47 protein-coding genes and 1 riboswitch are annotated in these 53,636 nt (G+C 71.7%); of the genes, 23 read left to right on the plus strand and 24 right to left on the minus strand.

Translation table 11 applies throughout. The features are described from left to right. Window positions 1-58: 58 nt before the first annotated feature. Genes Air01nite_RS30010 through Air01nite_RS30020 form a run of 3 tightly spaced genes read right to left on the minus strand, consistent with a single transcriptional unit; the run spans window position 59 to window position 5,387 of the window. Window positions 59-1,375 (minus strand): MFS transporter, encoded by a 1,317-nt coding sequence (locus Air01nite_RS30010; protein WP_203706707.1) that lies wholly within the window; start codon window positions 1,373-1,375, stop codon window positions 59-61. 58 nt (window positions 1,376-1,433) lie between these two features. Then, on the minus strand, window positions 1,434-4,028 hold the full coding sequence (locus Air01nite_RS30015; RefSeq protein WP_203706708.1) for a tetratricopeptide repeat protein: 2,595 nt from the start codon (window positions 4,026-4,028) through the stop codon (window positions 1,434-1,436). Between the two features lie 48 nt (window positions 4,029-4,076). Further along, window positions 4,077-5,387, minus strand: a complete 1,311-nt coding sequence (locus tag Air01nite_RS30020) for a hypothetical protein (protein WP_203706709.1) — start codon at window positions 5,385-5,387, stop codon at window positions 4,077-4,079. A gap of 221 nt (window positions 5,388-5,608) precedes the next feature. Here Air01nite_RS30020 and Air01nite_RS30025 point away from each other — a divergent pair, with 221 nt between their 5' ends. The 6 genes from Air01nite_RS30025 (at window position 5,609) to Air01nite_RS30050 (ending at window position 12,525) form a co-directional block, all read left to right on the plus strand. Next, window positions 5,609-8,182, plus strand: coding sequence for an ATP-binding protein (locus tag Air01nite_RS30025; RefSeq protein WP_203706710.1), 2,574 nt, complete (start codon window positions 5,609-5,611; stop codon window positions 8,180-8,182). A 70-nt stretch (window positions 8,183-8,252) separates the two neighbouring features. After that, complete coding sequence (locus Air01nite_RS30030) at window positions 8,253-8,525, plus strand: hypothetical protein (RefSeq protein ID WP_203706711.1); 273 nt, start codon at window positions 8,253-8,255, stop codon at window positions 8,523-8,525. Further along, window positions 8,525-10,693: a bifunctional polysaccharide deacetylase/glycosyltransferase family 2 protein gene (locus Air01nite_RS30035; RefSeq protein WP_203706712.1), complete on the plus strand. Its 2,169-nt coding sequence runs from the start codon at window positions 8,525-8,527 to the stop codon at window positions 10,691-10,693. The genes Air01nite_RS30030 and Air01nite_RS30035 overlap by 1 nt, the downstream gene beginning before the upstream one ends. A 36-nt stretch (window positions 10,694-10,729) precedes the next feature. Continuing rightward, window positions 10,730-11,050 (plus strand): hypothetical protein, encoded by a 321-nt coding sequence (locus Air01nite_RS30040; protein ID WP_239091061.1) that lies wholly within the window; start codon window positions 10,730-10,732, stop codon window positions 11,048-11,050. Between the two features lie 15 nt (window positions 11,051-11,065). After that, window positions 11,066-11,863, plus strand: coding sequence for an alpha/beta hydrolase (locus Air01nite_RS30045; protein WP_203706713.1), 798 nt, complete (start codon window positions 11,066-11,068; stop codon window positions 11,861-11,863). Beyond that, window positions 11,860-12,525, plus strand: coding sequence for an HAD family hydrolase (locus Air01nite_RS30050; RefSeq protein WP_203706714.1), 666 nt, complete (start codon window positions 11,860-11,862; stop codon window positions 12,523-12,525). The genes Air01nite_RS30045 and Air01nite_RS30050 overlap by 4 nt, the downstream gene beginning before the upstream one ends. Here Air01nite_RS30050 and Air01nite_RS30055 read toward each other — a convergent pair. Further along, window positions 12,488-13,321, minus strand: a complete 834-nt coding sequence (locus Air01nite_RS30055) for an NAD(P)H-binding protein (protein ID WP_203706715.1) — start codon at window positions 13,319-13,321, stop codon at window positions 12,488-12,490. The genes Air01nite_RS30050 and Air01nite_RS30055 overlap by 38 nt on opposite strands. A gap of 87 nt (window positions 13,322-13,408) precedes the next feature. Between Air01nite_RS30055 and Air01nite_RS30060 the strand changes: the two genes are divergently transcribed. Beyond that, on the plus strand, window positions 13,409-13,852 hold the full coding sequence (locus tag Air01nite_RS30060) for a MarR family winged helix-turn-helix transcriptional regulator (protein WP_203706716.1): 444 nt from the start codon (window positions 13,409-13,411) through the stop codon (window positions 13,850-13,852). Here Air01nite_RS30060 and Air01nite_RS30065 read toward each other — a convergent pair. Further along, window positions 13,824-14,513 (minus strand): UdgX family uracil-DNA binding protein, encoded by a 690-nt coding sequence (locus Air01nite_RS30065; RefSeq protein ID WP_203706717.1) that lies wholly within the window; start codon window positions 14,511-14,513, stop codon window positions 13,824-13,826. The two genes, Air01nite_RS30060 and Air01nite_RS30065, sit on opposite strands and share 29 nt — an antisense overlap. 49 nt (window positions 14,514-14,562) lie before the next feature. After that, entirely contained in the window at window positions 14,563-15,897 is a 1,335-nt protein-coding gene (locus tag Air01nite_RS30070; protein ID WP_203706718.1) for an aminotransferase class I/II-fold pyridoxal phosphate-dependent enzyme, read from the minus strand. A 40-nt stretch (window positions 15,898-15,937) separates the two neighbouring features. Between Air01nite_RS30070 and Air01nite_RS30075 the strand changes: the two genes are divergently transcribed. The 6 genes from Air01nite_RS30075 to Air01nite_RS30100 all read left to right on the plus strand — a co-directional run bounded on the left by Air01nite_RS30075 (window position 15,938) and on the right by Air01nite_RS30100 (window position 26,262). Beyond that, the gene (locus tag Air01nite_RS30075; RefSeq protein ID WP_203706719.1) at window positions 15,938-17,170 is read left to right on the plus strand and encodes a bifunctional pyridoxamine 5'-phosphate oxidase family protein/GNAT family N-acetyltransferase; all 1,233 of its coding nucleotides are present in this window, start codon (window positions 15,938-15,940) and stop codon (window positions 17,168-17,170) included. 232 nt (window positions 17,171-17,402) lie between these two features. After that, the gene (locus tag Air01nite_RS30080; RefSeq protein ID WP_239091064.1) at window positions 17,403-21,968 is read left to right on the plus strand and encodes an ATP-dependent helicase; all 4,566 of its coding nucleotides are present in this window, start codon (window positions 17,403-17,405) and stop codon (window positions 21,966-21,968) included. A gap of 177 nt (window positions 21,969-22,145) precedes the next feature. Further along, on the plus strand, window positions 22,146-23,480 hold the full coding sequence (locus Air01nite_RS30085; RefSeq protein WP_203706721.1) for a DUF6884 domain-containing protein: 1,335 nt from the start codon (window positions 22,146-22,148) through the stop codon (window positions 23,478-23,480). 146 nt (window positions 23,481-23,626) lie between these two features. Then, window positions 23,627-24,727 (plus strand): DUF8548 family protein, encoded by a 1,101-nt coding sequence (locus tag Air01nite_RS30090; RefSeq protein ID WP_203706722.1) that lies wholly within the window; start codon window positions 23,627-23,629, stop codon window positions 24,725-24,727. A gap of 166 nt (window positions 24,728-24,893) precedes the next feature. Continuing rightward, entirely contained in the window at window positions 24,894-25,400 is a 507-nt protein-coding gene (locus tag Air01nite_RS30095; protein ID WP_203706723.1) for a SigE family RNA polymerase sigma factor, read from the plus strand. Continuing rightward, on the plus strand, window positions 25,393-26,262 hold the full coding sequence (locus Air01nite_RS30100; RefSeq protein WP_203706724.1) for a hypothetical protein: 870 nt from the start codon (window positions 25,393-25,395) through the stop codon (window positions 26,260-26,262). Before Air01nite_RS30095 ends, Air01nite_RS30100 begins: the two co-directional genes overlap by 8 nt. Here the strand turns inward: Air01nite_RS30100 and hpt are convergent. Continuing rightward, a complete protein-coding gene (gene hpt, locus Air01nite_RS30105; protein WP_239091062.1) occupies window positions 26,206-26,817 on the minus strand; it encodes a hypoxanthine phosphoribosyltransferase in 612 nt (203 codons plus the stop codon). The two genes, Air01nite_RS30100 and hpt, sit on opposite strands and share 57 nt — an antisense overlap. 91 nt (window positions 26,818-26,908) lie before the next feature. Here hpt and Air01nite_RS30110 point away from each other — a divergent pair, with 91 nt between their 5' ends. Further along, the gene (locus Air01nite_RS30110; protein ID WP_203706725.1) at window positions 26,909-28,288 is read left to right on the plus strand and encodes a hypothetical protein; all 1,380 of its coding nucleotides are present in this window, start codon (window positions 26,909-26,911) and stop codon (window positions 28,286-28,288) included. A gap of 153 nt (window positions 28,289-28,441) precedes the next feature. Here Air01nite_RS30110 and Air01nite_RS30115 read toward each other — a convergent pair whose 3' ends face one another. Then, complete coding sequence (locus tag Air01nite_RS30115; RefSeq protein ID WP_203706726.1) at window positions 28,442-29,368, minus strand: LLM class F420-dependent oxidoreductase; 927 nt, start codon at window positions 29,366-29,368, stop codon at window positions 28,442-28,444. Window positions 29,369-29,386: 18 nt separating this feature from the next. Between Air01nite_RS30115 and Air01nite_RS30120 the strand changes: the two genes are divergently transcribed. The 3 genes from Air01nite_RS30120 to Air01nite_RS30130 are packed head-to-tail and all read left to right on the plus strand — an operon-like array spanning window position 29,387 to window position 31,504. Beyond that, window positions 29,387-29,893, plus strand: a complete 507-nt coding sequence (locus Air01nite_RS30120) for a GNAT family N-acetyltransferase (RefSeq protein ID WP_203706727.1) — start codon at window positions 29,387-29,389, stop codon at window positions 29,891-29,893. Between the two features lie 3 nt (window positions 29,894-29,896). Next, window positions 29,897-30,670: an SAM hydrolase/SAM-dependent halogenase family protein gene (locus tag Air01nite_RS30125; protein ID WP_203706728.1), complete on the plus strand. Its 774-nt coding sequence runs from the start codon at window positions 29,897-29,899 to the stop codon at window positions 30,668-30,670. 36 nt (window positions 30,671-30,706) lie between these two features. Then, window positions 30,707-31,504, plus strand: a complete 798-nt coding sequence (locus tag Air01nite_RS30130) for a DNA-formamidopyrimidine glycosylase family protein (RefSeq protein WP_203706729.1) — start codon at window positions 30,707-30,709, stop codon at window positions 31,502-31,504. Window positions 31,505-31,559: 55 nt separating this feature from the next. On the opposite strand, the gene Air01nite_RS30135 is transcribed toward Air01nite_RS30130, so the two are convergent. Further along, entirely contained in the window at window positions 31,560-32,579 is a 1,020-nt protein-coding gene (locus tag Air01nite_RS30135) for a sugar phosphate isomerase/epimerase family protein (RefSeq protein WP_203706730.1), read from the minus strand. A 222-nt stretch (window positions 32,580-32,801) separates the two neighbouring features. On the opposite strand from Air01nite_RS30135, the gene Air01nite_RS30140 reads away from it, so the two are divergent. Continuing rightward, the gene (locus Air01nite_RS30140) at window positions 32,802-34,055 is read left to right on the plus strand and encodes an ROK family transcriptional regulator (RefSeq protein WP_203706731.1); all 1,254 of its coding nucleotides are present in this window, start codon (window positions 32,802-32,804) and stop codon (window positions 34,053-34,055) included. Window positions 34,056-34,423: 368 nt separating this feature from the next. On the opposite strand, the gene pspM is transcribed toward Air01nite_RS30140, so the two are convergent. The 7 genes from pspM to Air01nite_RS30175 all read right to left on the minus strand — a co-directional run bounded on the left by pspM (window position 34,424) and on the right by Air01nite_RS30175 (window position 40,691). Beyond that, a complete protein-coding gene (pspM, locus tag Air01nite_RS30145; RefSeq protein WP_203706732.1) occupies window positions 34,424-35,209 on the minus strand; it encodes a phage shock envelope stress response protein PspM in 786 nt (261 codons plus the stop codon). 16 nt (window positions 35,210-35,225) lie between these two features. Continuing rightward, complete coding sequence (locus Air01nite_RS30150) at window positions 35,226-36,137, minus strand: PspA/IM30 family protein (RefSeq protein ID WP_203706733.1); 912 nt, start codon at window positions 36,135-36,137, stop codon at window positions 35,226-35,228. Window positions 36,138-36,266: 129 nt separating this feature from the next. Then, on the minus strand, window positions 36,267-36,797 hold the full coding sequence (locus tag Air01nite_RS30155; protein WP_203706734.1) for a helix-turn-helix domain-containing protein: 531 nt from the start codon (window positions 36,795-36,797) through the stop codon (window positions 36,267-36,269). Window positions 36,798-36,948: 151 nt separating this feature from the next. Beyond that, a complete protein-coding gene (locus tag Air01nite_RS30160) occupies window positions 36,949-37,437 on the minus strand; it encodes a CinA family protein (protein WP_203706735.1) in 489 nt (162 codons plus the stop codon). A gap of 193 nt (window positions 37,438-37,630) precedes the next feature. Next, the gene (gene pgsA / locus Air01nite_RS30165; protein ID WP_203706736.1) at window positions 37,631-38,269 is read right to left on the minus strand and encodes a CDP-diacylglycerol--glycerol-3-phosphate 3-phosphatidyltransferase; all 639 of its coding nucleotides are present in this window, start codon (window positions 38,267-38,269) and stop codon (window positions 37,631-37,633) included. After that, window positions 38,266-39,747 carry a 30S ribosomal protein S12 methylthiotransferase RimO gene (gene rimO, locus Air01nite_RS30170; RefSeq protein ID WP_203706737.1) on the minus strand — a complete coding sequence of 494 codons (1,482 nt, stop codon included), beginning with the start codon at window positions 39,745-39,747 and terminating at the stop codon, window positions 38,266-38,268. The genes pgsA and rimO overlap by 4 nt, the downstream gene beginning before the upstream one ends. 23 nt (window positions 39,748-39,770) lie before the next feature. Continuing rightward, window positions 39,771-40,691 carry an ornithine cyclodeaminase family protein gene (locus tag Air01nite_RS30175; RefSeq protein ID WP_203706738.1) on the minus strand — a complete coding sequence of 307 codons (921 nt, stop codon included), beginning with the start codon at window positions 40,689-40,691 and terminating at the stop codon, window positions 39,771-39,773. 96 nt (window positions 40,692-40,787) lie between these two features. Next, a riboswitch (guanidine-III (ykkC-III) riboswitch) is annotated at window positions 40,788-40,857 on the plus strand. A gap of 7 nt (window positions 40,858-40,864) precedes the next feature. Between Air01nite_RS30175 and Air01nite_RS30180 the strand changes: the two genes are divergently transcribed. Next, window positions 40,865-41,140 (plus strand): CBU_0592 family membrane protein, encoded by a 276-nt coding sequence (locus tag Air01nite_RS30180; RefSeq protein ID WP_203706739.1) that lies wholly within the window; start codon window positions 40,865-40,867, stop codon window positions 41,138-41,140. Here the strand turns inward: Air01nite_RS30180 and Air01nite_RS30185 are convergent. Beyond that, complete coding sequence (locus tag Air01nite_RS30185) at window positions 41,091-43,583, minus strand: FtsK/SpoIIIE family DNA translocase (protein ID WP_203706740.1); 2,493 nt, start codon at window positions 43,581-43,583, stop codon at window positions 41,091-41,093. The genes Air01nite_RS30180 and Air01nite_RS30185 overlap by 50 nt on opposite strands. Window positions 43,584-43,684: 101 nt before the next feature. Between Air01nite_RS30185 and Air01nite_RS30190 the strand changes: the two genes are divergently transcribed. After that, a complete protein-coding gene (locus tag Air01nite_RS30190) occupies window positions 43,685-44,122 on the plus strand; it encodes a YbjN domain-containing protein (protein ID WP_373310495.1) in 438 nt (145 codons plus the stop codon). Next, window positions 44,119-45,675 (plus strand): type III secretion system chaperone family protein, encoded by a 1,557-nt coding sequence (locus Air01nite_RS30195; protein WP_203706741.1) that lies wholly within the window; start codon window positions 44,119-44,121, stop codon window positions 45,673-45,675. Before Air01nite_RS30190 ends, Air01nite_RS30195 begins: the two co-directional genes overlap by 4 nt. Here the strand turns inward: Air01nite_RS30195 and Air01nite_RS30200 are convergent. Genes Air01nite_RS30200 through gad form a run of 3 tightly spaced genes read right to left on the minus strand, consistent with a single transcriptional unit; the run spans window position 45,672 to window position 48,378 of the window. After that, complete coding sequence (locus tag Air01nite_RS30200; protein ID WP_203706742.1) at window positions 45,672-46,070, minus strand: DUF2784 domain-containing protein; 399 nt, start codon at window positions 46,068-46,070, stop codon at window positions 45,672-45,674. The genes Air01nite_RS30195 and Air01nite_RS30200 overlap by 4 nt on opposite strands. A gap of 54 nt (window positions 46,071-46,124) precedes the next feature. Next, entirely contained in the window at window positions 46,125-46,961 is an 837-nt protein-coding gene (locus tag Air01nite_RS30205; protein ID WP_203706743.1) for a class II glutamine amidotransferase, read from the minus strand. A 22-nt stretch (window positions 46,962-46,983) separates the two neighbouring features. After that, window positions 46,984-48,378 (minus strand): glutamate decarboxylase, encoded by a 1,395-nt coding sequence (gene gad / locus Air01nite_RS30210; protein ID WP_203706744.1) that lies wholly within the window; start codon window positions 48,376-48,378, stop codon window positions 46,984-46,986. 116 nt (window positions 48,379-48,494) lie between these two features. Here gad and Air01nite_RS30215 point away from each other — a divergent pair, with 116 nt between their 5' ends. Next, window positions 48,495-49,025 (plus strand): GNAT family N-acetyltransferase, encoded by a 531-nt coding sequence (locus Air01nite_RS30215; RefSeq protein ID WP_203706745.1) that lies wholly within the window; start codon window positions 48,495-48,497, stop codon window positions 49,023-49,025. A gap of 56 nt (window positions 49,026-49,081) precedes the next feature. Further along, window positions 49,082-49,798: a hypothetical protein gene (locus Air01nite_RS30220; RefSeq protein WP_203706746.1), complete on the plus strand. Its 717-nt coding sequence runs from the start codon at window positions 49,082-49,084 to the stop codon at window positions 49,796-49,798. On the opposite strand, the gene Air01nite_RS30225 is transcribed toward Air01nite_RS30220, so the two are convergent. The 4 genes from Air01nite_RS30225 to Air01nite_RS30240 all read right to left on the minus strand — a co-directional run. Further along, window positions 49,778-50,542, minus strand: a complete 765-nt coding sequence (locus Air01nite_RS30225; RefSeq protein ID WP_203706747.1) for a phosphotransferase enzyme family protein — start codon at window positions 50,540-50,542, stop codon at window positions 49,778-49,780. The two genes, Air01nite_RS30220 and Air01nite_RS30225, sit on opposite strands and share 21 nt — an antisense overlap. Next, window positions 50,518-51,414, minus strand: coding sequence for an aminoglycoside phosphotransferase family protein (locus Air01nite_RS30230; RefSeq protein WP_203706748.1), 897 nt, complete (start codon window positions 51,412-51,414; stop codon window positions 50,518-50,520). Before Air01nite_RS30230 ends, Air01nite_RS30225 begins: the two co-directional genes overlap by 25 nt. A 1-nt stretch (window position 51,415) precedes the next feature. Continuing rightward, window positions 51,416-53,104: a ribonuclease J gene (locus Air01nite_RS30235; RefSeq protein ID WP_203706749.1), complete on the minus strand. Its 1,689-nt coding sequence runs from the start codon at window positions 53,102-53,104 to the stop codon at window positions 51,416-51,418. Continuing rightward, window positions 53,101-53,636, minus strand: a 536-nt coding sequence (locus Air01nite_RS30240; protein WP_203706750.1) for a dihydrodipicolinate synthase family protein, incomplete at its 5' end; no start/stop codon positions are given. The genes Air01nite_RS30235 and Air01nite_RS30240, both read right to left, overlap by 4 nt.

Genomic DNA, 53,636 nt, shown 5'->3' on the forward strand with positions numbered 1-53,636 from the left:
GCCCCTCTCAAGGGGCCGGCTTTGTGAGTGGTGGGCTTGTTCGCGGCTGGTCAGCCGGTCAGCGGTTTGAGACCGGGCCCAGGTCTGGGATCGGGTCCGCCGCGTCCGTGGGGGATTGCCCGACCGGGCCGGAGGAAGAAGGTGCCGGCCCGGTGGGCAACGGCCGTAACGCTAGCGCGACAAGTGGGACCACCGCAGTAGCCGCCAGCAGCGTCAGGACTGGATAACCGGCCAGTTCCACCACCACACCGCTCAGGGCGCCCGCTGCCGCTCCCGCCGCGCCCATCACGGTGTCCGACAGGCCCTGGGCCGCGGCCCTGACCTCTACCGTCACCGACTCCGACAGCAGCGTCGAACCCGCCACCATCGTCGCGGACCAGCCCAGGCCCAGCAGGAACAGGCCTACCGTCAGCCATGGGGTCGAATGGCCCGATGTGCCCGCCACCGCGCACGCCGCTGCCAGGACCGCAGCACCGCCGAGGATGACCGCCCGGCGGCCCACGCGGTCCGCCAGCCAGCCGACCAGCGGTGAGAACGCGTACATCCCGACGATGTGCACGCTGAGCACCACACCCACGATCCGCAACACATCGGCGTCGCCGTGGCCCGATTGCAGGTCGATGTGTACCGGTGTCATCGACATCACGCCGACCATCACCAGGTGGCCCACCGCGACCGAGGCCACACCCAGTCGTGCCGTCGCGTTGCCGAAGACCGCGCGGAAGCCGTCGCGCAAGGTCGTTGGTCGCGGGTTGCCCTGTGCCGGTGCCAGGGCGCGTGCCGTGAGCAGCGGGTCGGGGCGCAGGAACGTGAACAGCACCACCGCGGCGATCGTGAAGGCCACCGCGCTCGCCGCGAACGGGCCGCCCAGCGCCGGCAGGCCGAGGCCGGTGCCGGCCTCGTCGGCCAGCGAGGTCAGGTTCGGCGCGGCTACCGCGCCGAGGGTGGTCGCCCAGACGATCACCGCCAGTTGGCGGGCCCGGCGCTCCGGTGTCGCCAGGTCGATCGCGGCGTAGCGGGCCTGCAGGTTCGCCGCCGACCCGCCGCCGAAGCCGGCGAAGCCGATCAGCAGCAGCGGCAGGCTGTCGAGGGCCGTGGCCAGCACGACCAGGACCGAGCCGACCAGACCGACGGCGTACGCGGCCACCAGACCGCTGCGTCGCCCGTACCCAGTCATGATCTTGCTGATCGGAATGGCCAGCGCCGCCGCGCCAACGACCATCATGCTGGACGCCACGCCGGAGACGGCCGTGCCGCCGATCCGGGCTGCCAGCAGCGCACCGACCGCGATGCCGATCGTGGTGCCGATGCCGGCCAGGACCTGTGTGCCGAACAGCAGCCGCAGGGTGTGCCGCTGCACGGCCGTCACGTCCATGCCTGGCAGGTTAACGACTCGGCGGCGATGCCGTAAGGCACCGGTCGACTGTTCTTCCTTACCGCCCGATCGACCCGCCTTGATCCGCCGACGTGCCGGGCCCGGACAGCGACGAGATCCGCTCGCGCGCCGCCGCGCGAGCGTCGGCGTCGCCGAGGTCCGCGGCACGGGACAGGGCCTGCCGGTAGTACGACCGGGCTTCGGTGGCCCGGTCGTGCGAGGCGTAGACGTCACCCATGGCGAGATACGCGTCCGCGTTCGCCCCGACCAGTCCGGTGACCGCGTCGAAGACGCGCGGCACCTCGTACCACTGCCCCTGCGCCCCGAGCACCGCCGCCAGACCCATCAGCGCGTTCGCCTGGATCGCGGGATCGTCGAGGTCGCGGCCCACCGCGGCGCTCTGCTCGAACGCGGCCTCGGCCTCTCCGAGGGCGCCGCGCAGCAGGAGCGCCGAGCCCAACGCGTGGAACGCGTCCGCCAGCGCCTCGTACTCCTGGAACTCCCGCAGTGTCGCCACGCTGTCCGACAGTTCGACGACAGCGCTGTCGAGCTCGCCCGACTCGATGAGCACGAGGCCGAGGCCGATCTTGGCGTACGCGACGGCGTGGTGATTGCCGATCCGGACCCCGGCCGCGATCCCGCGCCGGTACGCGTCGACGGCGTCCGACCAGGCGCCACGGCCGGCGTAGACCTCCGCGAGGTCGACCGACACCCGGCAGACCAGCTCAGGAAGATCGATGTCCGTCGCGATCGAAAGGCTCGAGTTGTACGCCGCCAGGGCCCTGTGGACCTCCCCACGGTTCATCTCCACCGATCCGATCGTCTGGAGAACCTGGGCCAGATCCGGCCGGCTACCCAGCGCCGTGAAGATCGAGCGGCTCCGTTCGAGGTAATTGATCGCGCGCTCGTGTTCGTTTCTCAGGTCGTACAGCGCACCGAGGCGGGCGAGCACAAGGGCCTCGCTCGCTGGCTCGCCGCGGGAGCGCAGGATGGCGAGGGACTCCTCGTAGAGCGGCGACGCCTCGTCCAACCGCCCGACCTCGGTGTACACGTTGGCCAGCTCGATCATCACCGGGCTTCCGGCCGCTTCGCCCAGCTCGCGGAAGAGCGTGAGGGCGTGCTCGAACAGCGGGATCGCATCGCCGTACGCACCCGAGCGGGCGTAGATCTGCCCGAGCACGGCGAAGGCCTCCGCGGTTAAGGCCTTGTCGTCGAGGGTCCGGCCGATGCTCAACGCCTCCTCGACCGAACCGATGGCCTCCTCTTCTTCGCCGCGCATGCTCTGCAGCTGACCGAGCAACAGCAACCGGTTGGCCTCGTCGAGCCGGTCGCCCCTGCTGCGGGCGAGATTCAGGGCCTCGGTCCAGACGCCGAGGGCGTCGCCGTAGTCGCGTTCGTCGGCATAGAGATGACCGAGTTCGCTGAGTGTGTCGGCGACGGCTGCCTCGTCGCCGATCGTCCGACCCGCGACGAGCGCGTGCTCCAGGACCACCCGCAGATCGCCGAGGCGTCCGCGCGCCCGGAGGTGGCCGGACATCCCGACGGCGAGGCGGATGACGGCCCGGAACATCTCCGCCTCGGCGGCCGTGGCCACCGCCCACAGCAGGTTGCGGGACTCGACCTCGAACCAGGGATCGCTCTCGGGGCGGGCGCCGTCCCGCGCACCCACCTCGTTGGCGTAGAACTCGATCGCTCGGGTCCGCGCCACGCGCTGGTCCACGTCGTCGCCCGCGGCGACCGCGCGCTCGTGGATGACGGCATGGTCGTAGGCGTAACGCCCGTCACCCCGCTGCCCCAGCAGACCGAGCGTGGCCAGACGGTCGAGCACTGACCGCACCCGCTGGCCCGGTTGGTCGAGCACCGCTTCGGCCACCGGCAGCCCGAAGTCCGGCCCGCCGAGCACCGACAACTGGCCGAATGCGCGGGCGGTGCGGTCATCGAGGCGCGCCAGAGTCCGGTCGAGGACGGCTTCCGCCGCGGGCCCCCGTTGCCGGGCGACCGCGTCGAGCAGGTCTGGCAGCGATCCCAGATCCTGCCTTACGTGCAGGCCGGCCAGCCGGATCGCGAGCGGGTTGCCGAGCACGCTCTTGGCCAGTCGCAGCAGCGTGTCCCGATCGACAGACCCCAGCGACACCGAGGTGAACATTTCCGCCGCCGCGTCAGGTGCGAGCCCGGAAAGCTCGATGACACGCATGCTGGACACCAGCCGCGGCCGGCTCCGACTCGCCATGATCAGGACGCTGCCCGGCGAGCCACCCGGCGCCAGTGGATTGTCGTCCAGGTCGCCCGGAACGTCGTCGAGCACGACCACGGCTGGTTGCTCGTGTAGGAGGCTGCGCAGCAGCGCGGCGCCCTGGCCGATCGACTCCGGCACGACGTCGGGCCGCACGCCGAGGGCGAGCAGGAAGCCGGTCAGCGCGTCGTGCATCCCTTGCGGGGTGGCCCGCGCCTCTTCGAGGTTGGCGTACAGGACGACCGGGATGTCGCCGACCTGTGCGGCTTGCTCGGCGACCTCCACCGCGAACGAGGTCTTGCCGATGCCGGGTGGCCCGTGCACGAGGATGGCGGCGCCCTCGGCGCGACTGTCCAGGTTGCGCCGGATTACGCGCAGCGCCCGGTCGAGGTCGTCCCGCCGACCGACGAACGGGCTCACCCTGGGCGGGGGCCGGTGTCGACTCGGGCTCGGCGCCATAGGCTCAACCTAGTTCAGGTCGAGCGGATCGGTCTGTGCGAGATCGTTGCTCGCGTCGAAATCCTGGCCGCTCCAGGGCCACCGCGGGTCGCCGTACTTTCGGAAGAACAGGAACGACCGGTCGACGACGAAGACCCGCTGGCTGTGGCTGTTGTACGTGAGCACGATCGGCTTGATCTCCATCTTGGCCTGGAGCCGGTCGATGCGCGCGAGCGCCCGCAGGAGCGAAGTCCTCGTTATCTTCGACTCGCCGATCGCGGTGATCCGGTCGTGCAGGTCCTTCGCCGAGATGCCGTCCAGCAGGTCCGCGTCGGAGCTGAGCGTCAGTTCCTGGAGCAGGTGCCGGTAGACCTCCAGGCCTTCGGTGAGCCGGCGCATCCCGAGGACGAAGTTCTCGGCGAAGCCCTCGTAGCGCGGACGCATGTCGGCCGCGACCGCCGCCCGGGCCCGGGTCAGGGACTCTCCGACGGTGAGATAGGCCTGCCTGGACTGCTGTTGCAGCATCCCCTCCTCGAAGCAGAGCTTCTCGGTCAGCCTCTGCAGGAGCCCCACGTTGGCGTACGCGTCCTCGACGAGCTTGCGGCGCAGGTGCGGACTCATCGATATGCGCATGGCGTCGGTGCCCCGCACGAGGACATCCGTGAGCTCGTCCTCATGCCACGTCAGGTGGATGTCCTCGACCCGGCCGTCGAGGTCGCCGTTGTAGTAGGGCAGGACGTTGTCCTGCGGCCAGATGCCGATGATGATCGCGTAGACGCCGAGGTCGACCAGTGCCTTGAGGATGAAGGCGAAGGACTTGCGGCTGTCCTCGGATACGTAGTGGAAGTCCTCGAGCACCAGCCGCCGCTCGGATGCGACGAGGGCCTCCGCTATCCAGGACAGGTTCGCCGGCGCGCGCCCGACCGGCTGCGTCTCGACCTGGCCCGACTTCGCCTTCTTCGCGGTCGCCTTGGCGCCGAGCCCCAGCTTGCCGAGCAGCCCGGCGCTCACGTTGGCGGTGCTGCTGATCTCCAGCGTGCCTTCCAGCGCGTTGCCGGCGGTGCGCTTCAGCTCCGCATGGATGCCGAGCACGCCCAGCGCCTCGACCAGCGCGGTCTCGGGGGTGGTGTCGAGCCGGCACTGCACGACGATGGACCTGTCCTCGCCCAGCACGTGCGAGCGCAACCAGGACTTGCCCTGCTTCGAGTCGCCGTGGATCACGACATGGCGTTCCCGTGCGAGCAGCATCCGCAGCCGGTCGTCGAGTGCTCCGCGGTCGACATAGGACAATGGACGCACGGTCTTGCTGATGCCGAACACCTCGTGCAGAGCAACAGCCATGTCGTCCTCTCGTATGGCCGGGCTTGCAGTGCGCGGCAATTTTACGATCGGGAGGACACCGGTCGATGCTGCCCACTTGTCCGAATTTCCCTGGCTCCTTCGTCAGCCGCGGAGCGGCGGGTGTCGCCCGACTCACACCGGAGGGCGCTGTGATCTCCGCATCCGGGCGTCTCGGGGCTAGGCTGTTTCATGTTAAATGCCCCAATAGGGAGTGATACCCCTTGGCTCCGGATCAGCGACTGCGGGTCTTCGTCAGCTCCACGCTCGACGAGCTCGCGACCGAGCGGGCGGCCGTGAGTGAGGCCGTCCTCCGGCTCCACCTCGCACCGGTGATGTTCGAGCAAGGGGCCAGACCGCACGCGCCGCGCGACGTCTACCGTTCGTCCATCGCGCAGAGCCACGTCTTCGTCGGCGTGTACGGCGAGGACTACGGCTGGATCGAGCCGGGCGCGTCGGTCTCGGGGATCGAGGATGAGTACCGCCTGGCCGCGGACATGCCGCGGCTGATCTACGTGAAGACGCCCGCACCCCGCCGCGACCCGAGGCTGGCCGCGCTGATCGAGGACATCGAGTCCAGTGCCGACGTCTCGTTCCGCCGCTTCACCGACGCCCGTGAGCTGCGCCGGCTGGTCGAGCACGACATCGCCGTGCTGCTCACCGAGCGGTTCCAGGAGAGCGGCGTCGGGCCGGAGACCGCGCCGCCGGCGGCGATCCCGGTCGCGCGCACCCAGATGTTCGACCGCGACCTGGAGACCGCCGCCCTGACCGAGCTGCTCACCGACGAGGACGTGCGGCTCGTCACACTGACCGGGCCGGGCGGGGTCGGCAAGACCCGGCTGGCCACCGACCTGGCCGAGCGGCTGCGCCCGGTGTTCCCGGACGGGGTCGGCTACGTCGAGCTGTCCACCGTCAACACGCCCGACCTCGTGGTCGACGCGGTCGCCCGGGCCCTCGGGCTGCGCACCTCCAGCACCTGGCGCCCGCTGGCCGACATCGTGGCGTTCCTGCGTACCCGACAGATGTTGCTCGTGGTCGACAACTTCGAGCATGTGATCGAGGCGGCGCCGGTGCTCGCCGACATCCTCGCCGGCGCGGCGGGCGTGACCGCCCTGGTGACCAGCCGCTCCCCCGTCCGGATCAGCGGCGAGCACGCGTTCGCCCTGGAGCCCCTCGCGACGCCCGACCGGGACATCACGCTCGACGCGGTCGGCCACTACGGCGCGGTGCGGCTGTTCGTCGACCGGGCCCGGGCGGCGTCGGGCTCGTTCACCCTCAACGAGGACAACCTGCCGGCCGTCGTGGAGATCTGCCGCCGGCTGGAAGGGCTGCCGCTGGCGATCGAGCTGGCGGCCGCGAAGGTCCGGGTGCTGCCGCCGGCGGCCATCCTGCAGCGGATGGGTCGCCCGCTCGAGCTGCTCACCGGCGGCGCGCGCGACCTGCCGGACCGGCAGCGCACGCTGCGCGACACCGTCGGCTGGAGCTATGACCTGCTCAGCTTCAGCGAGCGCCGGCTCTTCCGCCGGCTCGCCGTGTTCACCGGAGGGTTCACCCTCGACGCCGCGGAAGCGATCGGTGCCGACGCGACCGGCCTGGCCGGCGACGACCTGCCGAGCTGGGTCGACGACGTCGTGGACTCCCTGGACGGGCTCGTGCAGAGCAGCCTCGTGCGGCAGGTGAGCAAGCCCGCCGCCGAGCCGCGGTTCCGGATGCTCGACAGCATCCGCGAGTTCGCCCTCGACCAGCTTCGCGACGGGCCCGACTGGGAGTCGGCGCACCAGTCGCACGCGGCGCACTACCTGAATCTCGCGGTGTCCGTCGAGCGCGTCCTCAACCGGCTCGCCGAGACCGGGCTGCTGGACCGGCTGGAGACCGAGCACGACAACCTGACCTCGGCGATGGGCTGGTTCCTCGACCACCACGACCCGGAGTCCGCGCTGCGGCTCGCCGAGGCGATCTGGGTCTTCTGGTGGCTGCACGGCCACATCGACGAGGCGCTGCGCTACCTCACCCGGATCTTCGAGATGAGCGAGTACCTGACCCGCCGCGGTTACGGCCGGGCGCTGCTGTCGGCCGGCACGATGTCGCTGGCCAGCGGCGACCTCGCCCGCGGCGGGCCGCGGCTGGAACGGGCACTGCTGATCCTGCGCGAGGTCGGCGACATGGAGGGCATCGCGCGGGCCGCCGGACCGCTCGGCCACCTCGCGGTCGTCCAGCACGACTTCGACCGCGCCCGCCCGCTGATCGAGGAGGCGAGCCGACTCTCGGCGCAGATCGGCGACGACTGGCAGGCGAGCATCCACCACAGCCAGCTCGGCACGATCGCGCTTCTCGAGGACGACCACGACAGCGCCGACGACGAGTTCCACGCGGCGCTGGTCGCGGCGCAGCAGGTCGAAGCCTCGCTGGGCACCTCGGTCGCGCTCTACAGCCTCGCGCTCAACTCGATGGCCCGCGGTGACTTCACCGAGGCGCACGACTACCTGGCCGACGGGCTGTCGGCGGCGTACGGGAAGGGCGACACCAACAGCGCTCCGCTGTTCATCGCCGCGCTCGGCGACCTCGACGCCCGGCAGGGCGAGCCGGAGCGGGCGGTCCGGCTGACCGCCGCGGCCGAGGCACTGCAGACGCCGTCGGGTGCGACCTGGCTGGCCGCGTACGTGCTGCCGTGGCCCGACGACGGCCCGGACGCCGAATCGCTGCGCCGCAAGCTGGGCAACATCACCTACGACCGGGCGGGCCGGCAGGGTGCCGCGCTCGGACTCGACCGCGCGGTCGCGGAGGCGCTCGCCACCTGATCCGCCGCAGGATGCGGACATAAGCCTTGTTGATCATGCAGGGTCGGTGCGGGATTCCTACGCTTTTGCCATGGGCAATCGATTCGTGGGTCGGGCGCGAACCACCGACCTGATCCGTTTGGACGCTCCGCGACCGAGCGGGAGCAGCGCCGCGCGCGGCCGGGCCGACATGCCTGACGTCGCCACCCGGAAGATCGCGCTGCCGGACCTGACCCAGGCCATCTTCGTCGACCGCAGCGGCCGCCGCGGTCGGCGACTGCGCTGGATCGTGTACGCCGTCTGCGCGCTCGTGCTCGTCCTGTTGGCCCTGCTCTGGCTGAGCCAGGTGGTCGAGGCCGGCTGATGGGCACCTGGCGCGAGGGCCAGCGGATCGGCGACACCCAACACATCGTGCTGCCCGAGCCCAGGCGGCCCCGGTTCTCCGGGCGCCGCTGGATCCTGGCCGGGATCGGCACGCTGGTGCTGGCGAACCTGCTGGCCATCGGCGCGTACGCCAACTCCCGGTTCGCGCCCGACAACGAGGGCGAGCCCGGCCCGCGCGACACGGTGCCCGTCGCCGTCCGCGAGGGTGGCCCGGTGGTCGACGCCCGCGGCGGCAAGGCGGCCAGCCATCGCATCCCGGACCGCACGATCGTGCTCACCTTCGACGACGGCCCCGATCCACAGTGGACGCCGAAGGTGCTCGACGTCCTGCACAAGCACGGCGTGCCGGCCACGTTCTTCGTGATCGGCTCGCAGACCAGCCGGCACCCGGAGTTCGTCGAGCGGATGGTCCGCGAGGGGCACGAGGTCGGCGCGCACACGTTCACCCACCCCGACCTCGCGGGGCTTCCCGGCTGGCGGCAACGGCTCGAGCTGAGCCAGACCCGGTCGGCGATCGCGTACGCGGCCGGCATCACGACTCCGCTGGTGCGGCTGCCGTACTCCAGCGGGGTCGACTCGCTCGACGACGAGCACTGGTCGGTCGTCCGGGCGGCCGGCGCGGAGGACCTGGTCTCGGTCTTCGACGACACCGACAGCCGGGACTGGGCACGCCCGGGCGTCGACGCGATCGTGCGCAGCTCGACGCCGGAGGACGGCCGGGGCGCGGTGGTGCTGCTGCACGACGCCGGCGGCGAACGCTCGCAGACCGTCGCCGCCCTCGACCGGTTCATCCCGATGATGCGCGAGCGGGGCTACCGGTTCACCACGGTCGAGGGCGCGTTCGGTGCCAGCACGCCCGGCCTCGCGCCCGGGAAGGCCGGCGCCGGTGACAAGGTCCGCGGCGGGCTGCTGGTGTGGGCCGTCAAGGTGGCCGACGGCACGGGGCGGCTGCTCTGGGCGCTCCTGCTGCTGGTCGGCGTGCTGACGCTCGCCCGTACCCTCGTGCTGTTCGGTTTCGCCGTGCGACATGCCCGCCGGCGGCGCGCCCGCACCTGGTCGTGGGGTCCTTCGGTCGACGAGCCGGTCACGGTCATCGTGCCCGCCTACAACGAGCGGAAGACTATCGCCGCGGCCGTGCGCAGCCTGGCCACCGGCACCCATCCCGGCATCGAGGTGCTGGTCGTCGACGACGAGTCCGACGACGGCACCGCGGAAGAGGTGGAGAGCCTCGGCCTGCCCAACGTCCGGGTGGCGCGGGTGCCCGGCGGCGGCAAGGCGGCCGCGCTCAACGCCGGCGTCGCGCTGGCGGCGCACGACCTGCTGGTGATGGTCGACGCCGACACCGTGGTCACGCCGGACGCGATCCACAAGCTCGTGCAGCCGTTCGCGGACCCGCGGGTGGGCGCGGTCGCCGGCAACGTCAAGGTCGGCAACAAGCGCCGGATCATCGGGACCTGGCAGCACATCGAGTACGTGATCGGCTTCAACCTGGACCGGCGCCTCTACGACACGCTGCATTGCATGCCGACGATTCCCGGCGCGCTCGGCGGCTTCCGCCGGCAGGCGATCCGCGACGCGGGCGGGCTCAGCCGGGCCACCCTCGCCGAGGACACCGACCTGACGATGGCGATCCACCGGGCCGGCTGGCGCGTGGTCTACGAAGAGTCCGCGGTGGCGCGCACCGAGGCGCCCAACACGCTCGGCCAGCTCTGGCGGCAGCGCTACCGGTGGAGCTACGGCACGATGCAGGCGATGTGGCGGCACCGCCGCGCGCTCGTCGAGCAGGGCCCCTCGGGCCGGTTCGGGCGGCGCGGCCTGCCGTTCATCGCGCTGTTCTCCATCGCCCTCCCGCTGCTCGCCCCGGTGCTCGACATCCTCGCCGTGTACGGCCTGTTCTTCCTGGACCGCGTCGAGGCGCTGATCGCCTGGCTCGCGGTGCTGGTGATCCAGGTGGTGACCGCGATCCTCGCGTTCCGCCTCGACCGGGAGCCCCTGCGCCCGCTCTGGGCGCTGCCGCTCCAGCAGCTCGTCTACCGCCAGGTGATGTACCTGGTGCTGGTGCACGCCGCGGCGACCGCGCTGACCGGCGGCCTGCTCAAATGGCAGCACCTGCGGCGCAGCGGCGAGGTGGCGGCCGAGGCGACCTGACCGTTTCGCCCGCGATACGGCGGTAGGGTGCTTGTCGTGGGAGTCAGGCGGGAACGCGGCATGTCGGCCGAGCCTGAGGTCGTCTACAACACCGCGACGGATCCGGCGCGGTCGCCCGGGTGGCTGCCCGAGCGTTTGCACCGGGTACGCGCCGCCATGGCGCCCGGGCTCGCCGCCACCTGGCGCGACGGAGTCTGGCTGGCCTCGCTGGTGGTCGAGGACGAGCCCGCCGGCGGTGCCGTCGCCGTGCTGGAGGTCTCGGCGGCCGGGGTCGGCGACAGCCAGTTGGGCGCGGTCGCGGAGCGCGCGCTGTTCGAGCTCGATCGCGAAGTGGCGGACAACCTCACCCCCGGCTGACCTATCGTGGGTTCGGTGGACGAGGTCGCGGCACTGCGCGCCGGTGCGCTGGCGCGGGCGGCCGCGCGTACGCCCGGTCCGCCGATGGCCACCGAGGACAGCCGGATCGCCGGCGTGCCGGTGCGGGCTTACCAGTCGGGTGCGACGCCCATCACCGTGTTCTTCCACGGCGGCGGCTTCGTGGTCGGCGACCTGGACACCCATGACGCGCAGGTGCGGCGGCTCGCCCACGCGACCGGCGCGAGCGTGGTGGCGGTCGACTACCGGCGGGCTCCGGAGCATCCGTGGCCGGCGGCCGTGGACGACGCGGAGGCCGTGCTCACCTCGCTGGCCGGCACGGGCGCGCCGCTCGCGGTCGCCGGCGACTCGTCCGGCGGCATGATCGCGGCGCTGGCCGCCCTGCGGGTGCCGGGCCTGGTGGCGCAGTTGCTGATCTGCCCGAACGCCGACCCGACGCTGAGCTCACCGAGCGTGCGGTCAGAGGCGGACAACCCGTTCCTGGACCCGGGCGTGCTGCGCCGGTGGATCGGCTGGTGGCTGCCCGACGCCGCGGTGCGGTCGTCGGCCGCGGTCAACCTGCTGGTCGCCGACGTGCACGCGCAGCCGCCGGCGCTGATCGTCACCGCCGAGCACGATCCGCTGCGCGACGAGGGCGAGGCGTACGCGGCCCGGTTGGGCGACGCCGGCGTACCCGTGCGGCACTGGCGCGAGCCCGGCCTCCTGCACGACTTCCCGACGATGCGCGACGCGGATCCCGGCGCCGCGGCGGCCGAGGACCGTTTCCTGGCCGCGGCCCGCGAGCTGCTGTCATGACCGTCCTGCACGTGTTCGACATGGACGGAACGCTGCTGCGCGGCTCGTCCGCGAGCCTGCAGATCGCCGCGGCGACCGGCACCGTCGCGCAGGTGGCCGGGCTGGAGGCGGCGTTCGCGGCGGGTCGGATCGACACGGTCGGGTTCGCGCGGGGCGTGCGAGCGCTCTGGCGGTCGCTGACGCTCGACATCGTGGCCACGGTCTATGCCGGCAGCCCGTGGTTGTCGGGGATCCGCGAGGTGTGTGCCGACATCCGCGCGCGGGGCGAGCGGTCGGCCGTGATCACGTTGTCGCCGGACTTCTTCGCCCGGCTGCTGCTCGACGAGGGCGTCGACGAGGTGATCGCGTCGCGTTTCCCCGTGCCGCCGTTCGCCACGCCCGTCGACCCCGCGGGCATTCTCACGCCGGCGGACAAGGTGCGGATCGTCGACTCGCTGTTGGTCCGGCACGGGCTGCCGCGGTCGCGGTGTGTCGCCTATGGAGACTCCCTTTCGGACGCTCCGCTGTTCGCGTATCTGGGCGCGCTCACCGTGGCGGTCAACGCCGACGAGCACCTGGCTTCTCTGGCGGCGGTGGCCTATGCGGGTGATGACCTGCTCGGCGCGTACGCCCTGGGTCGATCTCTCATCGACGCACCCAATGCCCAAGGTGCGTGTCGATGAACTCCGCCACAGCGATGGGCTGCCTGCCGGTGACCTTCTCGACGTCGTTCGAGAGCTCGCCGAACTCGCCTCGCTCGACGCGGTCGTAGATGTCGTCGAGGAGGTCCGCGGTCCACGGGTCAAGGCCGTTCAGGGCCTGCTGCCGAGGTGGGTCGTCGGCGCGCACCGGCTGCGGGAGGCGGGCGGAAAGTGCCGCCGCGACGGCCTCGACCGTCAGCGCGCCGGGTCCGGTGAGCGTGTAGGCCTGGCCTTGATGGTCGGCGGGCGCGCGCAGTGCGGCCACCGCGACGGCGGCGATGTCCCGTGCGTCGACCCAGGCGATGGGCGCGCCGCCGGAGGGCAGCCCGAGGACCCGGTCGTCGCGGATGCTGTCGCGGTAGAACCGGGGATCGGTCAGCACCTGGTGAAACCACGAGGGCCGGAGCAGGGTCCAGGTGGCGGCCCGGTCGGTGACCGCGGCTTCGACCTGGCGCACCCAGTGGTCCGGGGTGAGCCCGGCCGCTCCCTGCTCGGACAGCAGCACGACGTGGGCCTCCGGGTTGAGGTCGACCAGGCCGGCGACGAGCCGCGGGGCGTCCGGAAGGTCCGGACGCATCAGGTAGACCGCGTCCGCGCCGTGGATCGCTGCCGGCCACGTTGCCGGGTCGTGCCAGTCGAACGCCACCGGACGCACGTTGCGGCTCGGTGCGGCGTCCGGTTTGGACGATCCGGCGCGGACGGTCAGGTCGTGCAGCTGGCGGACCACTTCGCGGCCGGTCTTTCCGCGGGCGCCGGTCACGAGCACGTCCTGGGGCATGGCCACTCCTCGCAGATGCTTGATTGACTCAAGCATTATGCTCGCATCAATGCTTGAGCGGATCAAGCAGTTGGTAGATTTGATCCCATGGCTGTGCCGTCCGGGCCCGTCACCGCGTCGACCGAGACCGAGCGGGCCATGTTCGACTTCGTCGACGCCTATGACCGTGCCTACGAAACGGCTGCGGTGAAACACGGGCTGACCGCCGCCCAGGCGTGCGTGCTCGGTCGGCTGACGCGGCCTCGGGGCATGGGCGAGCTGGCCGACGAGTTGGGATGCGACGCGTCGAACATCACCCAGATCATCGCCAGGCTCGAGACACGAAATCTCGTCCAGCGGCAGACCCACCCCCACGACCGCCGGTCGAGGCAGATCATCCGGACCATCGTCGGCGACGGCCTCTATGCGGAGTTCGAGGAGTCCTTCGAGTTCGCCCGGTCGGCGCTGTCCAACCTCAGCGCCGAGGAGCGGGACGAGCTCGCGACCCTGCTCCGCAAGGCCCTCACCGCACCAGCGACGCCACCACTTTGAGGTCGTCGACCAGGCCGTTGAACGCGATGTCCTGGTCGTCGGCGCGGAGCACGGCCGACGGGTGGATCGTGGCGACCAGCTTGGCCGGCGGCACCTCGACGCCGCCCTCGACCGGTGCGACCCGGAAATCGTCGGGGTGCTGCGCCGCGCCCGGCCACGACAGCACCTGACCGCGCTGGCGGGTGACCCGGAACGACGGGCCGAGCAGCGCCTTGGCCGCCGTGGCGCCGAGCACGACGACCACCTCGGGGCGCAGCAGCGCGAACTCCGAGACCAGCCACGGCCGGCAGGCCGTGATGTGCTGCTGTTCCGGGGTCTGGTGGATCCGGCGCTGTCCTCTTCGGACGAAGCGGAAATGCTTGACCGCGTTCGTGATGTAGAGGACCGCCGGGTCGATGCCGGCCGCGTCGACCGCCCGGCGCAGCACGCGACCGGCCGGGCCGACGAACGGCAACCCGTGGGTGTCCTCGATGTCGCCGGGCTGCTCGCCGACCATCACGATCCGCGCGTCGGCGGCACCGCGGCCGAACACCACCTGGGTCGCGTCCTCGTAGAGCTCGCAGCCCCGGCAGCCCGGCGCGGCCCGCCTCAGGTCATCGAGACTGCGTGCGTCGTCGGGGATGAACCGTTCTGCCCCGGGTGGTGGTTCCGTCGGCGCCATTGGGACTTTCTACCCCTTCTTCGCGGGCGTACGCCGCCGGGGTCGCTTCTCAGGCGCTGAACGACCGCGGCGGTGCGCCGCGGACGGCCCGGGCCACCGCGGCGGCCAGCGGCTCGATCCCGTCCTCGTCGAGGCGGCTGATCGTGATCCGGATGCCGGCGGGTGCGCCCACCCGGTAGAGCGACCCCGGCGCGACCGCGTAACCGGCGTCGCGCAGCGCGGTGACCACCGAGGTCTCGTCGCCGACCGGCACCCACACGTTGATGCCCGTGCGACCCTGGCTGGCCACGCCGTGCGCGTCGAGCGCGGCCCGCAGCGCGGCACGCCGGCGCTCGTAGCTCTCCCGCGCCGTCGCCACCTGCTCGGCCACCGCCGGGTCCGCCCACAGCCCCGCGACCACCCGTTGCAGCAGCGTCGAGACCCAGCCCGAACCGACCCGCATGCGGCCGGCGACCCGGGCGATCGTGGCGGCGTCGCCCGCCAGCACGGCCAGCCGCAGGTCAGGGCCGTAGGGCTTGCTCACCGAGCGCAGGAACGCCCAGCTCCGGGTCGCCTTGGCCAGGGTGTGCAGGGGCACGGTGGACAGCTCGGCCGAGTGGTCGTCCTCGATCAGCAGCACCTCGGGGTGGTCGGCGAGCACCCGGCGGAGGTCGGCGGCGCGGCGCCGGCCGATCGCCGCGCCGGTCGGGTTGTGCGCCCGGCTGGTCACGATGAACGCGCGGGCGCCGGCCGCGAGCGCCAGTTCGGTGCCGGCGGGCGTCGGGCCCTGGTCGTCGACCGGCACGCCGACGACCTCCAGGCCGAGCGCGGCGACCAGGTCGATCACGGCGGCCCAGCCCGGGTCCTCGACGGCCACCTTGTCGCCGGGGCGCAGGTGGGCGGCCAGCAGGCGGTCGATGCCGCCGAGGGCGCCGCTGGTCAGGGTCAGGTGCGTGGCGTCGACGCCGTCCTGCGCGAAGCGTGCGGCGGCGGCCTCGGCAAGCTCGGGCAGCACGCCGCCGTGGCTGTAGCCGACCGGGTCGGTGCCGGCCAGGTCTTCGATCTGCCGGCCGAGGTGGGGCAGCAGGCGCAGGTCGGGCTCGCCGGTGAGCAGGTCCAGCGTGCCCGTCGGGGGTGGCACCACGAGCGCGGCGCGGCCGCCGGTGACCGGCGGGCGTGGGCGGACCCGGGTGCCGTTGCGGCCGGCGGTCTCGATCACCCCGCGGGTGCGCAGCGCCTGGTAGGCCTTGGCGACCGTGCCGGCGCTGACACCAAGGCCGTCGGCCAGGCCGCGGACCGGCGGCAGCGGGGTGCCGGGGGCGAGCGCGCCCGTGCGCACGCCGTCCTCGATGCTCGCCGAAATCTCCGCCGCCGTGGCGCCGACGATCTGATAATGTGCTGTCACAGTTCTAGGAATGTACTAGAACAAAAGCCGGGGAGGCAATATGTACGCGCCGACCGAACGCACCGTCGCCACACGGCTCCGCGACCGGATGGCGTACGACACGGAGATCGTGCATTCCGTGCTCGACGAGGCCTATCACTGCGCGCTGGCGTTCGTGGTCGACGGCGAGCCGCGGGTCCTGCCGACGCTGCACGTGCGGGTCGGCGACACGCTGTTCGTGCACGGCTCCAGCGGCGGGCGGCCGCTGCTCGGTGCGCGCGGCGACGGGCTGCGGGTGTGCGTCACCGTCACGCTGCTCGACGGGCTGGTCCTGGCGCGGTCGCAGTTCCACCACAGCGCCAACTACCGCTCGGTGGTCGCGCACGGGGTGGCGACGCTGGTCACCGACGAGACGGAGAAGCGGGCGGCGATGACCGCGCTGGTCGAGAAGATCGGCGCCGGGCGCGCCTCGGAGACCCGGCCGCCGTCGAAGAAGGAGCTCGCCGAGACGTCGGTGCTGGCGCTGCCGCTGCGGGAGGTCTCGGCCCGGCGACGGACCGGTGGCGTGTCGGAGGAATCGCACGACCTGGGGCTGCCCTACTGGGCCGGTGTCGTGCCGCTGCGGATGACCGCCGGGGTTCCGGAGCCGGACGCGGGCGTCGCGGTGGCGTTGCCGTCCTACCTGCGTCCTGCCGTGTCGCCGTGGCTGGACCCCGCGCCGATGGCCGGGTCGCACGTCGTGCTCGAGCCGCTGGATCTGTCGCATGTGGACGAGCTGCTGAAGGCCACCGCGGACCCGTCGGTCTGGTCGCACCTGTCGGTGGCGCAGCCGCGGGACCGCGAGGGGATGGCGGCGATCGTGTCGGACGCGCTGGCCGCGTGGCACCGCGGGGAGCGGGTGCCGTGGGTGCAGCGCTCGGCCGTCACGGGTGAGGTGCTGGGCACGACGTCGTACTACGAGGTGGAGCCGGACCGGCGCTCGCTCGCGATCGGCCACACGTTCCTGGGCCGCGCGGCCTGGCGCACAGGCGTCAACACGGAGGCCAAGCTGATGCTGCTCACCCGGGCATTCGAGACGCTGGGCGCGGAACGGGTGGTCTGGCACACGGACATCCGCAACGACCGCTCACAGGCGGCGATCGCCCGGTTGGGCGCGGCCCGCGAGGCCCTGCTCCGCCACCACCGCATCCGCCCGAACGGCACGTGGCGCGACACGGTCCAGTACGCGATGCTCGCCGAAGACTGGCCCGCGGCCTCGACCGCCCTCCGCACCCGCCTCCGCCCACCCGCCTGACCCTTGCGTGCTGCGCACGCTTCAACCAATGCTGCTTGCGCGGCATCCGATTTTCGAGGGCGAGGCAGCGCGGACCTGGCAGCGGAGCGAAGCGGAGCGGTGTCCGGCGGGAGCGTCGGTCCGGACCATGGCGGACCCGGGAAAAGATGCCTTTGATCGGCTGTTTGACCGGTTTGAAGATCATCCCTTAGGAACTGTCACACCCCTCGGGCACGATTGGCTCGTGGACGTGATGGAGCAGTTTTCGCCGGCGACCAGGGAGTGGTTCGCCGCCGCCTTCGCTGCGCCCACCGATGCCCAGGCTGGTGCCTGGAAGGCGGTGGGTGCCGGGCGCAACGCCCTGGTCGTGGCGCCCACCGGGTCCGGCAAGACGCTCGCGGCCTTCCTCTGGTCGCTCGACCGGCTGGCCCGCGAGCCGCTGCCGGCCGACCGCAAGCAGCGGTGCCGGGTGCTCTACGTCAGCCCCCTCAAGGCGCTGGCCGTCGACGTCGAGCGCAACCTGCGCGCGCCGCTGACCGGCATCCGGCACGCGGCCGGGCGGCTCGGGCTGCCGCCGCCCGACGTCACCGTCGGCATGCGCACCGGCGACACGCCCGCTGACGAGCGGCGCGCGTTCGCCCGCACGCCGCCCGACATCCTGATCACCACCCCGGAGTCGCTGTTTCTGCTGCTCACCTCGGCGGCGCGCGACTCGCTGCGGGGGGTCGAGACCGTGATCATCGACGAGGTGCACGCGGTCGCCGCCACCAAGCGCGGTGCGCACCTGGCGCTTTCCCTCGAGCGGCTCGACGAGCTTCTGCCCAAGCCTGCCCAGCGCATCGGGCTGTCCGCGACCGTGCGGCCCGTGCAGGAGGTCGCGCAATTTCTCGGCGGCGCGCAGCCGGTCGACGTCGTGCGGCCGGCGACGCCGAAGACGATCGAGGTCAGCGTCCAGGTGCCGGTCGAGGACATGACCCGGCTCGACGAGGTAGAGGAGCCCGGCGGCGGCGACGAGTTGGGCACGCCCCGGCGGGTGTCGATCTGGCCGGCGGTCGAGGAGCGGGTCTACGACCTGATCACCCGGCACCGGTCCACGATCGTGTTCACCAACTCCAGACGCAGCGCCGAGCGGCTCTGCGCGCGGCTCAACGAGCTCGCCGAGGAGGCGGTCGAGGAGATCGCCGCCGGTGGGTCGGCGCGGCTGCCGGCCGAGATCATGGCGCAGTCCGGTGCGGCCGCCGGGGCCGCGCCGGTGATCGCCCGCGCCCACCACGGCAGCGTCTCCCGCGAGGAGCGGAAGAACACCGAGGAGGCGCTGAAGTCCGGCGTGCTGCCGGCCGTCGTCGCCACCTCCAGCCTGGAGCTGGGCATCGACATGGGCGCCGTCGACCTGGTGATCCAGATCGAGGCGCCGCCGTCGGTGGCCGCCGGCCTGCAGCGGGTCGGCCGGGCCGGCCACCAGGTGGGCGCGGTGTCCCGTGGTGTGGTCTTCCCCAAGCACCGCGGTGACCTGGTCTCCTGCGCGGTGGTCGCCGAGCGGATGGGCGAGGGTGCGATCGAGGAGCTGCGCTACCCGCGCAATCCGCTCGACGTGCTCGCGCAACAGGTCGTCGCGATGGTGGCGCTCGACCCGTGGTCGGTCGGCGACCTGTCGGTGCTGGTCCGCCGGGCGGCGCCGTTCGCCGAGCTGCCCGACTCCGCCCTGCACGCGGTGCTCGACATGCTCTCGGGGCGCTACCCGTCGACCGCGTTCGCCGAGCTGCGCCCGCGGCTGGTCTGGGACCGGGCGACCGACCAGCTCACCGGTCGGCCGGGCGCCCAGCGGCTGGCGGTGACCAGCGGTGGCACGATCCCCGACCGGGGCCTGTTCGGCGTGTTCCTCGCCGGTGCCGAGCGCGCCGCCCGGGTCGGCGAGCTCGACGAGGAGATGGTCTACGAGTCCCGGGTCGGCGACGTCTTCCTGCTCGGGTCGACGTCGTGGCGCATCGAGGACATCACGCCCGACCGGGTTCTGGTGTCGCCGGCGCCGGGGCAGCCGGCCCGCATGCCGTTCTGGAAGGGCGACCAGATCGGCCGGCCGGTCGAGCTGGGCCGGGCCATCGGCGCCCGGCTGCGCACCCTGGTCAAGCAGGAAGACGAGGTCGCCGTCGGGGCCTTGAAATCCGGCGGCCTCGACGATTGGGCCGCCGGCAATCTGATGGCCTACCTGCGCGAGCAGCGCGAGGCGACCCGCTCGCTGCCCGACGACCGCACCGTGGTCGTCGAGCGGTTCCGCGACGAGCTGGGCGACTGGCGAATGGCCGTCCACTGTGTCCTCGGCGCCCGGGTCAACGGGCCGTGGGCGCTCGCGGTCGGGCAGCGCCTGGCCGAGCGCTACGGCGTCGACGCGCAGGTGATGCCGTCCGACGACGGCATCGTGGTGCGGCTGCCCGACACGGCCGACGAGCCGCCCGGCGCCGACATCGTCGCCTTCGACGCCGACGAGATCACCCAGATCGTCGAGGAGGCGGTCGGCGGGTCGGCGCTGTTCGCGGCCCGGTTCCGCGAGTGCGCCGCCCGGGCGTTGCTGCTGCCGCGCCGCGACCCGCGCCGCCGGCAGCCACTCTGGCAGCAGCGGCAGCGCTCGGCCCAGCTGCTCGACGTGGCGCGCGAATACGGCGACTTCCCGATCACGCTCGAAGCCGCCCGCGAGTGCCTGCAGGACGTGTTCGACGTGCCGGGCCTGACCGGGCTCATGCGCGACCTGGCGGCCCGCAAGGTGCGCCTGGTCGAGGTCGAGACCCCGCGGCCGTCGCCGTTCGCCCGGTCGCTGCTGTTCGGCTATGTGGGCGCGTTCCTCTACGAGGGCGACGCGCCGTTGGCCGAGCGCCGGGCGGCCGCGCTCGCACTCGACTCGGCGCTGCTCGGCGAGTTGCTCGGCCGGGTCGACCTGCGCGAGCTGCTGGAGCCGGCCGTGGTCGCCGAGACCGAGCGCCAGCTGCAATGGCTGACCCCGGAGCGAGCGCCGCGCGACGCGGAAGACGTGGCCGAGCTGCTCCGGCTGCTGGGCGACCTGTCCCCGTCCGACCTGGCGCAGCGGGGCGCTTCCATCGCCTGGGCCGAGGAACTGGTCGCTGCCCGGCGTGCCCTGCTGGTCCGGATCGCCGGCGAAGAACGCTTCATCGGCGTCGAGGACGCGGGCCGGATGCGCGACGCGCTCGGCGTGGCGTTGCCGGTCGGGGTGGCCGAGGCACACCTGGCGCCGGTCGGGGACCCACTCGGCGACCTGGTGGCCCGCTACGCCCGCACGCACGGCCCGTTCGCGGCGACCACCTGCGCGGCCCGCTTCGGGCTCGGCGTCTACGTGGTGGAGCAGTCGCTGCGCCGCCTGGCAGCGACGGGCCGGGTGGTCTCCGGCGAGTTCTCCCCTGGTGGCGCCGGCAACGAGTGGTGCGACGCCGAGGTTCTGCGGATGCTGCGCCGCCGGTCGCTGGCCGCGCTGCGCCGCGAGATCGAGCCGGTGCCGCCGCGGGTGCTGGCGACGTTCCTGCCCCGGTGGCAGCAGGTCGGCTCGTCGGCCCGCGGCGTCGAGGCGGTCGAGGCCGCGATCGAGCAGCTACAGGGCCTGGCGGTGCCGGCGTCCGCGTTGGAGCGCCTGGTGCTGCCGGCGCGGGTGGCCGACTACCAGCCGGGCTACCTCGACGAGCTGTGCGCGAGCGGCGAGGTGGTTTGGGCCGGCGGCGGCGCCATCTCGGGCGGCGACGGCTGGGTCACCCTGGCCTACGCCGACTCGGCGCCGCTGCTGCTCCCGATCCCCGACGAAGCGCTGGCGCTGACACCGCTGCACACGGCGGTGCTCGACGCGCTCGCCGACGGCCAGGCGCTGTTCTTCCGCACCCTGGCCGACCGCGTGGGTTCCACGGACGACGCGGAGCTGGTCGGCGCGGTCTGGGACCTGGCCTGGGCGGGCCACCTGACCAACGACACGCTGGCGCCGCTGCGCGCGGTCCTGAGCGGCGGCGGCGCGCACCGCTCGCGCCCGAGCACGCCACGCACGCGTTACCGCCGGCCCGGTCGCCCGACGATGCCGAGCCGCACGGGCCCGCCGACGGTGGCGGGCCGCTGGTCACGCCTGCCGGCGCGCGACACTGACCCGACCAAGCGGGCCGCGGCCCTGGCCGACGTGCTGCTGGAGCGGCACGGGGTGGTCACCCGCGGCGTGGCAGCGGCCGAAAACGTCGCCGGCGGCTTCGCGGCGGTCTATCCGGTCCTGGCCGCACTGGAGGAACGCGGCGCGGCCCGGCGCGGCTACTTCGTCGAGGGCCTGGGCGCGGCGCAGTTCGCGGTGCCGGGCGCGGTCGACCGCCTGCGCGCGATCGCGGACCGCGCCGACCGGGTCGACGCGGTGGAGGAGCCGGCGGGTCGCGGCCGCGCCCGCGGCACCGGGTCCGCCCTGGTCCTGGCGGCCACGGACCCGGCGAATCCGTATGGAGCGGCCCTGCCGTGGCCGGACCGGGCGGTCGACACGGGCGAGGGCCAGCCAGGCCCGCCGACGGGCCACCGCGCGGGGCGCAAGGCGGGAGCGCTGGTGGTGCTGGTGGGCGGAGAGCTGACGCTTTACGTCGAGCGCGGCGGCCGGACGCTGCTCTCTTTCACGGACGATTCGGAGGCGCTGGCGGCGGCGGCCAAGGCGCTTGCCGACGCTGTCCACACGGGTGCGTTGGGTGCGCTGTCGGTTGAACGCGCCGACGGCGAGGCGGTTTACGCTTCGCCGTTGCGGGACGCTTTGACCTCGGCGGGCTTCCGCGCGACACCGCGCGGGCTGCGACTACGCGGATAAATCGGGAGGAGGGCGTCGTCCGCGAGGGGCACGTCGAGGAGGGCTGGGGCGTCATCGACTCCCCCGCGGCTGCTAGGCCCATTTCTCAGCGTTGAGGAGCAGTCGTTAGCCGACGTGCCTGGTGCGACGATCGTTCGAGGAATTCAATCCCCAAACTCGGTAGTGAAGACTGGCACCATGGCACAGTGGGAGGCTCTGCGGGAGGTCCTCGACAAGGGGCCGACGACCGTCCGGCTGACATGGTCTGAGCTAGAGCTAATTGTCGGCCGATTGCCTCGGTCCGCGGGGAAGCATCGCGCTTGGTGGTCCGGTGACCGCAGACACGTCCACGTCTGGCGTTCGGCCGGCTACACGGCATCCGACATCGTCCTTGGGGAAGCGATCACCTTTATCCGCACGGGCGAACCGGTTTCGACAGGCCGCATACCGCGTGAGCGAAAGACCGAGACGACAGGCATCGCAGCGAAGCCTCGTCGTCGCGCCGGCGCCGCCGATCTGCTGTTGGTCGGCTGCGTAAAGGCCAAGCTCGACGTGCCGGCCGCTGCCCGCGACCTGTACATTTCCCCGCTGTTCAGAATGGAACGCGCGTACGCCGAGCGGCGTGGCGTGCCCTGGTTCATCTTGTCCGCCGAGCACGCCTTGGTGGCTCCCGACGAGTGGTTGGCACCGTACGAGCGGTACCTGCCGGACACCCCGGCACGCTATCGGGGCGCCTGGGGACAGTGGGTGGCTGAAAGGCTCGACTTGTTGGCTGGCCCACTCGCCGGTTGCGTCGTGGAAGTGCATGCCGGTGCGGCGTATGTGGACGCCATCGCCAAACCTCTCTCGGCGAAGGGCGCGAGCCTCGTCGACACGCTTCAAGGGCTGAGCCTCGGCGAGCGACTCGCCTGGTATGACACTGAGGACGCCCATCTCGACGTCGATTCCGCGGACGCGTCCAATGTCGTTGTGTCGGATGTGGACGTTGCGGCTTTCGCGGACCAGTTGCGGCTGGAAGCAACTGCCATATCGCCAAGGGAGTTCCTGGCCCGGCTGGGCGCGGGGCTGGGGCTTCCCGGGCTCTACAGCTGGTGGGTCGATTCGGCCGGCGCTGCCGACCTGTCCCGTGGCCTCGACCACCCCGTCGGAGCAGGGCTTATCTACGCCGGACTCGCGGGTGCGACCAGATGGCCCAGCGGCAAGCGGTCCGCGAACACGCTGTGGGCACGTATCGCCGGCATGCACCTCGGTGGAACCCACGAGTTCTCTACCTTCAGACGCACTCTCGGCTCGGTGTTGGCCAACGCCGATCTACGCGACCGCATCGATGAGAACGCGCTCACGATCTGGATGCACGATCACCTGAGAGTCGTCGCCGTGCCCTGCGTGGATGCCGACACGCTCGGCCGGCTCGAGGAGGCTGTTCTCAGGTCGCTCGACCCTCCCCTCAATCTTAAGTGGATGGCCAGGACACCCGTCCGTGCTCAACTCATTGGGCTACGACGAAAGTACGGACAACATCTCGGCCAATGAATTTCAACACCGGACGGCTGCGGTTGGCGATCAGGCAGGAATCACAAGGGGCTTCGAACTCGTTGGGGTGAACCGCGGTCGGCTCCGATGGGCGGTGACCGGACGGGTGATGTCAATCCGGGTGATCGTCAGGCATTCTGCGCGACATGTCGTCCGATGCAGTGATCGACGCCTTGGCCGCGATGGAACTCGCCCCTCGCCGAAAGCGGTGGGCAAGCCTCTCGTACTGCGTGATCGATGCGATCTGGTCAACCGCCAACCGCTACGACGGGGTAGTAGTGCCGCTGGTCCAGCGGGTAGCCGAACGCAACGGCGATCCCAGTCCACTGGTCGACACCTCGAAGCCGTTACCACCCGACCCGCTTCCACTGCTCGCGCTTCTCGAGCGATACCCCACCACCGAAGCACTGCGGCACGACACAAACGCCCAACGCACTTCGACCAGGAATGGGATCCTGAAGGCTGACGCGGTGTTGCGCTACGCAGACATACTCGTCAAACATCAGGTTCTGGATCTCGCCGCCGCGACGATCATGATCGAGAACAAGCAACAGTGGGACGAGGTCGACCAAGCCCTTGCCGCCGTCCCAGGTGATGGCCAGGATGGCATCCGTCGCGGCTATCTGTGGATGTTGTGCGGTTCCGACTGGATGATCAAACCAGATCGTATGATCCTGCGGTGGCTGGCCAGGCACGGCCTTGACGTGACCCCAGCCGAGGCACGCAGCGTTCTGGAAAGCGCGGCGGAGGCTCTGACCGAACGAATTGGGCGACGAGTGACACCACGAATGGTGGATCGCGCCATCTGGAAGGCCGAAAGCACCCGACCGACTCTCGGCCCGGTGAAAACGATCATGTTCGATGTGGCGGACTGGCCACCGATCAAGAACGAGGCGACCTCGCTCTTCGCCGCCCGGCATCCGCAGCGTCGGCGCGTCGAAAGCCTCTTGGCGGCCGCAGCTGCCGCAATCGCGGAGGCCAATTGGACGATCGTGGCCAACGACATCGCACTTGACATCACGATCTACTCCCCAGCACCGCGACCACCTGGTGATGCCACGAACTTTCTCGGCGGCATAGCCGACGTGCTGCAGGGCAGGCCGGTCTCCCCCAATCTGGACATGACTCACCTCGGCGGGCTCCGCGATGTAGCGCTGTTCGCTGACGACCGCCAAATCCAGCAGATTGGATACCGTGTCGTCCAAGGCACCGGCCCCGCCTACTCCGTCCAGGTCACGATCCTTTAGCGCTGGCACCCGCGTTGGTGGCTGCGACCGCCCAAGGCGGGGCGCATCGCGGGCTTGACCCTTGGTGTTCCGCCACAGCCGGCTTGATGCGGAGGTTCTTCGAAACGTATGCAACCTTCCGTGCGGCGCGGGCGTATATCCCGCAGCGGATGTGGCGGAGGGGTGGATGGGCGACGGGCGCGAGGCGGACTTCGACGAGTTCTACCGCGGTAGCCGGCGGCGGATGCTCGGTTACGTCTATGCGCTCACCGGCGATGTCGTCGAGGCGCAGGACGTCGTGCAGGAGGCGTTCGTTCGCGCCTGGCAGCGGTGGGCGTCTGTCGGGCGCTATCCCAGCCCTGAATCCTGGGTTCGCGTCGTAGCCGGGCGGATCGCGATCAGCCGCTGGCGGGGGCGGCGGAGCCGGGCCCGCGCCTACGCCCGCCATGGGGCGCCGCCCGACGTCGACGGGCCGACGCCCGACACCGTTGCGCTCGTCGGCGCCCTGCGCCAACTGCCCGCGAGCATGCGGACCACGCTCGCGTTGCACTACGTGCTCGGGCTCAGCATCGCCGACATCGCGGCAGAGACCGACGCTCCCGTCGGCACCGTCAAGGCCCGGCTCTCGCGCGGGCGGGTCGCGCTGGCGCAGCTTCTGGCTGATGACAATCTCACGGAGGTACGCCGTGGCTGACATCGACGAGTTGGCTGGGCGGCTCGACCACGAGTTGCCCGACGTCCGCTGGGACGAGCCCGGTGCGATCCGGGCGCGGGGGCGCGGGCGCACCCGTCGGCAGTCCGCGGTGCTCGCCGCCCTCAGTGTGCTGGTCATCACGGCCGGAATCGCATGGTGGGCACCGCGGAGCTCGCAGCCCACGCCGGCCGCGCCGCCGTCGCCCGCACCGACCGCGACGCCGTCGACCGGCTCCGGGCCGACCACGGCTCCCGTGGTCGACGGGTCGACGCTGTTCCCCGTGTCGGCCCTGCTCGGCGCGGAGGACGTCGGCACCGGCTACCAGGTCACCAACCAGCACGGCTACGGTCCGGGCACCTACCCGGCGTGGGCGTTCGGGGCCGATGACTGTCCGGAGTACGACGCGCTGAAGGTCACCGCGTACAAGTCATATCTGTGGTTCCGGCACCAGAATCTTGAGCTGGCCGGCGCTCCGTCGGTCTTCACCCAGGGTGCCCGCTACCCGAAGGGGGTCGCCAAGAACGTTCTGGCCGACGTCGACCGGGTGACGGCGGCGTGCAAACGGTGGGAGTACGCGGGCGGCGAGGCCAGCACCGACGAGCGCCCGACGGTGGTGACGACGACCTACACGGTGGTGGCCAAGAACTTCGCCGGTGAGGAGGCCCGGCTCGTCCGCAAGGACGTCATCAGCCGCGACCAGGACGGCAAGGTCGTCCACCAGGGCACGTTGATGACCGCGATCGTGCGGGTCGAGGATCTGGTCGGCGTGGTCGAGCTCGAGATCCCGGAACCGGACCTGATGCGGTCATTCGGCCAGCGCATCGCCGACCGCATGTGCGGGGTCGCCGACCAGGTGTGCTGACCGCGGCTCGTAGACGTGCGGCGCCAGGCGGGCGCAGCAGCGCAGGTTGCGGTAGCGGCCCTGGTAGTCCAGGCCGTAGCCGACCACCACGCCGGTCGGGACGTCGAAACCGACATATCGGATGTCGATGGGGATCGTCTGGGCGCTCGGCTTGCGGAACAGGCCGCAGAACTCCAACGACGCCGGGCCGCGGGCGCGCAGGTTGGTCATCAGCCAGGCCGCGGTGAGGCCCGTGTCGATCACGCCGTCGACGATCAGGACCTCGCGCCCCGCCACCTCGACGTCGATGTCCTTGCGCAGGCGGACCGCGCCTGAGCCGCCCTGGCCCGCGCCGTACGACGAGATGCCCATCCAGGTGATCTCCACGTGCCGGTGCAGTGCCCGGGCCAGATCGACCGTCACGGTGGCCGCGCCGTTGAGCACGCCCACCAGCAGCAGGTCGCGGCCCGCGTAGTCCGCTTCGATCTTGGCCGCCAGCTCGCCCACGCGGGCGGCGATCTCATCTTCGGTCGCGAGGACCTCGGCCACGTCGTCGATCACGTGCGCGTGCTCCACGCGGCTCAAGTTACTCCAATCCGCACCCGGGCCTCCACCACACGAACGTGCGGTACGCGCGCCCGGGCCGCACACCTGGCACCATCAGACCGTGCCGCTCACCGCATCCCGCGCCCTCGTCCGGCAGACCGAGCGCTGGTTCGTCCGGCGTGGCGTGCCGCAGATGATCGCCGGATACGACTTCCGCCGGCACGTGCTCCCCCGCATGGTGCCCTACCTGGCCATGGTGGCGTTCGTCGATCTCGCCTGGTTCGGCGCGCGGGCGGCCGGCGCCAGCGACCGGATCCAGGACCTGACCGGGCTGGGCGCCGTCGTGGTCGGGCTCGCCGCCTGGCCCGTGCTGACGGCCTGGGGCCGCCGGATGCCCAGGTTCTCGCTGGTCACGGCTTGGATCTTGCTTGCTGGGTACGCCGTGCTGCTGACCGCGGTGCCGTTGACCGCGCTCGACAAGGGCTGGTCCGGCGGCGGCACCGTGAATTACCTGCTCGCGGCCGTGGCGGCCACCGCCGCCGGCTACCTGGCGGTCACCTACGGCCTGCTGCCCCTGCTGCGCAGCGCCGTCCGGCACGCGATCGACGACATGCGCAACAGCCTGCGGCTGCAGGGACGCGCGTTGCCGATGCTGCTGTTCGTCACGTTGTTCTTCTTCTTCACGGGTGAGCTCTGGCAGGCGATGCACCGCCTCGGCTGGAACCGCGTCGGCTGGGTCCTGGCCCTCTTCGCGGCGGTGACGATCCTGGCCAGCGCGGGCCGGCTACGCGACGAGATCGGCCGGGTCGAACGCGACCTGCGCCCGGAACGCCTGAGCCACGCCTGCAAACGCACCCCGCTGTCCATGGTGGACATGAGCGACGTGGCGCCCGAGGGCGGCCCGCTCGCACCGGTCCGCCTGACCAGCGGCCAGGTCACCAACCTGCTGGTCATCCTGGCGACCCGACAACTGGTGCAGGCGGCCGTGGTCGGCCTGGGCTTGTTCGGCTTCTTCGTCCTGCTCGGCGTCATCATGGTGACCCCGGCGACGGCGGCCCAGTGGATCGGCGAGGAACCGGCGATGCTCGGCTCGGTCCCGGTCGCCCTTTTGAAGAACGCCGCAGTCTTGGCGGGTTTCGGCAGCATGTACTTCGCCGTCACTTCGATGATCGACGCGGAACAGCGCCACCAGTTCTTCGCCCCGATCCTCGACGAGGTCGAACGCATCCTGGCCGTCCACGCGGTCTACCTGACGGTCCGCGACATCGTCCTACCCAACGCACCGGCCGCCCGCCCCCGCCAGCTCGTGCCGCCGCCGCCCGAGGATCAGCCGACCGGCCCCGGGGCGGCGGACCGCATGACCACGGCAGACCACCAACCGGCCGACCAACCGGACGCAACGGCGTCGCTCGAATCGCCGGAGCCGGACGCATCCGCGACCGCGACCCAAGAAACAGAACCGGCGGCGGAGGCCCCGCAGCAGACCGCTCCCAAACCCTGAGCAGCGCGAATCCCGTTGCCCGGCATGCCGCCCAAGCTCCAAACGGCGGGCGGTCGTTGCGGGCAACGAGTCCCTCGCCGCGACGCGAACGCGGCGCTCGAGAACTGGAGCCGGCGCCGCCCAGCGAGTGCCGAGACAGCGCCGGCGATCGGTTCAGCGCAGCTGAGGTGCGATCTCCGCCGCGATCAGTTCGATCAGGTCGATGTCGCGCAGGTCGCGCAGTTGCAGGAAGAGTCGGGTCGCGCCCGCTTCCACGTACGCGCCGAGGTCGTTGACGATCTTGTCTGGCGTGCCGATGACCGCGCCCTCGCCGGAATCTGTGTCCAGGACCTCGCCGCCCCAGCGGTCTCGGACCTCCGCGTCTGTGCGTCCACTCACGACGGTCACTGCGGCCGACTTCGTCGGCAGGTCGTTGCGGCCCGCCAGGATGCAGGCGTCGTCGACCAGGCGGTAGATGCGCGACACCTCCGCCGCCGAGCGGAACGGCACGTTGAACTCGTCCGCGAAGCGTGCCGCGAGGGCCGGCGTCCGCTTCGGGCCTGCGCCGCCCATGATGATCGGTGGGCGCGGCGACTGTGCCGGCTTCGGCAATCCCGGTGAGTCGACCACGTTGTAGTGCCTGCCCTTGTAGTCGAACCGCTCCCCCGACGGCACCGCCCACAGGCCGGTGATGATCTCTAGCTGCTCCGTCAGCCGGTCGAAGCGCTCGCGGACCGGCGGGAACGGGATCGCGTAGGCCTGGTGCTCCTCGTCGAACCAACCCGCACCCAGGCCCAGCTCGACCCGGCCCCCGCTCATCTCGTCGACCTGGGCCACGCTGATCGCCAGCGGGCCCGGGTGGCGGAACGTGGCCGAGGTGACCAGCGTGCCGAGCCGGACAGTCGAGGTTTCCAGGGCCAGACCGGCCAGGGTGACCCACGAGTCGGTCGGGCCGGGCAGGCCGTCGAAACTGCCCATGGTCAGGTAGTGGTCCGAGCGGAAGTACCCCTCGAAGCCCGCCGCCTCTGTGGTCCGCGCGGCGCGGGCCTGATCGGCGTAGCTGGCACCGTGTTGGGGTTCGGTGAAGATGCACAAGCGCATGTGTGCCAACCTAGCCGGATGCAACCCTCGACCGGCTGGCAGATCCGCCAGTCCTTCGGTGGCGAGGAGCGCGAGGCACTCGACGAGTTCCACCGGCTCACCTGGGGCGGCCACATCGTGGTCGCCCACGACGAGGCGATCGACCTGCGCACGCTGCCCGCTCTGGTCGCCGTCGACGACGGCGGCCGGCTCGCCGGCGCGCTCTGCTGGCGGGTCGTGGACGACTCGCTCGAAGTCGTCAGCATCGCCGCCGCCCGCAGCGGCGTCGGCGTGGGAACGGCATTGCTCGACGCCGTCGTCGCCGAGGCCAGGGCGGCCGGCTCGCACCGGATCTGGCTGGTCACCACCAACGACAACCTGCGGGCCCTGCGTTTCTACCAGCGCCGCGGGCTGCGGATCGTCGGCGTCGACCGGGGTGCGGTCGACCGTGCCCGGCTGATGAAGCCGAGCATCCCGACGGTCGGCGACGACGGCGTACCCATCCATGACGAGCTCCGCCTGGAGCTGTCGATCGAAGGTCACTGAACCATGTGGATCAGCTTCACCACCGACTACGGCCGCCTCGACGGTTTCGTGGCCGCCTGCCACGGCGCGATCGCCAAGGTCGCCCCGACCGCTCGCGTCATCGACATCACGCACGAGGTCCCGCCCGGCGACGTGGCCCGGGGCGCGGTCGTGCTCGCGCAGACGGTCGGTGACCTGCCGACCTCCGTACACCTGGCGGTCGTGGATCCCGGTGTCGGCACCGCCCGCCGGCCGATCGCGCTGCGTGCCCCGGACGGCCTGCTCGTCGGTCCCGACAACGGGCTGCTGATCTGGGCGGCCGAGGCGCTCGGCGGCGTCAGCGAGGCGGTCGCGCTCGACAACCCGGCGTGGTTCGCGCCGGTGGTCACCCGGACGTTCCACGGCCGCGACATCTTCGCGCCGGTCGCGGCGCGGCTGGCCGGCGGCGCGCCGCTGGCCGACGCGGGCGCGCAGGTCGACCCGGCCGACCTCGTGCGCCTGCCCGACCCGGTGGTGACGGCGGGCGAGGGCTGGCTGGAGGCGGCGGTCCTGAGCGTCGACCGGTTCGGCAACGTCCAACTCGCCGCGGCTGCCCTGCCCGCGGAGGTGGGCGCCGTCGTGCGGGTGAGCGGCGAGCCCGCCCGGGTCGGCGAGACCTTCGGCGACGCCCCGCCCGGCGGCCTGGTCGTGCTCGTCGACTCCGCGGGTCTCGTAGCGGTCGCCGCCAATGGCGCACCGGCCGACGTGCTCCTCGGAGTGCGCCCCGGCGACGTGGTGCGGATCACGACAGAACCGTGACCGTGGTACGCCGCGCCCGTGCGGCACGATGGAACGGTGCCCGAAGGTGACACGGTCTGGAACACGGCGCGGACGTTGCAGCGCGCCATCGGCGGCGGCGAGCTGACCGCGTCGGACTTCCGGGTGCCGCGCCTGGCCACCACCCGGCTCACGGGCTGGCGGGTGCTCGAGTCCGCCAGCCGCGGCAAGCACCTGCTGCTGCGGCTGCGCGACCCCGCCGGCTCCGACCGCACGCTCCACTCACACCTGCGGATGGACGGTGCCTGGCGGGCGTACGCGCCGGGTGAACGCTGGGCGGCCAAACCGGCCCACCTGATCCGGGTGGTGCTGCGCACGGCGGACGCGGTCGCCGTCGGCTATCACCTGCACGATCTGTCCCTGGTGCCGACGGCCCGGGAGCCGGACCTGGTCGGCCACCTCGGCCCCGACCTGCTGGGCCCCGACTGGGACCCGGCCGAAGCGGTCCGCCGCCTGACCGCGCACCCGGACACCGCGATCGCCGAGGCGCTCCTCGACCAACGCAGCCTGGCCGGCATCGGCAACCTCTACAAGTCGGAAGCGCTGTTCCTGCGCGGCGTCTGGCCGTGGACCCCGGTGCGCGCGGTCCCGGACCTGCCGGGCCTGGTCTCCCTGGCGCAACGCCTGCTGGCCAACAACCGCGGCCGCTGGCTGCAGACGACGACGGGCTCGCTGCGCAAGACCGAGGCCAATTACGTGTACGGCCGCCGCGCGCAGCCCTGCCGCCGCTGCGCCGGCCCGATCCAGAAGGCCGAACAGGGCGAGCGCGTGACCTACTGGTGCCCACGCTGCCAACCCAAACCAGAAGATCTTTGATTGTGCGTACGCCCTGGGGCCCCACCACACAGGATGGGACCCCAGCCGCGTGGCTCTACTTGCGCCCGGAAGTGTTGATCTGTTCCAGGGTGCTGCAGCCGCGCCAGACCGTGTTCGCGGCGCCGGGCGGGTTGAGCGTCAGGTTGCCGGCGTCGTCGTGCTCCAGGAAGAACCGGTAGTCCCGGAGATCCTTGAGCGCGGAGAGCGCGCGGGTCCAGTCGATGTCACCCTTGCCGACATCGACGAACCGGAACTTCTTGCCGGCCGCCTTGGTGCCCGCGGCCGCGGTGCGGTTGCCGTTCGGGTCCCACTTGATGTCCTTGATGTGGAACGCGATGAAACGCTTCCCGTGGTTCTTGATCCACCAGTACGGGTCCTCGCCGGCGACGGAGACCCAGCCCAGGTCGACCTCGAACTTGACGTACCGGGGGTCGGTGCGCTCGAGCAGGATGTTGAAGAGCGGCTCGCCGTTCTCGTACGCGAACTCGCGGTCGTGGTTGTGGAAGAAGAAGCCGCCGAAGCCCTGCGAGACGGCGTGCTCGCCGCACTCGTTGAACGCCTCGGCCATGGCCTTGAATCCGTCGCTGTTGTTCTCGCCGGCCCCACCGCCGGGGAAGCCGAAGGCGCTGCCGGTTCCGACGTACGGGAACCGGCCCAGCGTCTGGGCGTCCTCGAAGATCTGCATCCGGCCCTCGTAGGTCGACCACGGGTTCGGGAGGTTGGCACCGCGCGGGCCGAAGTGGTTGCTCACGATGCGCAACCCGTACGACTGGATGAGGGACTTGAGCTGGGCCGTCGTCTTGCCGTAGTAGTCACCGGCGAGCTCGAGCTCCCGGACGCCGGCGTCGTGCAGCGCCTCCAGGGAGATCTCGAGGTTCGCGTAGTCGGCGCCGATCAACTGGCGGACGGTGAAGATCTGCAGGCCGATGCGGTCGGCCGGGATCACGTTCGGCCCGCCGGCCGGCCGGCCCTGCGCCGAGGCGGCAACGGGGCTCGCGGTGGCGGCGATCGCGCCAGCGGCAAGAACACCGGCGCCGGTGCCGAGGACGGCACGACGACTTAGCTTGTTTTCCACGGTCCTCCTTCTGGTCTGCGCGGCCCTGGTCCCACCGTTGTGGCTGGTGGGGCGGGGGTGAAGAGCGGGGTCTCTGTGGCGGCCGCGCGTCCCGACCATATGGCGCCGGCAGAACATTTGACAAGACGGAAACAAAAGTCTCTTGATCACCCGCATAAGTTGTCCAGGCCTCGTACAGAAGCTGCTTCTGACGCGGCGAGATCGACCCATACACTTTTGACCGTGCCGCATTCCGCTTCCGTGCGACGTTCGCCCGCTCACCACGCTGTGGCGGCTACCGGCGGGTTCGGCGGACCCGGCTCAGGGACTCCCGGCGCCGGAGAACTCCTGCAGCTTCTCCGTGACGGGCAGCCCCGGACCCGTGCCGAGCTGGCCAGACTCACCGGGCTGGGCCGGTCCACCGTCAGCCTCCGCATCGACGCCCTGCTCGCCAGCGGTCTGCTCGCACCCTCGGGAGAGGCGGCCTCGACCGGTGGCCGCCCGCCGGCCAGGTTCGCGTTCAACCCGCGGGCTCGAGTCGTGGTGGGCGTCGACCTCGGGGCGACACACGGCAACATCGCGCTGACCGATCTCGCCGGCCAACCGCTGAGCGAGGTCGCCGACGATGTGGACATTTCGGCGGGGCCGATCCCGGTGCTCGACTGGGTCGTCGCGAGCATCCGACGGCTGCTGGACGAGGCCGGGCGGGACGTAACGGACCTCGTGGGCATCGGGATCGGCCTGCCGGGCCCGGTCGAGCATTCCAGCGGCCGCCCGATGCGCCCGCCCATCATGCCCGGATGGGACGGCTACGACGTGCCCCACCATCTGCGGCGCCACTGGGACGTCCCGGTCCTCGTCGACAACGACGTCAACATCATGGCCCTCGGCGAGCACGTGACGGCCCACCCGGAGCTCGACCACCTGCTGTTCGTCAAGGTCGCCACCGGCGTCGGTGCCGGCATCATCAGCGGCCGCCAGCTGCTCCGCGGCGCGGTGGGCGCCGCCGGCGACCTGGGCCACGTGGCCGCACCCCACGCTCCCGACATCCTGTGCACGTGCGGCAACAAGGGCTGTCTCGAAGCCGTCGCGAGCGGCCACGCGATCATCAAGCACCTCAACTCGGCCGGGGTGCCGGCGAAGACGAACAGCGATGTCGTCGCCCTCGTCCGCGGCGGCAACATCGCCGCCGCGCAGGCGGTGCGGCAGGCGGGACGCACGCTCGGCGAGGTGCTCGCGACGTGCGTGAGCCTGCTCAACCCCGAGCTCGTGGTCATCGGTGGCTCGATCGCCCAGGCCGGCGAGAGCCTCATCGCCGGGATCCGGGAGGTCGTCTACGGTCGATCCCTCCCGCTGGCGACCGCCCACCTGCAGATCGTCTCGGCGACGACCGGCAGCCAAGCCGGCGTCATCGGCGCGGCGACGATGGTCATCCAGCACGCCCTCACCGCCGACCGCGTCGACGAGGCGCTCGCCAGCAAGTCGTCGGTCAGGTGATGAGCTCCACCAACAAGGGACAAGATCGTCAGCGAGATCGACGCGTGGGTGGCAGCGGGCGCGATCCGGCTCGTCCGGCGGTTGCGCGACCTGCGCGATGCTGATTCCACCGCCCGCCGACGCCGGCCAGGACGGGCGAACGCCGGCCAACGCCGGCCAGGACGGGCAAACGGCGGCCACGTGCCCGGCGAACGCCGGCCGCAAGGGGCGAAGGCCGGCCACGAGCCCGGCGAACGCCGGTCAGAACGGGCGAACGCCGGTCAACGCCGGCCAGCACGGGCCGACGCCGGTCCGGACGGGCGAACGCTGGCCACGAGCCCGGGCGAACGACGGCCAGGGTGGATCGGCGGCGGCGCGGAGGCAGAGGGTCAGGAGGCCGCGCGCATCGGGTCCGGGGTCATTGTGCGGACCTCGGCCAAGCCTGAGGCGACGCCGCGGAGGAGGTCGCTGGCCTCCGTGAGGCGGGAGACCGACGGGTGCGTGGCGCTGAGGCGGCCGTCCTCAGCGACGTAAGACGCGGCTGCGGCGACCAGGCGTTCGTAGGCCGAGACGCCCTCGTTGAGTTGGTGGGTCAGGTCGCGGTGGGCCTCGGTCAGGCTCGGTTTCGCGTCCGGTGGGGCGAAGCGCAGCGCCTTTTCCACGCCGGCCACGCGGTGGGCCAGGTCGCGGAGGGACTCCTCCGCCACCGCCGCCTCCAGGACCGCGCTGCCGCCCATGCCTGTCAGGCGGGGGGACAGGCCGTTCAGGGTGGCTGACGCCTGGTCCAGGCGGTCCCAGGCCGCGGCGGCGGCGCTGCCTCGCAGGGCGAAGCGGCCCCGTTGGCGGCGGACCTCCGTCAGGGCGGCGCGGCCGCCCGGGGCCGACTCCACCGCGGCCAGCAGGCGGGCGCGGGAGCGTTGGGCGGCCAGGGCCGGGTCGGTGGCCGGTGGGGCCGGCTGGGCGGAAGCCCGGCGCAGGTCGGCCCAGCGCCAACCCGCCAGGACCAGCGAGCCGCCCGCGGCGGCCGCCCAGGCGGCGTCTGGCAGGCCCAGGCCCGCATAAGGGGTCAAGATGGCGGCCGCGCCCGCGAAGCCGGCGCCGACCACGCTCCAGCGGCGGGCGGAACGGCGTAGCCGGCGCAGTCGCCGGAAATAACGGGCCCGCTCGTCGGCCACTTCAGCCCCCCAGGTTTCAGCCGGCGGCGCTCGAACCGCCGGGGTTCTTGTCCTTGGACATGCTGGCGCGGATCTCGTCGAGACGCGCTATTCCGGCGACGTCCTCTTGCTTCTGCTCGGTCGCCGCCTTGTCGCCGTTGCCCTGCTGGGCCTCCGAGACCGGGGCCTCGACCGCGGGCCGCTCGGCGCCGCTGCCCAGCTTTTCGCCGGCCATGCTGGCGCGGATCTGCTCGAGCCGGCTGGCGCCGGCCATGTCGAGCGTCGAGCGCTGCACCTCGAGCATCCGGCCCTCGACCGAGTTGGAGGCCAGCTCGGCCCGCCCCATCGCGTTGGCGTAGCGGCGCTCGATGCGCTCCCGGACCTCGTCGAACGACGGCGTGTTGCCCGGCGCCGCGGTCAGCGACGACATCGACTCCAGCGACCGGGCGACCGTCTCCTGCATGCGGGCCTGCTCGAGCTGGCTGAGCAGCTTGGTGCGCTCGGCGAGCTTCTGCTGGAGGATCATCTGGTTGTTCTCGACGGCCTTGCGGGCCTGGCCGGCGGCGTTGATCGCCTGGTCGTGCAGGCTCTTGAGGTCTTCCATGCCCTGCTCGGAGGCGACGAGCTGCGACGCGAGCTGCTGCGCCGTCTGCTCGTATTTGCCCGCCTCGGACTCGTTGCCCTCGGCCCGCGCCTTGTCGGCGAGCACCAGCGACTGGCGCGCCATCGAGCCGAGCTTTTCGACCTCGGTCATCTGCCGGGACAGCTTCATCTCCAGCTGGCGCTGGTTGCCGATGACGGCGGCGGCCTGCTGCACCAGGGCCTGGTGCTGCCGTTGCGCGTCCTCGACGGCCTGCTGGATCTGCACCTTCGGGTCGGCGTACTCGTCGATCTTGGCGCCGAAGAGCGCCATCAGGTAGCGCCATCCCTTGACGAACGGGTTCGCCATGTCCGCGGTATCCCCTCGTGTCCGTGCCAACCGGCAGTTCGCTCCATCGTCTCAGGCGCGCGCCAGTGGGTCACTGCCTTGGCAGCTATTGATCACAGTACGCGCGGCGGAAACCGACGGCTATGCCGGTCAAGCAGCGAAAACGACATCCCGGTCACGCGGACCGCCCGTGGTGCGCTTGGCGCGCAGGGTGGCCTTGAGCGGCGAGGACTGGTGCACCGAGACCGACACCTTGCCGTCGGTGGCGACCTGCTTGACCGGCGCCTGCGCCCGTGCGGCGCGCGCCAGCGCGGCCGGTGCGGCAGCGGGCTCCGGTGTCGCCGCCGTGGCCGGGTCGAGCACCGGCGCGGTCGGCTCGAGGCGGGCGGGCTCCAGCTCCGGAGGCTGCTCGTTGCCGTCGACCCCGACCAGCACACCCTCCATCTGCTCGGCCAGCGCCAGCGTGTCGCTGGCCTCGCGGAGCAGCTGGGAAAGCTGGGTGTCGAGGGCGTCACAGATGGACGACAGGAGCTCGCTGGAGGCTTCTTTCTGCCCCCGCTCGATCTCGGAGAGGTAGCCCAGGCTGACATTGGCGGCCGTGGAGACCTCGCGCAGGGTCCGGTGTTGCCCCTGCCTGCGTGCGCGCAAAGCGTCGCCGATCACCCGACGTAGCAGGACCATTGGCACCTCCCCCTCCGCCGTCGCCCCGACCTACGCCGAAGGGCTTCCCGCAACCGTACCCGTTCTCCGCTTCACCGACATCCTGCCCCGCCGGGCGGCCGGACCGCCGGAGCGCGTGATATGTCTGCTTTGTCCACGACTCGCCGTGACATCAGGCTGAAGTGTTCGCCGAGGGCGAACGCAGGAGCATGACCAGGGATTCCAGGGCGTGGGATACGGCGCCGGCGCGGATCGATGCCCGTCCTCCGTCGAGGTTGAGTTCGTCTACCTGGCGGCCTAGTGGGCCGGTGACCGCGACATAGACGAGGCCGACGGGCTTGCCGTCCTGGGAGTCCGGGCCCGCTACGCCGGTCGTGCCGATGCCCCAGTCGGCCCGGCACGTCCTTCGTGCTCCCTCGGCCAGGGAGAGGGCGACGTCGGGGTCGATTGGGCCCTGTTTTTCGAGGAGTGGCTCGGGGACGCCGACGAGGGTTGCTTTGAGGTCGGTCGCGTAGGCGACGAGGCCGCCGCGGAAGACGGCGCTCGCGCCGGCTACTTCGACGATCGTGGCGGCGAGCAGGCCGCCCGTCAGTGACTCGGCGACGGCGAGGGTTTCTTTGCGTTCGAGCAGCAGGTGTACGGCTTGGGCCGGGTTTGTCACTCAGCGATTGTGCTCGTTGGTGTTGGGGTTTATGTGCCTGTCCCCCGAGAAATGAGTGTCCACGTCTCTCGACCGGAGTAAAGGGCGCTGCGCGTCGGCTGCGCCGATGGCCTGGCGGCCACCCTTGACTCCGGTCGAGAGCCGAGGAGCTTGGCGACGATCGGGGGGACGGGGGAAGAGCGGAGACAGACCTTCAGCGCGCTGATTCCGCTGAGCCCGTCGATTCGATCGTTTGGGGTGTGGGTTTCTGTTGGGCGTTTTGACGTAGGCGGATCGCCTGGAGGATGTAGTCCAGGCCTGTTACTACTGTGACTACCAGGGCCGCGCCCATCAGCCAGAAGCCGACCGGTTCCAGGAATTCTGGGACTGGCCACAGGTACCAGGCGATTGCCAGGATCTGAAGCGCCGTTTTCAGTTTGCCGCCACGGCTTGCGGCGATTACGCCGTAGCGAATCACCCAGAAGCGCATCAGCGTGATGCCCCACTCGCGGGCCAGGATCAAGCCCGTTACCCACCATGGCAGCGCGCCGAACCAGCTCAGCAGGACCAGGGCCGAGCCTGTCAGGGCCTTGTCGGCGATCGGGTCCGCTACCTTGCCGAATGGCGTCACCAGGGCGTACCGCCTGGCGATCCAGCCGTCTACCAGGTCTGTGGCCGAGGCGAAGGCGAACGTCAGGGTTGCGGCGATGCGCCAGCCGGCGTGTTCCAGTTGCGACGTGACCACCAGCGCTACGAAGACCGGCACCAGTAGGAGGCGCAGGGCGGTCAGGGCGTTGGCGGCGTTCAGGACAGGGGCGACGGTCGGAGCGGGCTCGGGGGCTGCTCCGGTCACCGGCTGACCGCCGGGGGTGCCGCGCTGATCATTTCGACCGGGACCGCAACCAGGTCGACGCCTTCCGAAGCCACCACGCGGGCGCGGACCAGGTCGCCGGGGCGCAGGGCCGCCAGGTCCACCGAGCCGTCCGGCGGCGCCACCAGCGTCGTCGAGCCGTCCACCTCCGGTGCCTGGTGTTCGCCGCGGCCCTCGACCACGCCCTCGTCCACCGTGTCGACCAGCACCTCGACCGTGCCGCCTACACGCTCCTCGGCGCGTTGCGAGCACAGTTCGTCGGCCAGCGCGCTCAGTTTGTCGTACCGCCGCTTGATCGTGGCGGTCTTGACCTTGTCGGTGAAGCCCGCCGCTTCCGTGCCGTCCTCGTCGCTGTAGTCGAAGACGCCGATCGCGTCCAGGCGTGCCTCCGACAGGAAGCGCACCAGTTCGTCGACGTCCGACTTCGTCTCGCCGGGGAAGCCGACGATGAAGTTGGACCGTGCGCCGAGGCCCGGCGCCAGCGCGCGGGCCGACGCGAGCAGCTCCAGGAAACGCTCCGTCGAGCCGAACCGGCGCATCCGTCGCAGCACCGGCTCGCTGGAGTGCTGGAACGAGAGGTCGAAGTAGGCCGCCACACCGGGGGTCGTGGCGATCGCCTCGACCAGGCCCGGGCGCGTCTCGGCCGGCTGCAGGTAGCTCGCCCGCACCCGGACGATGCCGGGCACCGCCGCCAGTTGCGGCAACAGCTTCTCGAGCGCGCGTGGGTCGCCTAGGTCTTTGCCGTACGAGGTCGAGTTCTCGCTGACCAGCACCAGCTCGCGGACGCCCGTGCCGGCCAGCCACTCGGCCTCGGCCAGCAGCTCGTCGGGCGTGCGCGAGACGAACGCGCCGCGGAACGCGGGAATCGCGCAGAACGTGCACCGGCGGTCGCAGCCGCTGGCCAGCTTGAGCGACGCCACCGGGCCGCGGTCGAGCCGGTGCCGCAGCACGCCGCGCAGGTGAGCGGGGGTGTGCTCGTCGACGACCACGCCGTGCCCGGGCTGCACCACGGCCGCCCCGCGGCGGGCCACCGGTGTCAACGGCAGCAGCTCGCGGCGGTCCCGCGGGATGTGCGGTGAGATCTTCTCCCCTGCCAGCACCGCGTCCAGGCGCGAGGCGATGTCGGGGTAGTCGTCGAAGCTCAGGATCGCCTCGGCCTCGGGCAGACTGTCGGCCAGCTCCTTGCCGTAGCGCTCGGCCATGCACCCGGCCGCGACCACCTTGGCGCCGGTGTCGGCCGCTGCGAGCAGGGTCTGGATCGAGTCGTGCTTGGCCTTCTCGACGAAGCCGCAGGTGTTGACCAGGACCACGTCGGCGCCCTCGCCGTCGGTGGTCACGTCCCAGCCGCCGCCGTGCAGGCGGGCGGCCAGCTCCTCGGAGTCGACCTCGTTGCGGGCGCAGCCCAGGGTCAGCAGCGCGACCCGGCGACGGGCGGCATCGGTCGAGGAGGAAGCGGACACCTAACGAGGGTACCGGGCGGTCGTCATGACACGTCTGCCGACGTCAGCAGCGCGGCGACCCGGTCGAGCAGGAACACCTCGGTCCCCGCGAGCCCCACGGACAGGAAAACGCTGATCTCGTCAGGGTCGGACCGGCCGGGCAGCACGCCGGCCGCCACCGCGCGCAGGTCCCTCGTCAACAACCCGACAGGCAGAGCCAGCGGCGGCTGGTACGAGCGTGCCTGTGCCGGCGAGTCCGTGGCGATCAACCCGGCCCGCGCGATCACGTCGGGACCGAACTCGGCCCGCCCGCGCTGCTTGAACCCGACGAGGTTGACGTGCGCGCCCGGCGCCAGGTCGGCGCCCGACAGCACCGGCTGCTCGCTGGTGGTCGCCACGATCACGAGGTCCTGCCCGCGCACCGCCTCGGCGGCCGACGACACCGGCGCCGCCGCGACGCCCAACTCGGCCGTGGCCCGTGCCGCGAACGCCGCGCAGCGGGCGAACGACCGGCTGAACACCCGCACCGACGACACCGGCCGCACGGCGGCCGTCGCCCACAACTGCGTCCACGCCTGCCGCCCCGACCCGATCACCCCGACCGTGGCGGCGTCGGGCCGCGCCAGCAGGTCCACGGCCGCGCCGCCGAGTGCCCCCGTGCGCCGGGACCCGATCTCCTCGCCCACCGCGATCGCTCGGATCCGGCCGTCGCGCGCGTCGTGCAACACCACGAGCTGCTCGCCGTCGGCGTGCCCGAACGTGTCGTAGGAGCGGAACCCGTACCACTCGTCGGCGAGGTGCCCGGCCGTCATGACCAGCCGGCCTCCTTCGAGAACCGCGCTGGCCCGCGGCGGGGCGATCAGCCGGCCCTCGTGCGCCGCGACCAGGGCGTCGCGCATCGCGGCGACGGCCGTCGGCGCGTCGAGCCGGGCGGCGACGTCGGCGTCGGTCAGCAGCAGCGGCACAGGGTCATCTTCAATGTTGAAGTTCGGTTCAGGTCAACGACCCACGCGGTGAGGAATCCCACCATCCCGGGCGCCCGGAAACGGCTATGGTCGGACGCGGTGGCGCTCCCGCGCCGAACCCCGGACGAGTAGCGCTCCGTACCCGGTCGTGCAAAGACGGTGCGCACCACACCATGCATCTTCTCGACATCGTCGAAATCGTCGGCTCGCTGCTCATCCTCGCCGCCTTCGCGGCGGCTCAGCTGCGCAAGCTCGACGCGCACTCGGTCCCGTACCTCGTCCTCAACATCGGCGGCGCCGGCATCCTCGCGGTGATCGCGGCCAGCCAGCAGTCCTGGGGCTTCCTCCTGTTGGAGGGCACCTGGACGATCGTCTCCGCGATCTCGCTGGCGGCCCGATTCACTCGACGCGGAGACCGGCCAGCGCCTCCTCCAGCTCATCAGGCTTGACGAGCACGTCGCGGGCCTTCGAACCCTCGGAGGGGCCGACGATGCCGCGCGTCTCCATCAGGTCCATCAGCCGGCCCGCCTTGGCGAAGCCGACCCGCAGCTTGCGCTGGAGCATCGACGTCGAGCCGAACTGCGAGGTGACCACCAGCTCGATCGCCTGGATCAGCACCTCGAGGTCGTCGCCGATCTCCTCGTCGATCTTCTTCTTCGGGTCTTCGGGCTTGGTCAGCACGTCGGGCCGGAACTCCGGCTCGCGCTGCTTCTTGCAGAAGTTGACGATGTCGCTGATCTCGCCCTCGCCGACCCAGGCGCCCTGGATCCGGACGGGCTTCGACGCGCCCATCGGCAGGAACAGCCCGTCGCCGCGGCCGATCAGCTTCTCGGCGCCGGGCTGGTCGAGGATGACCCGCGAGTCGGCCAGCGACGAGGTGGCGAACGCGAGGCGGGACGGCACGTTGGCCTTGATCAGGCCGGTCACCACGTCGACCGACGGGCGCTGCGTGGCCAGCACCAGGTGGATGCCGGCGGCCCGGGCGAGCTGCGTGATCCGGACGACCGAGTCCTCGACGTCGCGCGGCGCGACCATCATCAGGTCGGCCAACTCGTCGACGATGACTAGCAGATAAGGGTACGGACGGATCTCCCGCTCGCTGCCCGGCGGCGCCTTGATCTGGCCTGCCCGCACCTTGCGGTTGTAGTCGTCGATGTGGCGTACACCCGCGGCGGCCAGGTCGTCGTAGCGCATGTCCATCTCGCGCACGACCCAGTCGAGCGAGTCCGCCGCCTTCTTGGGGTTCGTGATGATCGGCGTGACCAGGTGCGGGATGCCCTCGTAGGAGGTCATCTCGACGCGCTTCGGGTCGATCAGCACGAGCCGCACCTCGTCGGGCGTGGCCCGGCTCAGGATCGACACGAGCAGCGAGTTGAGGCACGACGACTTGCCCGCGCCGGTCGCGCCGGCGATCAGGATGTGCGGCATCTTGGCGAGGTTGGCCACGACGTAGCCGCCCTCGATGTCCTTGCCGAGCGCCACCAGCATCGGGTGGTGGTCGGAGGTCGCGGCGTGCGAGCGCAGCACGTCGCCGAGCGCCACGTCTTCCCGGTCGGAGTTGGGGATCTCGACGCCGACCGCGCTCTTGCCCGGGATCGGGCTCAGGATCCGCACGTCCGGCGACTTCACCGCGTACGCGATGTTGCGCGACAGCTGCGTGATCCGCTCGACCTTGACCCCGTGCCCGAGCTCGACCTCGTAGCGGGTGACGGTCGGGCCGCGGGTGTAGCCGGTCACCGCGGCGTCGACGTCGAACTGCTCGAAGACCCCGGTCAGTGCCGCGATCACCTCGTCGTTGGCCTTGCTGCGGGTCTTCGGCGCGCTGCCGCCGCGCAGCAGGTTGGCCGGCGGCAACAGGTAGGCGCCCTCGACCGCGTTGATCGCGAGCTGCTCGGCCCGGGTCGGCAGCGGCGAGTGCGCCGGCGGCTCCGGCGGCTGCTTGCGGACCGACGGCACCTTGGCGGGCTTGGTGCGCGGCAGCGCGACGGTGTCGTGCATGACCTCGTCGTCGCCCGCGGGTGGCTCGTCGTCGTCGCCCAGCCCGAGCACCTTGCTGCTCTGGCGGCGGCGGGACGGGCGGCGCCGGGCGGCCGGCTGCTCGTCCTCGTCGTCCTCGAACGGCTCCGGCGCCCGCTCCTCGTCCCGCGGCAGCGGCCGGCCGAGCAGCACGGCGAACAGCGCGCCGACCCGCTCCGGGATCTTGTTGATCGGCGTCGCGGTGATCACGAGCAGGCCGAAGAGCAGCAACAGCACCAGCAGGGGCACGGCGACCCACTGCGTGAACGCCCGCTCGAACGCGGAACCGACGGCGGCGCCGACCAGCCCGCCGGCGTGGTCGCGCTGCGCGGTGTCGATCGGCGACTGGCTGATGTGCAGGATGCCGGCGACCGAGACCAGCAGCGAGCCCCAGCCCACCAGGCCACGACCCCGGTGCTCGGGCTCGACCAGCGGGCGCATCAGCCGGACCGCCCAGAACAGCAGCAACACCGGCAGCGCCACGGCGATCGCGCCGATGAACAGCCGCACGGCGTCTTCGATCCGCTGGCCGACCGGGCCGGCGGAGGAGAACCAGACGGCGACGCTCGTCAGGATCGACAGGCCCAGCAGGAGCAGGCCGGCGCCGTCACGGCGGTGCTCGGGGTCGAGATCGCGGGCGGTGGCGGCCTGCCGGCCGAGACCGCGGACCAGCCAGCCGATGCTGTGCGCCACACCCATCCACACCGCGCCGCCGGCCCGGCCGACCAGGGCGCCCATGCTGTTGGGCTGCCGGCGCCGGTAGGTGGGACGCGCCCGGGTGCCGGTGTTGGCGGTGGTGCGGCCGCGGGTGGTCGTGCTGGCCCGGCTCGACGCCGCAGTGCGGCGCCGGCTCGTCTGTGTGGAACGGCCGGGCATGGTCTCACGGTAAGGGGCCGCGCGTCACGCGGCGCGCGACGCGCCGCGTGACAATCCCTCGGCTTTACGACACTGGCTGCCCGGTGCCTGGCGCGCCTACTATCGCCTGCGTGGAATCGCCGGGCGGAGCTTTGCTGCCCTTGACCAACGAGCTGATCGCGGGCGTTCTCGACGGGCACGGATACGCGTTCGCCCAGGACGCCGACGGCGACCTCGTCGGCCGGTGGGACGACAACCTCATCTACTTCTTCCGCCTCGGCCGCGCCGGCGAGGTCCTCCAGATCCGCACGCTGGCCAGCCGGGTCTTCGCGATCGACGACGTGCTGCCGCTCTACGGCTTCTGCAACGGCTGGAACCAGGACAAGCTCTGGCCCAAGGCGTTCGTGCACGTCAACGACGACGGCACCGTGCGCGTCATCGGCGAGGTGGTGGCCGACCTCGAGCACGGGGTCACCCCGGACCAGCTCGACCAACTGGTCGCCTGCGGCATCTCCAGCGGCTGCCAGCTCGCCGACACCCTCGAACGGTTGACGCTGTGAACGAAGCCCTGGCCGCGGCCCGCGACCTGCCGCCCGGCCCCGAGAAGGTGGCCGAGCTGGACGCCGTGGTGACCTCGGCCGACCGGGCCGGCGACGTCCGGCTCGGCTTCGAGGCCCGGCTCGACCTGATCGACGCCTGCCTCGACGCCGCCGAGCCGGCCCGGGTGCTGGGCCTGTTCGCCTGGTGCCGGGCCGCCGCCGACCGCGAGCCGATGCTGTTCACCGACACCGAGTTGGCGCTGCTGCGCTACTACCACCTGTGGGCGGTCGGCACCTTCCGGGCGTCGCCGGGGGTCGGGCGGGCCGAGAGCGAGGCCCTCCTCGACGACCTGGAGCGGCGGTTCCGCGAGGACCAGCGCCCGCTGTTCGCCGCGCACCGGCTGCGGGCGGAGATCGCCGACCACGTGGGTGACCTGGCCGCGGCGCGGGAATGGCTGGCGCGGTGTGACGCGGAGCTGCCGCCGGCCGAGGACGCCGAGTGGTTCGCCGACGGCGCGCCGGGCGACTCCGGGTTCTGCCCGGCCTGCTACCCCGCCGACCGGGCCTTCCTGCACGCGGCCTGGGGCGAGTGGCAGGCGGCGGTCGACGCGGCCGAGCCGGTGCTGCGCTCCGCCGCAACCTGCCCCGAGCAGCCCGAGCGGGCGCTGGCCGCGCTGATGATCCCCTACCTGCGGCTGGGCCGGGTCGACGAGGCGGCGGCGGCGCACCTGCGCGCCTATCGCCGGCACCGGCTCGACCGGGCGTCGTTCCCGCTGCTCGCCGACCATCTGCGGTTCTGCGCGCTGGCCGGGCTCGCCGGGCGGGGCGTCGACCTGCTCGCCACCCACCTCGGCGACCTGGACGACCCCTTCGACGAGCTGTCCGCGATGCGCTTCGCCGCGGCGGGCACGCTGGTCTGCCGGCGGGCGACCGCTGAGGGGCTGGGCGACCGGCGGGTGCATCGGCCCGCGCACGGCGACCGGCCGGCGGCCGACCTGTCGGTGCGCGAGCTGGGCACGGTGCTCGCGGCCGTGGCGGCCACGCTGGCCACCCGGTTCGACGTGCGCAACGGCACCGACCACCAGTCACGGCTGGTCGGTGACTGGCTGGCCGAGCTGCCGGTGGTCACCGGCGGCGCGATCCGGCTCGACGACCTCGACGAGACGCCGGTCGGCCCGCTGACGCTCGAATCGATCGTCGAGGTGCTGGACGCCCGCGGCGACCATTACGCCGTCGACGAGGACGGGCTGGTCGGCGGGCGCTGGCCGGGGGCGTACATCCAGTTCGAGCGGCTGGGCGAGCGGCGGGAGATCCTCCAGGTGCGCGTGATCGCCGAGCGGCGGCTGCCGGAGACCCGGCTGATGGAGGCGCTCGAGTTCTGCAACGCCTGGAACCACGACAAGCTGATGCCCAAGGCGTACGTGCACGACGGCGGCGAGGGACTGCTGCTGGTGGCCGGCGAGGTGACCACCGACCTGGAGCACGGCGCCACCGTCGCCCAGCTCGCCACCCTGATCAACGCGGCGATCGCGACCGGGACGACGTTCGCGGCGGCGGTCGCGGAGCTGCCCTAGCTTCTGATCTGCTCGCCGTGCAGCTCGACCGCGCCGGCCTTCGCACGGCGGCGGCGCCAGAGCACGAAGATTCCGACGTACGAGACCAGCACGATCAGCGCCAGCACGGCCTGCGCGACGTGCACGTACCGCTCGGGATAGAGGACGCCCTCGATGTAGGTGTCGATGAACCCGCGGGTCTTGGCCTCACCGGCGTTGGTGCGCGCCCAGTTCTCGGCGTACGTCAGCGGGCAGTTGAGCCCGAAGGCGATCAGCGCGATGCCCCAGCCGATGGCGGGCAGGTGGAACCAGAGCGCCTTGGGCCACTTCCAGGCCAGGAAACCGCCGAGGAGCACGTACGCCATGAAGGCGAAGTGCAGCACCAGGAACGCGGTCGCGAGCTCTTTCCACCCCACGGTTCCGAGGCTATGACGAATCCGCCCGCGGGTCTCTGAGTACGCGGACCCACCTCAGCGCGGGTTGAAAGCGGACATTTGGTCCTGACCGCGATGGATGACGCTGTAGCTCGACTCGGGCACCTCGTTGAACGCGTCGGGCATCGCGCCCAAAGGCTCCGAAACCACCAGGCGGGCATCGTCGGAGAGCATCCGCAGCGCGTCCACCTCGGGGTGCAGTTGGCGCAGGTCGTCGACGCCCGTCGAGTAGAACAGGGTCCGGGACTGGCCCGTGGACGAGTAGCGGAACGCCCAGGTCGTCTCCCCCTCGGTGGTGGCCACGGTCATCTGCAGCGGGTCCTGGACACCGTGCGCGGCGGCGGTCGCCTCGACGAAGCCCGCCATCCGCTCAACGGCGGTCACCGGGTCGTCGCGCAGCCCGTACGTCAGGGCCAGGAAGAACATCGCCTCCGAATCCGTGGTGCCCTGGATTTCGGGATAGAGCTCCGGGTCGACCGCCAAGAGCAGGTCGCGCTTGAGCCGGGCGAAGTCGCGGATCGACCCGTTGTGCATCCACAGCCAGTCGCCGTGGCGGAACGGGTGGCAGTTGCTCTCCTGCACGGCCGTGCCCGACGAGGCCCGGACGTGCGCGAAGAACAGCGGCGAGCGGATGTGCTCGGAGAGGTCCCGCAGGTTGGCGTTGCTCCACGCCGGACCGATGCCGCGGAACGCGCCGGGCGTCTGCTTGGCGACGCGGTCGATCGGGTACCAGCCGATCCCGAAGCCGTCGCCGTTGGTCGTCTCCGCACCCATCTCGGCGTGCTGGCTCTGGTCGATCAGGGAGTGCTTCGGCTTGTAGAGCAGCGCGTCCATCGGGATCGGCGAGCCGGAGTAGGCCAGCCAGCGGCACATGGTGGTCCGCCTTTCAGTGGTGTCAGTGGTGGAAGGACGTAGCGTCGGCGGCCGAGCGGCGCGGCGCGGGCTGCGCCCGCAACTCCGGCAGCGCCCGGTGCAGGTCGGCCAGCAGCAGGTGGGCCATGTCGTGCGAGAAGCCGTTGCGCACCACGACGCGCAGCACGGCCAGGTCGGTGCGGTTCTTCGGGAACGTGTACGCGGGCACCAGCCAGCCGCTCTCGCGCAGCGCCCGGGACACGTCGAAGACGTTGTACGCGGTCACGTGCGGCGCCGTGGTGAAGGTGAACACGGGCAGCTGGTCACCGCGGCTGACCAGCGTGAACTCGCCGGTGTCGGCGATCTTCCCGGACAGGTAGGTGGCCACGTCGCGGGACGCCTGCTGCACGGCCCGGAAGCCTTCGCGGCCCAGTCGCAGGAACATGTAGTACTGCGCCACCACCTCGGCGCCCGGCCGGGAGAAGTTGAGCGCGAAGGTCGGCATGCTGCCGCCTAGATAGTTGACGTTGAAGATCAGCTCTTCGGGCAGCAGGTGCTTCTCGCGCCAGAGCACCCAGCCGACACCCGGGTAGACCAGGCCGTACTTGTGCCCGCTGGTGTTGATCGACGCGACCCGGGGCAGCCGGAAGTCCCAGACCAGGTCCGGGTCGAGGAACGGCGCGATCATCCCGCCGGACGCGCCGTCGACGTGCACCGGGATGTCCCAACCACGCTTTCGCTGTAGGTCGTCGAGCGCGGCGGCGATCTCCGCGACCGGCTCGTACGAACCGTCGAACGTGGACCCGAGCACCGCGACCACGCCGATGGTGTTCTCGTCGCAGCGGGCCACCGCCTCGTCCGCCGACAGGTGGAACCGGTCCCCCGCCATCGGCACGAGCCGCGGCTCGACCTCCCAGTAGTTGCAGAACTTCTCCCAGCAGACCTGCACGTTGCCGCCCATGACGAGGTTGGGTTTGCCGCCCATCGCGCCCTTGGACCAGCGCCGCTTCATCGCCATCCCGGCGAGCATGCAGGCCTCGCTGGACCCGGTGGTCGAGCAGCCGACCGTGCTGCGCGGGTCGGGAGCGTGCCACAGGTCGGCCAGGATCGCCACGCACCGCCGTTCCAGTTCGGCGGTCATCGGGTACTCGTCCTTGTCGATCATGTTCTTGTCGGCGCACTCGGCCATCAGCACGCCGGCCTCCGGCTCCATCCACGTGGTCACGAAGGTGGCCAGGTTGAGGGCGGCGTTGCCGTCGAGCAGCAGTTCGTCGTGGATCAACTGGTACGCGACCGGGGCCGGCACCGGGTCGGGACCCAGCGCGAACGCCGGCAGGGTCAACTCGCGACCGAAGTCCGGGTTCGCCACGGTGGCGACGACGTTGCCGGCGCGGTGGCCGCGGTGGGCCTCGGTCTCCTTCCCGGCGTACAGCGACATCCGGCCTCCCTGGCGCGATCCAACCCGTCCAGGCTATGGCGCCCGACTCGCGTTGGATGTCGGATTCGCCGTTAACCCGGTTGATCCCGCGTCCTGCCTTCGGGTACGAACGCGGCATGTTGCGTGGCGAGAAGGTGCTGTTGCGGGCCCGGCGGGACGAGGACGTGCCGGTGCTGCACGCCGACCTCTATGACGACGTCGAGATGCGGTCGAAGGCCGACGGACGGCCGTGGCGGCCGATCCCGCCGGGCTCCCCCGCGTCTCCGTTCACGCCGTCGGCGCCCAGCGACGACGCCGCGGTCTTCAGCGTGGTCCGGCTCGCCGACGATGCCCTGGCCGGCGAGGGGCTGCTGTGGGGCATCGACCCGCACAACCGGGTCGCCCACGTCGGGCTGTCGCTGCGGCCGGCGATGCGCGGCGGCGGGCTGGGCACCGACGCGGTCCAGGTGCTGTGCCGCTACGGGTTCCAGGTGCGCGGGCTGCACCGGCTCGGGCTGGAGACGCTGGCCGGCAACGCCGCGATGATCGCCGTGGCCGAGCGGGTGGGGTTCCGGCGCGAGGGCACCCTGCGGCAGAACGCCTGGGTCGACGGCGAGTTCCTCGACGAGGCGGTGTTCGGGCTGCTCGCCGCCGAGTGGCGGGGGTGACCCTGTCCCGCTCCCGAGGGATGTGACAGCCGGGGCAGACCAGTAACTTCGGGCATATGGCCTGGTTCCTCAACCCCGCGCTGACGCGCTTCCGCGACGAGGTCAACCGCCGCTGGCCCCGCCGCGACAAGACCTCCGACGGCACCATCGGCGACACCGCGCACCAGGCGACCAACTCCGACCACAACCCCGACTCCGACGGGTCGGTCGACGCCTGGGACATGGACGTCGACGGCGTCGACGTGGCGGCCTGCAAGCGCGCGTTCCAGGCGCACGTGGCCGCCTACTACTGGATACACAACGACCGGATCTGCTTCCGCGACGAGGGCTGGCAGCCCAGGTCGTACGCGTACGCCGGACCCAACCGCAACCGGCACGACAAGCACGTGCACTGGAACAGCAGGCAGTCACACGAGCGCAGCACCAAGCCCTGGTTCACGGAGGTAGACGTGGCAGACGCCGACGAGATCGCGACCGAGGTCATCAAGCGGATGGGTGGGCTGTTCGGCCGGGTGGAGGCGACGTTCACGAACCGGCCGACCAACCCGTCCTCGAACCCCGACCCGGCGAAGCAGGAGCGCAACGGGCTCCGGGCAGCCCTGGAGGGGCTGGCGGCCGGGCAGGCGGCGATCCTCGCGGCGCTGAGCCAGGTCGACGATCAGGTCGTCGCGCGGCTCGGCGCGGTCGCGACACCCGAGGAACAGGCCGAGATCCTGCGTGCGGTGCTCGGCGAGCGGGCCAAGGAGGTCGGCCTACTCCTCGCACAGGGCTGACCGCCAGGCGTCGGCGTGGCGGTCGAGATAGTCCGCGACGCCGCGCCAGAAGGCGCCGTCCTCGGTGTAGATCCTGGCCCACGGCTGGCGGCCCTCGCGGGCGCCGGTGGCCAGCAGGTCGTACATCGCGCCCGCGTTGACGCCGAGCAGCCCGGCCAGCGCCGGCCGCAGCCCGTCGGCCAGGCCGTAACCGTCCACGAACGACCGCAGCCGGGCCGCGGCGTCCGGCACCGGCAGTTCCGGGCGCATCCCACAGCAGGACAGCGCCGCGTACGCGAGCTCCCAGGCCCGGGAGCCCGGCCCCGCGTTGTCCCAGTCGATCAGCACCCAGCCGCGCTCGGCGCGGACCAGGTTCCACGGCGCGGCGTCGTGATGGCAGATCACCTCGCCGACCGGCGAGCCCGGCACCCCGGCCGGCGGGATCTCCGTGTGCCAGACCGCGCCAGGCGGCGGCGTGAACTCCGCGGCGGCGGCGTGCAGGTCCCGCATCATCCGGCCGATGTCCGGCAGGTCGCGCGGGTCGAGCTCCATGGTCATTTCACCGGGTACGAACTCGAGCACCTGCCGCCCGCGCTCGTCCCGGCCCAACGGGCGCGGCGCGCCGGTGAAACCCACGCCGTGCAGGTGGGTGAGCAGCGCGTCGACGGCGTCCGTCTGCGGCAGCACCGGCCGGCGGACGGTGTCTCCGACCCGCACGATGCCCGCGGTGACGTTGCCGGTCAGCTCGTCTTCGTCGAGCTCCACAGCACCTCGTCGATGACGTAACGGGCGTTGTCGGCGAACGCCGGGTTGGTGCGGTGGTAGTAGACCAACGCGACCAGGGCCATCGCCAGCGAGCGGCCCCGGCCGCGGCGCCAGGTCTCCTCGTCGACGTCGAGCGCCGCCCGGAACGCGTCGCGGCCCTCGGCGGTCAGCAGGTTCCACGCGACGATCAGGTCGCAGGACGGGTCGCCCACCCCGAGCGTGCCGAAGTCGATCACCCCTCGCAGCCGGCCGCGCTGGTCCACCAGCAGGTTGCCCGGCATCAGGTCGGCGTGCAGCCAGACCGGCGGGCCGGCGTAGTCCGGCACCGCGAGGTCCGCGTCCCAGGCCTTCTCGGCGGCGCTCAGCGTGTCGGCGTCGAGAATGCCGTCGAGACCCGCCAGCGCCGGCCGGGCCGCCTCGTCGAGGCGCGAGTGCCCACCGCCCCGGTACGCCGCCGGCGCGCCGGGCAGGTCCACGGCGCGCATCGCCCGGACGAACTCCGCCAGGTCGGCGGCCAGCCCCAGCGGATCCACCAGCGCGCCCTCGACCGGCACGGTCCCGGGCAGCCAGCGGTAGACCGCCCACGGCCACGGAAAGCCCTCGCCGGGCACCCCGGCCGCGAGCTGCTCCGTGATCGCCACGGGCAGCCGCGGCGCGAGTCGCGGCAGCCAGGTCGCCTCGGTCTCGATGTCGCCGAGCGACCAGTCGACCCGCGGCAGCCGGACCACCAGGTCGTCGCCGAGCCGGAACAGCGCGTTGACGGTGCCGGTCGAGTCGACCCGGGTAAGCGGTCGCCGCGCCCACTGCGGGAACTGGGCGCGCAGCAGCGCGGAGACCAGTTCGGTGGTTATCGGGAACTCGCCCGGATGCAAGTCAGACCTCGACCACCGTGGGCACGATCATCGGGCGGCGCCGGTATCTGTCGTTGACCCACCGGCCCACCGTGCGGCGCACCACCTGCTGGAGCTGGTGAGGGTCGGTGACGTTGTCGGCCGCGGCGCGGCTGAGCGCCTCGGTGATCAGCGGGACGACCTCGTCGAACGCCTCCGGGTTCTCGGAGAAGCCCTTCGCCGACACGGCCGGGCCGCCGACGACCTTGCCGGTCACCGAGTCGATCACCACGGTCGCCGCGATGAAGCCGCCGTCACCGAGCATCCGGCGCTCGGTCAGCAGCGACTCGCCGATGTCGCCGACGGCCAGGCCGTCCACGTACACGTAGCGGCTCTTGACGTGGCCGACGAGCCGCGCCTGGCCGTCGACCAGGTCGACCACGTCGCCGTCCTCGCAGAGCACCACGTTTTCCGGCGAGATGCCGGACTCGACGCCGATCCGGGCGTGGGCCCGCAGGTGCCGCCACTCGCCGTGCACGGGCAGCAGGTTGCTGGGCCGCACGACGTTGAGCAGGTAGAGCAGTTCGCCGGCCGGCGCGTGGCCGGAGACGTGCACCTTGGCGACGTCCTTGTGGATGACGTTGGCGCCGGCCCGGGAGAGCTGGTTGATCACCCGGTAGACCGAGGTCTCGTTGCCCGGCACGAGCGAGCTGGCCAGCACGACGGTGTCGCCCTGTGCGATCGTGATGTGCCGGTGGTCGCCGGTGGCCATGCGGCCCAGCGCGCTCATCGGCTCACCCTGGGAGCCGGTCGACATCAGCACGATCCGCTCGGGCGGCGCGTTCATCGCGTCGTCCATGCCGACCACGAGACCCGGCTCGATCCGGAGCAGCCCGAGGTCGCGGGCGATGCCCATGTTGCGCACCATCGAGCGGCCGATGAAGGCGACCTGCCGGCCGTGCAGCGCGGCCGCGTCGAGCACCTGCTGCACGCGGTGCACGTGTGAGGCGAACGACGCGACGATGATCCGGCCGCGGGCCTTCGCGAAGATCGCGTCGAGCACCGGGCCGATCTCGCGCTCCGGGGTCACGAAGCCGGGGATCTCGGCGTTGGTCGAGTCGGAGAGCAGCAGGTCGACGCCCTCGGAGCCCAGCCGCGCGAAGCCCGCGAGGTCGGTGATCCGGCCGTCGAGCGGCAACTGGTCCATCTTGAAGTCGCCGGTGTGCAGGACCAGGCCGGCCGGCGTGCGGATGGCCACCGCCATCGCGTCCGGAATGGAGTGGTTGACCGCGAAGAACTCGACGTCGAACGGGCCGAGCTGCTCGCGCTGCCCCTCGGTGACGGTCAGCGTGTAGGGCTCGATCCGCCGCTCCTGCAGCTTGGCCTCGACCAGCGCGAGCGTGAACTGCGAGCCCACCAGCGGGATGTCGTTCTTGTGGGCGAGCAGGTAGGGGACCGCGCCGATGTGGTCCTCGTGGCCGTGCGTGAGCACGATGGCCTGGACGTCGTCGAGCCGGTCGAGGATCGGCGCGAAGTCCGGCAGGATCAGGTCGACGCCGGGCTGCTCCACGTCGGGGAACAACACGCCACAGTCGACGACCAGCAGCTTGCCGTCGTACTCGAAGACCGTCATGTTGCGCCCGATGGCGCCCAGGCCGCCCAGCGGGATGACCCGCAGGCCGCCCTCGGGCAGCGGCGGCGGCGGTTCGAGGTCGAGGTGCGCCAGGGTCATGCGGCTCCCCCGAGATCCAGCCCGGCTGCCGCGGCGTCGGCCCGCAGCCGCTCGACCTGCTCCGGCGTCGCGTCGACCAGCGGCGAGCGCACCGGACCGGCCGGCAGGCCCCGCACGGCGAGGCCGGCCTTGACCAGGATCGTGCCCTGGGTGCGGAAGACGCCGGTGAACATGGGCAGCAGCCGCCGGTGCAGCGCCAGGGCCTCGGCGACGTCGCCGCGCGCGTACGCCTGGATCATCTGCTTGGTCAGCGCGCCCGTGAAGTGCGTCGAGGTGCCCACGATGCCGACCGCGCCGACGGCGAGGGAAGGCAGCGTGCCGGAGTCGTCGCCGCAGTAGAACGCGAGGTCCGTGCGGGCGAGCACCCACGAGGTCGCGGTGAGGTCGCCCTTGGCGTCCTTGACGCCGACGATGCGGTCGTGCGCGGCGAGGCGCACCAGCGTCTCGGTCTCGATCGGCACCCCGCTGCGGTGTGGGATGTCGTAGAGCAGGATCGGCAGCCCGCTGGCGTCGGCCACGGCGGTGAAGTGCC

The sequence above is a fragment of the Asanoa iriomotensis genome (assembly GCF_016862515.1).
In the GTDB taxonomy this organism is placed as follows: domain Bacteria; phylum Actinomycetota; class Actinomycetes; order Mycobacteriales; family Micromonosporaceae; genus Asanoa; species Asanoa iriomotensis.

Excerpts from the sequence above, each read along its gene's own strand:
- Air01nite_RS30010 (WP_203706707.1), bottom strand. The coding sequence starts at position 1,375 with ATGGACGTGACGGCCGTGCAGCGGCACACCCTGCGGCTGCTGTTCGGC.
- Air01nite_RS30020 (WP_203706709.1), bottom strand. The coding sequence starts at position 5,387 with ATGGCTGTTGCTCTGCACGAGGTGTTCGGCATCAGCAAGACCGTGCGT.
- Air01nite_RS30030 (WP_203706711.1), top strand. The coding sequence starts at position 8,253 with ATGGGCAATCGATTCGTGGGTCGGGCGCGAACCACCGACCTGATCCGT.
- Air01nite_RS30035 (WP_203706712.1), top strand. The coding sequence starts at position 8,525 with ATGGGCACCTGGCGCGAGGGCCAGCGGATCGGCGACACCCAACACATC.
- Air01nite_RS30050 (WP_203706714.1), top strand. The coding sequence starts at position 11,860 with ATGACCGTCCTGCACGTGTTCGACATGGACGGAACGCTGCTGCGCGGC.
- Air01nite_RS30055 (WP_203706715.1), bottom strand. The coding sequence starts at position 13,321 with ATGCCCCAGGACGTGCTCGTGACCGGCGCCCGCGGAAAGACCGGCCGC.
- Air01nite_RS30060 (WP_203706716.1), top strand. The coding sequence starts at position 13,409 with ATGGCTGTGCCGTCCGGGCCCGTCACCGCGTCGACCGAGACCGAGCGG.
- Air01nite_RS30065 (WP_203706717.1), bottom strand. The coding sequence starts at position 14,513 with ATGGCGCCGACGGAACCACCACCCGGGGCAGAACGGTTCATCCCCGAC.
- Air01nite_RS30075 (WP_203706719.1), top strand. The coding sequence starts at position 15,938 with ATGTACGCGCCGACCGAACGCACCGTCGCCACACGGCTCCGCGACCGG.
- Air01nite_RS30080 (WP_239091064.1), top strand. The coding sequence starts at position 17,403 with ATGGAGCAGTTTTCGCCGGCGACCAGGGAGTGGTTCGCCGCCGCCTTC.
- Air01nite_RS30085 (WP_203706721.1), top strand. The coding sequence starts at position 22,146 with ATGGCACAGTGGGAGGCTCTGCGGGAGGTCCTCGACAAGGGGCCGACG.
- Air01nite_RS30090 (WP_203706722.1), top strand. The coding sequence starts at position 23,627 with ATGTCGTCCGATGCAGTGATCGACGCCTTGGCCGCGATGGAACTCGCC.
- Air01nite_RS30095 (WP_203706723.1), top strand. The coding sequence starts at position 24,894 with ATGGGCGACGGGCGCGAGGCGGACTTCGACGAGTTCTACCGCGGTAGC.
- Air01nite_RS30115 (WP_203706726.1), bottom strand. The coding sequence starts at position 29,368 with ATGCGCTTGTGCATCTTCACCGAACCCCAACACGGTGCCAGCTACGCC.
- Air01nite_RS30120 (WP_203706727.1), top strand. The coding sequence starts at position 29,387 with ATGCAACCCTCGACCGGCTGGCAGATCCGCCAGTCCTTCGGTGGCGAG.
- Air01nite_RS30125 (WP_203706728.1), top strand. The coding sequence starts at position 29,897 with ATGTGGATCAGCTTCACCACCGACTACGGCCGCCTCGACGGTTTCGTG.
- Air01nite_RS30150 (WP_203706733.1), bottom strand. The coding sequence starts at position 36,137 with ATGGCGAACCCGTTCGTCAAGGGATGGCGCTACCTGATGGCGCTCTTC.
- Air01nite_RS30155 (WP_203706734.1), bottom strand. The coding sequence starts at position 36,797 with ATGGTCCTGCTACGTCGGGTGATCGGCGACGCTTTGCGCGCACGCAGG.
- Air01nite_RS30180 (WP_203706739.1), top strand. The coding sequence starts at position 40,865 with ATGCATCTTCTCGACATCGTCGAAATCGTCGGCTCGCTGCTCATCCTC.
- Air01nite_RS30185 (WP_203706740.1), bottom strand. The coding sequence starts at position 43,583 with ATGCCCGGCCGTTCCACACAGACGAGCCGGCGCCGCACTGCGGCGTCG.
- Air01nite_RS30205 (WP_203706743.1), bottom strand. The coding sequence starts at position 46,961 with ATGTGCCGCTGGCTGGCCTACTCCGGCTCGCCGATCCCGATGGACGCG.
- gad (WP_203706744.1), bottom strand. The coding sequence starts at position 48,378 with ATGTCGCTGTACGCCGGGAAGGAGACCGAGGCCCACCGCGGCCACCGC.
- Air01nite_RS30215 (WP_203706745.1), top strand. The coding sequence starts at position 48,495 with ATGTTGCGTGGCGAGAAGGTGCTGTTGCGGGCCCGGCGGGACGAGGAC.
- Air01nite_RS30220 (WP_203706746.1), top strand. The coding sequence starts at position 49,082 with ATGGCCTGGTTCCTCAACCCCGCGCTGACGCGCTTCCGCGACGAGGTC.
- Air01nite_RS30235 (WP_203706749.1), bottom strand. The coding sequence starts at position 53,104 with ATGACCCTGGCGCACCTCGACCTCGAACCGCCGCCGCCGCTGCCCGAG.